The organism is Yoonia sp. R2-816, assembly GCF_046762905.1.
In the GTDB taxonomy this organism is placed as follows: Bacteria; Pseudomonadota; Alphaproteobacteria; order Rhodobacterales; family Rhodobacteraceae; genus Yoonia.
In genome coordinates this window covers 57672-115342 of record NZ_JBKQXN010000329.1, presented here as the reverse complement: position 1 = coordinate 115342, position 57671 = coordinate 57672, and the positions used below count along the sequence as shown (strand labels likewise).

General features: G+C 57.3%; 46 protein-coding genes and 1 pseudogene (2 of these 47 cut by a window edge). 14 read left to right on the top strand and 33 right to left on the bottom strand.

The features are described from left to right. The 3 genes and pseudogenes from ACFWW2_RS24355 to ACFWW2_RS24345 form a co-directional block, all read right to left on the bottom strand. Window positions 1-842, bottom strand: partial view of a methyl-accepting chemotaxis protein gene (locus ACFWW2_RS24355; RefSeq protein WP_393932814.1) — the 5' portion only. The gene continues 1453 nt to the left of window position 1, outside the view; only the first 842 of its 2295 coding nucleotides appear in the window; its start codon is at window positions 840-842; its stop codon lies off the left edge, out of view. 235 nt (window positions 843-1077) lie between these two features. Continuing rightward, window positions 1078-1455: pseudogene (locus ACFWW2_RS24350) on the bottom strand (MerR family transcriptional regulator); the annotation flags it as partial. Further along, window positions 1452-1583 carry a hypothetical protein gene (locus ACFWW2_RS24345; RefSeq protein ID WP_393932812.1) on the bottom strand — a complete coding sequence of 44 codons (132 nt, stop codon included), beginning with the start codon at window positions 1581-1583 and terminating at the stop codon, window positions 1452-1454. The gene ACFWW2_RS24345 and the pseudogene ACFWW2_RS24350, both read right to left, overlap by 4 nt. Window positions 1584-1967: 384 nt before the next feature. On the opposite strand from ACFWW2_RS24345, the gene ACFWW2_RS24340 reads away from it, so the two are divergent. Together ACFWW2_RS24340 and ACFWW2_RS24335 are read left to right on the top strand one after the other, a co-directional pair. Continuing rightward, complete coding sequence (locus tag ACFWW2_RS24340) at window positions 1968-3374, top strand: serine/threonine-protein kinase (RefSeq protein WP_393932810.1); 1407 nt, start codon at window positions 1968-1970, stop codon at window positions 3372-3374. Between the two features lie 286 nt (window positions 3375-3660). Next, window positions 3661-5127, top strand: coding sequence for a hypothetical protein (locus tag ACFWW2_RS24335; protein WP_393932808.1), 1467 nt, complete (start codon window positions 3661-3663; stop codon window positions 5125-5127). 104 nt (window positions 5128-5231) lie between these two features. Here the strand turns inward: ACFWW2_RS24335 and ACFWW2_RS24330 are convergent, their stop codons facing one another. Next, a complete protein-coding gene (locus ACFWW2_RS24330) occupies window positions 5232-5825 on the bottom strand; it encodes a L,D-transpeptidase (RefSeq protein ID WP_393932806.1) in 594 nt (197 codons plus the stop codon). A 166-nt stretch (window positions 5826-5991) separates the two neighbouring features. Between ACFWW2_RS24330 and ACFWW2_RS24325 the strand changes: the two genes are divergently transcribed. Next, window positions 5992-6543, top strand: coding sequence for a CAP domain-containing protein (locus ACFWW2_RS24325; RefSeq protein ID WP_393932804.1), 552 nt, complete (start codon window positions 5992-5994; stop codon window positions 6541-6543). Here the strand turns inward: ACFWW2_RS24325 and ACFWW2_RS24320 are convergent. The 8 genes from ACFWW2_RS24320 to ACFWW2_RS24285 all read right to left on the bottom strand — a co-directional run bounded on the left by ACFWW2_RS24320 (window position 6540) and on the right by ACFWW2_RS24285 (window position 15315). Further along, a complete protein-coding gene (locus ACFWW2_RS24320; protein ID WP_393932803.1) occupies window positions 6540-7028 on the bottom strand; it encodes a murein L,D-transpeptidase family protein in 489 nt (162 codons plus the stop codon). The genes ACFWW2_RS24325 and ACFWW2_RS24320 overlap by 4 nt on opposite strands. Before the next feature lie 88 nt (window positions 7029-7116). Then, window positions 7117-8319, bottom strand: coding sequence for a class I SAM-dependent RNA methyltransferase (locus ACFWW2_RS24315; protein WP_393932801.1), 1203 nt, complete (start codon window positions 8317-8319; stop codon window positions 7117-7119). After that, window positions 8320-10152 (bottom strand): ABC transporter ATP-binding protein, encoded by a 1833-nt coding sequence (locus tag ACFWW2_RS24310; RefSeq protein WP_393932799.1) that lies wholly within the window; start codon window positions 10150-10152, stop codon window positions 8320-8322. Beyond that, on the bottom strand, window positions 10149-11993 hold the full coding sequence (locus tag ACFWW2_RS24305; protein ID WP_393932796.1) for an ABC transporter ATP-binding protein: 1845 nt from the start codon (window positions 11991-11993) through the stop codon (window positions 10149-10151). The genes ACFWW2_RS24310 and ACFWW2_RS24305 overlap by 4 nt, the downstream gene beginning before the upstream one ends. A gap of 45 nt (window positions 11994-12038) precedes the next feature. Further along, window positions 12039-12620 (bottom strand): LysE family translocator, encoded by a 582-nt coding sequence (locus ACFWW2_RS24300; RefSeq protein ID WP_393932794.1) that lies wholly within the window; start codon window positions 12618-12620, stop codon window positions 12039-12041. After that, window positions 12613-13749 carry a CCA tRNA nucleotidyltransferase gene (locus tag ACFWW2_RS24295; protein ID WP_393932792.1) on the bottom strand — a complete coding sequence of 379 codons (1137 nt, stop codon included), beginning with the start codon at window positions 13747-13749 and terminating at the stop codon, window positions 12613-12615. The genes ACFWW2_RS24300 and ACFWW2_RS24295 overlap by 8 nt, the downstream gene beginning before the upstream one ends. Further along, complete coding sequence (locus ACFWW2_RS24290; RefSeq protein ID WP_393932790.1) at window positions 13746-14330, bottom strand: CoA pyrophosphatase; 585 nt, start codon at window positions 14328-14330, stop codon at window positions 13746-13748. Before ACFWW2_RS24290 ends, ACFWW2_RS24295 begins: the two co-directional genes overlap by 4 nt. Next, entirely contained in the window at window positions 14323-15315 is a 993-nt protein-coding gene (locus ACFWW2_RS24285; RefSeq protein ID WP_393932788.1) for an Hsp33 family molecular chaperone HslO, read from the bottom strand. The genes ACFWW2_RS24290 and ACFWW2_RS24285 overlap by 8 nt, the downstream gene beginning before the upstream one ends. Window positions 15316-15391: 76 nt before the next feature. Here ACFWW2_RS24285 and ACFWW2_RS24280 point away from each other — a divergent pair, with 76 nt between their 5' ends. Beyond that, complete coding sequence (locus tag ACFWW2_RS24280) at window positions 15392-15859, top strand: NUDIX domain-containing protein (protein ID WP_393932786.1); 468 nt, start codon at window positions 15392-15394, stop codon at window positions 15857-15859. A gap of 189 nt (window positions 15860-16048) precedes the next feature. Here the strand turns inward: ACFWW2_RS24280 and ACFWW2_RS24275 are convergent, their stop codons facing one another. Continuing rightward, the gene (locus ACFWW2_RS24275; RefSeq protein ID WP_393932784.1) at window positions 16049-17176 is read right to left on the bottom strand and encodes an Acg family FMN-binding oxidoreductase; all 1128 of its coding nucleotides are present in this window, start codon (window positions 17174-17176) and stop codon (window positions 16049-16051) included. Between the two features lie 32 nt (window positions 17177-17208). Continuing rightward, entirely contained in the window at window positions 17209-17874 is a 666-nt protein-coding gene (locus tag ACFWW2_RS24270; protein WP_393932782.1) for a TetR/AcrR family transcriptional regulator, read from the bottom strand. A 48-nt stretch (window positions 17875-17922) separates the two neighbouring features. On the opposite strand from ACFWW2_RS24270, the gene ACFWW2_RS24265 reads away from it, so the two are divergent. The 3 genes from ACFWW2_RS24265 to ACFWW2_RS24255 all read left to right on the top strand — a co-directional run bounded on the left by ACFWW2_RS24265 (window position 17923) and on the right by ACFWW2_RS24255 (window position 20557). Then, window positions 17923-18798 (top strand): SDR family NAD(P)-dependent oxidoreductase, encoded by an 876-nt coding sequence (locus tag ACFWW2_RS24265; RefSeq protein ID WP_393932780.1) that lies wholly within the window; start codon window positions 17923-17925, stop codon window positions 18796-18798. Window positions 18799-18872: 74 nt separating this feature from the next. After that, window positions 18873-20093 carry an argininosuccinate synthase gene (locus ACFWW2_RS24260; RefSeq protein WP_393932778.1) on the top strand — a complete coding sequence of 407 codons (1221 nt, stop codon included), beginning with the start codon at window positions 18873-18875 and terminating at the stop codon, window positions 20091-20093. Between the two features lie 5 nt (window positions 20094-20098). Continuing rightward, window positions 20099-20557: a GNAT family N-acetyltransferase gene (locus ACFWW2_RS24255; RefSeq protein ID WP_393932776.1), complete on the top strand. Its 459-nt coding sequence runs from the start codon at window positions 20099-20101 to the stop codon at window positions 20555-20557. 3 nt (window positions 20558-20560) lie between these two features. Here the strand turns inward: ACFWW2_RS24255 and ACFWW2_RS24250 are convergent, their stop codons facing one another. Further along, on the bottom strand, window positions 20561-21508 hold the full coding sequence (locus ACFWW2_RS24250; protein WP_393932774.1) for a hypothetical protein: 948 nt from the start codon (window positions 21506-21508) through the stop codon (window positions 20561-20563). A 166-nt stretch (window positions 21509-21674) separates the two neighbouring features. On the opposite strand from ACFWW2_RS24250, the gene ACFWW2_RS24245 reads away from it, so the two are divergent. Then, entirely contained in the window at window positions 21675-21935 is a 261-nt protein-coding gene (locus ACFWW2_RS24245) for an SCP2 sterol-binding domain-containing protein (protein WP_393933152.1), read from the top strand. 2 nt (window positions 21936-21937) lie between these two features. On the opposite strand, the gene ACFWW2_RS24240 is transcribed toward ACFWW2_RS24245, so the two are convergent. Together ACFWW2_RS24240 and ACFWW2_RS24235 are read right to left on the bottom strand one after the other, a co-directional pair. Next, a complete protein-coding gene (locus tag ACFWW2_RS24240) occupies window positions 21938-22639 on the bottom strand; it encodes an HAD family hydrolase (protein ID WP_393932772.1) in 702 nt (233 codons plus the stop codon). After that, window positions 22636-23535 carry a D-amino acid aminotransferase gene (locus ACFWW2_RS24235; RefSeq protein WP_393932770.1) on the bottom strand — a complete coding sequence of 300 codons (900 nt, stop codon included), beginning with the start codon at window positions 23533-23535 and terminating at the stop codon, window positions 22636-22638. Before ACFWW2_RS24235 ends, ACFWW2_RS24240 begins: the two co-directional genes overlap by 4 nt. Window positions 23536-23730: 195 nt before the next feature. Between ACFWW2_RS24235 and msrA the strand changes: the two genes are divergently transcribed. Continuing rightward, window positions 23731-24363, top strand: a complete 633-nt coding sequence (gene msrA / locus ACFWW2_RS24230) for a peptide-methionine (S)-S-oxide reductase MsrA (protein WP_393932768.1) — start codon at window positions 23731-23733, stop codon at window positions 24361-24363. Here the strand turns inward: msrA and ACFWW2_RS24225 are convergent. From ACFWW2_RS24225 to ACFWW2_RS24215, 3 genes are all read right to left on the bottom strand, one after another. Continuing rightward, complete coding sequence (locus tag ACFWW2_RS24225; protein ID WP_393932766.1) at window positions 24354-25220, bottom strand: ribokinase; 867 nt, start codon at window positions 25218-25220, stop codon at window positions 24354-24356. The two genes, msrA and ACFWW2_RS24225, sit on opposite strands and share 10 nt — an antisense overlap. Before the next feature lie 80 nt (window positions 25221-25300). Next, on the bottom strand, window positions 25301-25597 hold the full coding sequence (locus tag ACFWW2_RS24220) for a hypothetical protein (protein ID WP_393932764.1): 297 nt from the start codon (window positions 25595-25597) through the stop codon (window positions 25301-25303). A gap of 116 nt (window positions 25598-25713) precedes the next feature. Further along, complete coding sequence (locus ACFWW2_RS24215; RefSeq protein ID WP_393932762.1) at window positions 25714-27969, bottom strand: NADP-dependent malic enzyme; 2256 nt, start codon at window positions 27967-27969, stop codon at window positions 25714-25716. A 120-nt stretch (window positions 27970-28089) separates the two neighbouring features. Between ACFWW2_RS24215 and mutS the strand changes: the two genes are divergently transcribed. Further along, entirely contained in the window at window positions 28090-30717 is a 2628-nt protein-coding gene (gene mutS / locus ACFWW2_RS24210; protein ID WP_393932760.1) for a DNA mismatch repair protein MutS, read from the top strand. A 437-nt stretch (window positions 30718-31154) separates the two neighbouring features. Here mutS and ACFWW2_RS24205 read toward each other — a convergent pair whose 3' ends face one another. From ACFWW2_RS24205 to ACFWW2_RS24190, 4 genes are all read right to left on the bottom strand, one after another. After that, on the bottom strand, window positions 31155-32279 hold the full coding sequence (locus ACFWW2_RS24205; RefSeq protein ID WP_393932758.1) for a TRAP transporter substrate-binding protein: 1125 nt from the start codon (window positions 32277-32279) through the stop codon (window positions 31155-31157). Window positions 32280-32305: 26 nt separating this feature from the next. Further along, entirely contained in the window at window positions 32306-33337 is a 1032-nt protein-coding gene (locus tag ACFWW2_RS24200; protein ID WP_393932756.1) for a hypothetical protein, read from the bottom strand. Between the two features lie 99 nt (window positions 33338-33436). Beyond that, the gene (locus ACFWW2_RS24195) at window positions 33437-34945 is read right to left on the bottom strand and encodes a phosphate ABC transporter substrate-binding/OmpA family protein (protein ID WP_393932754.1); all 1509 of its coding nucleotides are present in this window, start codon (window positions 34943-34945) and stop codon (window positions 33437-33439) included. Window positions 34946-35368: 423 nt separating this feature from the next. Continuing rightward, window positions 35369-39520: a PA14 domain-containing protein gene (locus ACFWW2_RS24190; protein WP_393932752.1), complete on the bottom strand. Its 4152-nt coding sequence runs from the start codon at window positions 39518-39520 to the stop codon at window positions 35369-35371. A gap of 925 nt (window positions 39521-40445) precedes the next feature. Between ACFWW2_RS24190 and ACFWW2_RS24185 the strand changes: the two genes are divergently transcribed. Further along, the gene (locus ACFWW2_RS24185; RefSeq protein ID WP_393932750.1) at window positions 40446-41384 is read left to right on the top strand and encodes a hypothetical protein; all 939 of its coding nucleotides are present in this window, start codon (window positions 40446-40448) and stop codon (window positions 41382-41384) included. Here the strand turns inward: ACFWW2_RS24185 and ACFWW2_RS24180 are convergent, their stop codons facing one another. Then, complete coding sequence (locus ACFWW2_RS24180; protein WP_393932748.1) at window positions 41385-42224, bottom strand: 2OG-Fe(II) oxygenase; 840 nt, start codon at window positions 42222-42224, stop codon at window positions 41385-41387. Window positions 42225-42299: 75 nt separating this feature from the next. After that, window positions 42300-43895, bottom strand: a complete 1596-nt coding sequence (gene xrtD, locus ACFWW2_RS24175; RefSeq protein WP_393932746.1) for a VPLPA-CTERM-specific exosortase XrtD — start codon at window positions 43893-43895, stop codon at window positions 42300-42302. Between the two features lie 289 nt (window positions 43896-44184). Here xrtD and ACFWW2_RS24170 point away from each other — a divergent pair, with 289 nt between their 5' ends. After that, the gene (locus tag ACFWW2_RS24170; RefSeq protein WP_393932744.1) at window positions 44185-44703 is read left to right on the top strand and encodes an isopropylmalate isomerase; all 519 of its coding nucleotides are present in this window, start codon (window positions 44185-44187) and stop codon (window positions 44701-44703) included. On the opposite strand, the gene ACFWW2_RS24165 is transcribed toward ACFWW2_RS24170, so the two are convergent. The 3 genes from ACFWW2_RS24165 to ACFWW2_RS24155 are packed head-to-tail and all read right to left on the bottom strand — an operon-like array spanning window position 44697 to window position 47919. Continuing rightward, window positions 44697-45527 (bottom strand): CpsD/CapB family tyrosine-protein kinase, encoded by an 831-nt coding sequence (locus ACFWW2_RS24165; RefSeq protein WP_393932742.1) that lies wholly within the window; start codon window positions 45525-45527, stop codon window positions 44697-44699. The two genes, ACFWW2_RS24170 and ACFWW2_RS24165, sit on opposite strands and share 7 nt — an antisense overlap. Window positions 45528-45529: 2 nt before the next feature. Then, entirely contained in the window at window positions 45530-47002 is a 1473-nt protein-coding gene (locus ACFWW2_RS24160) for a GumC family protein (protein ID WP_393932740.1), read from the bottom strand. 53 nt (window positions 47003-47055) lie between these two features. Beyond that, the gene (locus ACFWW2_RS24155) at window positions 47056-47919 is read right to left on the bottom strand and encodes an ExeA family protein (RefSeq protein ID WP_393932738.1); all 864 of its coding nucleotides are present in this window, start codon (window positions 47917-47919) and stop codon (window positions 47056-47058) included. A gap of 528 nt (window positions 47920-48447) precedes the next feature. On the opposite strand from ACFWW2_RS24155, the gene ACFWW2_RS24150 reads away from it, so the two are divergent. Further along, window positions 48448-49140, top strand: a complete 693-nt coding sequence (locus tag ACFWW2_RS24150; RefSeq protein WP_393932736.1) for a sugar transferase — start codon at window positions 48448-48450, stop codon at window positions 49138-49140. Window positions 49141-49272: 132 nt separating this feature from the next. Further along, window positions 49273-51678 carry a tetratricopeptide repeat protein gene (locus ACFWW2_RS24145; RefSeq protein WP_393932734.1) on the top strand — a complete coding sequence of 802 codons (2406 nt, stop codon included), beginning with the start codon at window positions 49273-49275 and terminating at the stop codon, window positions 51676-51678. A 28-nt stretch (window positions 51679-51706) separates the two neighbouring features. Here the strand turns inward: ACFWW2_RS24145 and ACFWW2_RS24140 are convergent, their stop codons facing one another. From ACFWW2_RS24140 to ACFWW2_RS24125, 4 genes are all read right to left on the bottom strand, one after another. Next, window positions 51707-51991 (bottom strand): hypothetical protein, encoded by a 285-nt coding sequence (locus tag ACFWW2_RS24140; protein ID WP_393932732.1) that lies wholly within the window; start codon window positions 51989-51991, stop codon window positions 51707-51709. 227 nt (window positions 51992-52218) lie between these two features. Continuing rightward, window positions 52219-52881 carry a 4'-phosphopantetheinyl transferase gene (locus ACFWW2_RS24135; protein ID WP_393932730.1) on the bottom strand — a complete coding sequence of 221 codons (663 nt, stop codon included), beginning with the start codon at window positions 52879-52881 and terminating at the stop codon, window positions 52219-52221. Window positions 52882-52907: 26 nt separating this feature from the next. Beyond that, window positions 52908-57521 carry a MupA/Atu3671 family FMN-dependent luciferase-like monooxygenase gene (locus tag ACFWW2_RS24130; RefSeq protein WP_393932728.1) on the bottom strand — a complete coding sequence of 1538 codons (4614 nt, stop codon included), beginning with the start codon at window positions 57519-57521 and terminating at the stop codon, window positions 52908-52910. A gap of 48 nt (window positions 57522-57569) precedes the next feature. Then, window positions 57570-57671: the 3' portion of a glycosyltransferase family 2 protein gene (locus ACFWW2_RS24125; protein WP_393932726.1), read on the bottom strand. It continues 912 nt past the right edge of the window; the window shows 102 of its 1014 coding nt (coding positions 913-1014); the start codon falls outside the window, past its right edge; its stop codon occupies window positions 57570-57572.

The window sequence follows — 57671 nt, the reverse complement described above, 5'->3', positions numbered from 1 at the left end:
GAGCCTGACCGGGCGGTTCCATCAGACCCAATCGCATAGACCCGACCCGTTTCACCCAGAAGGGGTGATTGCGACAGGATCACGCCAATTTCATCTATCGGCAATTGGAGCGCCACAACGCCGATCCGTTCGCCAGCATTATCAAAAACCGGCATCGCCACGAATTTGGCGGCAGCACCATTGCTGGGGGCGTAAGCGGCAAAGTCGGTCACATGGATTTCGCCGCGACCCAGTGTTGCGGCAGTGCGATAGGCAACGCCAAGATCGCTGTTGGCATATGTGCCAGCCCGGAAATTTGTCGCAAAATCAAGCTCTTTGAAAACCGAATAGATCAGGTTTCCCTCCAGATCGAACAGGAAGATGTCGTAGTAGGACCGAACCGATTGAAGGCTCAGGAAGCTGTCGTGAAACGTGGCGTGCGCCTCCGACCAGGCGGAACCATCATCAGCGTCAATCAGTTGGTCCTTTTGCCCAACCGGATTGGGATTATCGGTGATGTAAAGACGCTGGAGACGCTGTTTTGGCTGATCGCCGAGCTGCGCCCATCCTTCGCGGAACGCCATAATCGCTTGCTGCGTGGTCGTGTCATCGGCCAGAATCCGAATATCCTGCTCGACCGCCGAAAGCCATTTTTGCAGGCCGATTGTCTTGTCTTCCAGTAACTGTTCGAAGGCGACATTCCGCTGCGTAGTCAAGGCCGACTGAGCGGTCACGATCGACAGGGCCGACACGGCAATCATCAAGACCAGTGTTGGCACGCCGATCAGGATCGGCATTTTGTATTTCAACTTCAGACGCCGCCATCTATTGCGCCGGTTCTTGCCGTTCCAAGGCTTTGTCATATCGCCGTCTCCAATGCCAATAACGCACGCGGGCAGGAATTTCCTGCCCGAGAGGAGTGCTAAACCCCATGCGTTGAAATTCGATTAAGCCCGACGCGGCTGATCCAGCCCGAAAGCTATACCTGACCTACAGACGAGCAAACTTACGAACCGCTGATCTGTCCGAAGGCTGAATGTCGATAACATGTGCGGCAGGACTTGGACGCTCTTGGGATCTGACAACGTGCAGCTTTGTCCGCAACTGCGCCAGCATCGCCGCACCGCGATCCATATGGTCACGCAGTTCCGTGATTGTTGCTTCCAGTTCGGCATGCCGCTGCACCATATCTTCGAGACGGAGTGCTGCAATCTTCTTGGCCTCGCGCAATTGGGCCCGTTCGCCATCCTCACCATCATAGAGGTTCAGAAGCTGGCGCATTTCTTCCAGGGTAAAGCCAAAACGCTTGCCGCGCAGGATCAGCTTGAGCCGGGCACGATCACGGGGTGTAAACAACCGCTTCTGCCCCTCGCGGATCGGGAACAACAACTCTTTCGCTTCGTAAAACCGCAGTGTGCGAGCGGTGACATCGAATGCATCGCACATGGCACGGATGGTCATCAGATCGGATGTCATTGGGCCACCTCCCGCTTTACGTTGTCCAGGCGAGGACGCACAAACAGCATTGCCGCCAGTTCCTCGACTGCTTCGAAAACGGCAGCGCCCTTTGGGGCAGTGGTCATAGTGTGTTGTGTATTATGCATTGCATCCCTCCTAATGACTTCAAAAAGAGCGATGAGACCCGGCAAACAGTTCTTTCAAGACGCGGCCCCACGCTCGCTGAAAGGATCATACATCCAAAGCGCTTTGGATTTCAGGCTACCGGGGGTGACTCTTAGGTTACAAAATGGGGTAAACCATTGATTCTAATATGATGTCATGACTTTTTTGTACGAAAGGCAAACTTGATGCCGCGGACAGAATCAATGTCAAATAAGATTTGCGCGGCAGCAACACATCGGCAATGATCAGCCAAATACCCATAACTTTTCCCATGTTGGCCGCAAAGCAAACATATTTGCGCTGCAGGAAGGACTCGTTTGGTTGAAACGGGACGTGCTTTTTTCAGGCACAGGACATGGTGGCAGATGACTTCGGCACAGAGCACAGAGCTCGAAGGACCTCCGGAAGAACGGAGTGAGGCGCTTCCCGAGGGAACGCGGCTTCTGGGCGACCAGTTCACAATCAAAAAGCAGATCGGCAAGGGTGGTTTCGGCATCACCTATCTGGCCGAGGATAGTTTTCTTGATCGCACCGTCGTCATCAAGGAATGCTTTCCCGAAGTTTTCTGTCACCGTGCTGGCAAATCGGTTCTGGTGCGGTCCACCGCGAACCACGACAAATATCGGTCCATCGTCGATATGTTCATGCGCGAGGCGCGCAGCATCGCCAAGCTGCGTCACCCGAATATCATCGGGGTTCACCGCGTTTTCGAAGATAATGACACCGCCTATATGGCACTTGATCTGATCGAAGGCCGGGACCTCCTCGACATTATCAAGAATGACAGCCAGACGCTGACGCCTGACCAGATCAGGAATATGCTGCATAAGCTGCTGGATGCGGTTGATGTGGTGCACCAGCAGGACCTGCTGCATCGTGACATTTCACCCGATAACATCCTGATCGACAAATGGGGCAACCCAGTTCTGATCGATTTTGGTGCCGCCCGCGAAGAGGCGAGCCGCGAAACCCGCGCGCTATCTGCTGTGCTGATCGTCAAGGATGGGTATTCACCGCAGGAGTTCTATTTCTCGGGCGGAAAGCAGACCCCAAGCAGTGATCTTTATGCACTCGCAGCCACATTTTATCACCTGATCTCGGGCACCGTCCCACCCAACAGCCAGACCCGTATGGCCGAGGTTGCCGGTGGCGGCGAAGACCCGTGTGAACCGCTGGACGGCCGGTTTGACGATTACGCCCCGGAATTCCTGCAAGCCATTGACCGGGCCATGCGCGTTCTGCCAAAGGAGCGCCTGCAATCCGCCCGAGACTGGATGGATATGCTGGATCCTAACAAGAAGCGGCCCTCGCCGCTGGTCCTGTCGCAGAAGAATGATCTGAGCAAGACGCTGACCCGCCTTGTTTCGGAAACCAATGAATACGTGCTGAAATCCGAACCGCGGAAAGCAGAGCCGCAAAAACCCCCAAAGGCAGAACCTGTGGTATCAATCCCGGACTGGGTGCGCGAGTTCAATGAAGAAACTTCACAAACGCTGCCACCCACTGAACAAAAAGCGCCGGCCGCCAGAGATCGGGCGCCTGCGCCAAGTAGTTCGGACGAAATCAGCCATGATCTGGATGAGGATGAATATCTGGAAACCGATGACGCACCATCAGGTCGCCGCTTGTCCATGCCATCGGGCCTACGGTCCAAATTCTGGCGGCGCATGAACAAGATCCGCGCCAGCTGGATGGTCATCCTACTGGCTATCGTCATCGTCCAGCACGATCCAAGTGGTGTTGCCAACCTCGCAGTGGCGCTGCTGCAGTAGCACCGCGGATGGCCTTGTAAGTTTGGATGGTCGCGCCAGCGCATTTTCACGGGACTGTTACTGTCAAAGGCTGAATACAGCTTAAGGTAGTTATTGACAGCACCATCTCGCGCACGATTGCATTCAATTCAGCCTCATTTCGCTAAGAAAATAGGCGCATGTACCGCACCCTAGCCGGCGTTCTGACCGCTGGCCTATAGTCGAGCCGTCTAAGAAGTCGAATTTGTTCCAGTCGATCATCAAAAGATCAACGCAACAATCATGACCAACGGATAGGACGGTTCACATGCCACTGGATACCGACAAGAATGCCTTTTGGGCAAACCTAGAAACACGCTCAGAAGCGGATCAATGGGACGGACCTGAGCAAGGCTTCCCCACGGATGAATTCCAATTTCATGACGCGGCACAAGGTGCGACGGAACATGCAACACCTGTCAGCGAGGCGCTGCACGCTGCATTGGACAGCCGGGATATCGCGATCACGGACAGCAAAGAGGCTGGCGTTTTCAAATCGGCAGCGCCATTGCTGCAAGCGGTTTTCGAATCCGACATTGAGACACGCGCGGACGTCGACAGCCTGTTCAGTGATGAAGTGAACGTGACCTTCGTCGACGACTTTGCCACCACCGACGGCACCGCTTTAAACGGCGCCGCCATTCTGGGCAGCAACGAAGTTATCATTGATAGCGCGCTGACGGGCGATGAACTGCGCGATACTCTGATCGAAGAAATCGCCGAAACCGCTTATCAAAAGGCTTTCGACAGCACGTCCCCCGGTGATTTCGGGGCCGAGGTGCTTGCCCGGTTGAAAGGTGAATACAGCGAAGAGGCCCTTGCCGAATACTCAAAGGATACCGAAGCAGATACGGTTGAGACAGAATTTGGCGTCGCCGAGGCCATGAATGACGATGATCTGGCGCAGTTCGTCAAAAACATTGAAGACGCAAATGCCTGCATCGATATCTATGGTGCACAATTTTACGATCGTGCGACATACGACAAGTACTACGAAGCAAGTGGTGCCGGAAGCGACGATACGTTGGAGAAAACATTCTGGGGTGATGAATTCCTCGATGCGCTCACACTAGGGGGTGGCGGCTTTGACTTCAACGATGACGGCACGCCCAGTTATTCATATTATGGCTTCCTCAACGCGGCAGATGACCCGAAAGGCGAGGTCGTATCCAGAGCAAGCGAGTACGAATATACACCGATCCAAGGATTGTCCGACGAGTTCAGGTACGATGGTGTGACACCGGGGCAATTGCGAATTGGATGGAGTTACGAAGAAAATCAGACGTTCACTATTGCGGAAGAGATCAACTACTCCGAAAGCGTTGAGGTGGACGGTCAGATTGGCTTTAAAGTCGCCAACTTGGAGTTTTCTGGTGGTGTTTCCAATACAAAGGTGAGCGGAGGCAGCATCACCGAATCCAACACATGGTCTGCTACAACGAGTGCCAATGAGACATATGTCGCGGACGTAGAAAACTATCCGCCAGACGTGCCGATCTACTATGGTGAGCATACCGTTGTTGCAGACGTCAATATGCAGACACGCTATGATCTCTGGTTAATGGCTGTTGATGAAAACGGCTACTTGGATGGGATTATCCAGCTGGACGTCTCAGATACGCGGGTTGTTGAAGATTACCTGGTCAGCATTGCGAAGGCGTACACGACGGGCGACGGCTTGGTACTGGACGAAAACATTGCCAACTCACTTGGTATCGACTTTGGTTTTGTCTAGCCTTGGTCGCGATTTGAACAATAGCTGTGCTTTTAAAAATTGGGCTATAAAAAAGGGCGCATCAATCGGATGCGCCCTTTTTGACTGTTTGGATGATTTACACTTCAGATCAACAGAACCTGCGTGCCGACCTTGGCGTAGCCGTAAAGCTCTGCAATCTGTTCATTGTAAAGGCCAATGCATCCATTCGACGACCGGCGGCCGATCTTGCGTGTGTCATGTGTACCGTGGATCCGGTAGTACTGCCACGACAGGTGAAGCGCGTGTGTTCCCAACGGGTTATCCGGGCCTGGGCCGATGAAATCTGGCCATTCGGGGTTGCGCAGCTTCATCGCCGGTGTGGGTGCCCAGCTCGGGCCTTCGACCTTGCGGGTAATTTCCGTCCGGCCTTTGCGGGTCAGATCCTCGGTCAGGGGGACGCTGGTCGGGTACAGCTTGTAGATCGACTGGTCTTCGGACCAGTAATGCAGCGCCCGCGACTGGATATCGACCAGAATGGCCCCGTTGTTCAGGTTGCTGAAATAGGGCTGCCAGTCCAGCGACCGAAAGCTGGAGATGTTCCTTTTGACGCCAGCACTTATGTCGCTTTCGATTTCGGTGGTGTTGGCGGTCTGCGCCATTGCACCCGTCCCGATTGTGGCAGCGGTGGCTGCGAGAAAACCACGGCGTGACAGGCCATTCATCGTGTCTTTTGACATCAGTTACTCCGTTCGGGGCAAAAACTCTTTCAAAGCTGCAATCTAAAGTGTCCCGCCCCCATTCGCAATTCACACAAACGTCAGGCAAAGAAGGTTCCGTGCAACCGGGTTTGAACTGTCACACCATTCCCGCTAAGGAACGATGACTTATCAAGGTGAAGCAACGATGTATCGACGTGACATGATTCTGGGACTGGCTGCAACCGGATTGGCGGCCTGTAGTGGTCCACCTGCGGGACGTATCGGGCCAGATGGGCTGCCATTGCCGACGCTGTACCGGATCAGTCCGGGGCAAGAGGCCGAAATCCAGTTTCGCATGCTGGACAGCGTGAACGCCTTGCGGACCGCCCGCGGGTTGGCGCCGGTCGAACTGAACGCGCAGCTCAATGCGGCTGCCGCAACGCATTCACGCGATATGTCGATCCAGAACCGCCCATGGCTCTTTGGTTCTGACGGATCGAGCCCGCTGGACCGGGCGCGGCGCGTGGGCTTCCCTGGCCGCTTGTTGGGCGAAAACATTTCTGAATCCTATGAGGGCGAGTTGCCGACACTGGCGGCGTGGATGGAACAACCCGACACACGAGCGGTCATTCTGGACCCCAACGCGCGGCAAATGGGATTCGCTTGGTTCCAGGAGCCAGCGGGCAAACTATGGTGGACATTGAACATGGGTAGCGACCCTGCGGTCAGCCGCCCCATCCCGAGTGCAGCGTTCTAGGCGTAGATAAAGATCTTTGTGCCATTTTTGACCATGGCATAGATTTCATCCATTTCGTTATTCTGAACGGCGATGCAGCCCCATGTCCAATCGGGGATGCCAACGGCGCGGCTTGGTGTGCCATGGATGAAGATGTCGCCGCCCGGATCAAGCCCATTCGCACGGGCATAGGCGATATCATTCGCGTTTGGATATGAAATACCAAGCGACAGATGGAAACGGCTGTAGGGATTGCGCCGGTCGATCAGATAGGCGCCTTCGGGTGTGCGCCCGTCCCCTTCGCGAACCTTGTGACCGGTAGGCGCAAATCCAAGCTGGAAGTTATAGGCTTTCAGCAGGTTGTTGTTATGCAGCAGCTGCATGTGCCGCTTGCCCTTGAAGACCTGAATGCGTGTAACTTCGGGGCCTTTATACTGCGGCACCTTCGCGCTGCAGCCCGCAACGCCAAGTGCGGCCCCCACCATCATGGATCGTCTTGAAATCATAATACTGTGCCTCGTTCACCGGTCTGCGCCGTTTATGATGTGCTACACCAAATTTACGGTTAACGGTAGAAAAACATGGGGCAAGCGCTCATTTCCGTGTGAATGGTGCCACAATTTCCACATGCGGTGACCAACGGAACTGATCGACCACCTGCACCCAGGGCAGAGTGAACCCGGCATGAACCAGCGTCTTGGCGTCCCGGGCGAATGTCACCGGGTTACAGGACACCATCGCGACCGTTTTGATGTCCGATGCCGCGAGCGTTTCTATCTGCGCTTCGGCACCTGCACGGGGCGGGTCGATGACGGCAGCATCGTAATGCCGCAACTCATCCGGTTCGAGCGGACGCCGGAACAGATCACGTGCCTCGGTAGTGACACGGCGCAGGTTGCGGCCCGCGCGCCAGCCGCGATCCAGTGCCGCCAGCATTTCGGCATCGCCTTCGACCGCGTGAACCTCGGCACGGTTTGCAAGCGGCAGCGCGAAGGTGCCGCATCCGGCGAACAAATCGACGATGCGTGCAGCACCCTGGGTGATGTCGTTCACCGCGGCCAGCAGGGCCAGCTCCCCATCTTTGGTCGCCTGCAGGAATGCGCCGGGCGGCGGTGTAACCTGCGTGCCCGCAAAATCCTGGACCGGGGCGCTCAGGGTGACAACGGGTTCATCATTCCAGACAAGTCGGGCCACATCGTGGTTCTGCGCATAGGCCGCCAATTCCAGCCGCAGCTGCGGTGTCAGATCTTTGTCAGTTTCAACCAGAATATCGGGGCCGCTAATTGTGTCAGTAACCGTCAGATCAATCTCGCCCTTGCGTGAACACGCTATAACGGTCAGCGCCTCAAGCGCTGGCAGGCAGGCTGCCAATTCCGGTGTGATCAGCATACAATCCGGTACGGCAACCAGCGTGTCAGAGCCTTTGGCGTGAAACCCGACAAGCGCGCCCTTTTTTGTGCGGCGCCCCGAGAATTTGGCGCGGCGGCGCGAACGCCACGGGGATGTAACGATATCCCGGAGGCGCGGCTCCAACCCTCGAGCCTCCAACGCTTTGGCGACGATGGATAGCTTCCATTCGGCCACGAACATGTCATGGGCATGCTGCATCGCGCAGCCGCCGCAGGATTTGAAATGCCGGCAAGGCGGGGCGACGCGGTCGGACGAGGGGGTCACGATCCGGACGGTCCCGTCCTGTGCGACGTCGACCTCTTCCCCCGGCAGCACACGCGGCAGCAGTGACTGACCGTCAGAGGCCCGGCCAAGGCCGAGATGGGTCAGGCTTTCGATGGTCAGCATTTATTCCGCCGCTTCCCGCGCATTGATGAACCCGCCCGACTGCCGGTTCCAGTAGCGCGCGTAAAGCCCGCCCTTGGCCAGCAGATCGGCGTGAGTCCCTTCCTCGACCACGCGGCCAGCGTCAAGCACGATGATCCGGTCCATCTGGGCGAGGGTCGACAGGCGGTGCGCGATGGCGATGACGGTCTTGCCATGCATGATGGTTTCAAGGGCGTGCTGGATCGACGCCTCAACCTCCGAATCCAGCGCGCTGGTGGCTTCATCCAGCACGAGGATCGGCGCGTCTTTCAGGATGGCGCGCGCTATCGCAATGCGCTGGCGCTGGCCACCGGATAGTTTGACACCGCGCTCGCCCAGATGCGCGTCATAGCCGGTGCGCCCCTTGTGATCCTGAAGGTCGAGGATGAAATCATGCGCTTCGGCCTGACGCGCCGCCGCCTCAATTTCATCCTGCGTGGCGTCGGGTTTGCCATAGCGGATGTTGTCGCGGGCGGACCGGTTGAACATCGCCGTTTCCTGCGTGACCATGGCGATCTGGCGGCGCAGGCTTTCCTGCGTGACCTCGCGCACATCCTGCCCGTCGATCAGCACGCTGCCCTCTTCGGTATCATAAAGCCGCAACAGCAACGCGACGAGCGTGGATTTCCCTGCACCAGATGCCCCAACCAGCCCCAGTTTTTCGCCAGGTGCCACCGTCAGGCTGACATCATTCAAACCGCCTGGTCCACCGCCGTAGCTGAAGCTCACATGGCTTAGATCAATCGCGCCTTTATGGGCCGTTAGCTGGTCCGCGTCATCGGCATCGGTCAGCTTGTGCGGCGGGCTGAGTGTGAGCATTGCATCCTCGATCTCACCCACATTGGCATACATGCCCATGAGCGTGAAACTGACCCAACCCGTCATCTGCGACAGACGCAAGGCAATCGCCCCGGCAGCGGCGATATCACCTGCAGTCGCGGCACCGGCGGTCCAGAAATATAGTGTGGCGCCGACCAGCAGGATGGGCAGAAGGCCGCCCAGCGCCATCAGCCAGAACCGGAAAGACGCAGACAACCATCCATAGTTGACTGCAGTACCCCAGTAGTTCGCCATGGCATCAATTGCCGCCCGGTCTTCGTGATCGTCATGGGCGAAGAGTTTGACGGTCTTGATATTGGTGATCGTGTCGACAACCTGCCCGGTCACCATGGCGCGCGTTGCCGCCCGCGCCTTGGACCGTTTGCGGATCCGAGGCATGAAGAAGCGGATCATCCAGATATAGGCGACCACCCACAGCGCCAGCAGGGCCGCAGTGCGAATGTCGATGGTCAGAAGCAGGATCACTGAGCCGACAAGCGAAGCCAGCGCAAAGGCGACGGTGTGGATCATGTCCACGATCAGATCTGTTGTCGCCCGCGCGGCCTGCATCTGCTTCTGCGCGATACGACCTGCGAAATCATCATCAAAGAAAGTGACGGATTGACCCAGCGAATGCCGGTGCAGCCGTGACAGGATCAGGTTGCTGAGCGACGGGCCGACGACAACGGCCTGCATGACGCCCGAGACTCCAAGGATGATCGGGCGCAGGACCACAAAGAATACCGTGACCCCAAGCAGCAGGATCATGTTGTCAGAGAAGTAACTGCCACTTTCGGATGTCAGTGCCGCATCGATCACCCAGCCCAGCATCAGCGCTGTCAGCACCTCAAGCGTACCGGCCAGCGCCGAGACCAGTCCGGCCAGAATGGTGACTTTCGTGCTGCCACGCAGGCACCAGCCCAGAAACGCCATCAGCGTCTGGGGCGGTGGCCCTTCGGCCCGCTCAAAAGGATCGATCCAGCGTTCCGGTTTCATTCTGCTACCTGTGTATCCTGCCCCAGAAAGCCGCCGGATTGCCGCGCCCAGAACCGTGCATATTGTCCGTTTTCCGCCAACAGCGCGTCATGTGTGCCATCTTCGATGATCCGGCCCTGATCCATGACGATGATCCGGTCCATGCGCGCGATGGTAGATAGGCGGTGGGCGATGGCGATCACCGTCTTGCCTTCCATCATACCGTAAAGCGTGCGCTGAATGGCGGCCTCAACCTCACTATCTAGGGCGCTGGTCGCCTCATCCAAGAGCAGGATGGGCGCATCTTTCAGGATGACCCGGGCAAGGGCAATCCGCTGGCGCTGGCCACCGGAGAGTTTGACGCCGCGTTCGCCGACCTTGGCGTCATAGCCTTTGTTGCCTTCGCTGTCTTCCAACCCAAGGATAAAGTCATGCGCCTCGGCCTTTTTGGCCGCCGCGATCATGTCATCGTCGGTTGCGTCCGGGTTGCCGTAGACGATGTTGTCCCGCACCGACCGGTGCAACAGCGCGCTGTCCTGCTGGACCATGCCGATGTTGCGGCGCAGGCTGTCCTGCGTCACATCCATGATGCTCTGGCCGTCGATAGAGATTGTTCCCTTCTCCGCGTCATAGAAACGCAAAAGCAGCTTCACCAGTGTCGATTTACCTGCACCGGATTGCCCGACCAGACCGATCTTTTCACCCGGCACTATGGTGAGGTTGATCCGGTCCAGCCCGCCCGCCTCTTTGCCGTAGTGATGCGACAGGTTGGTGATCTCGACCTTGCCGTCAGTGACCTCCAGCGGCTTGACCGTCTGGTCCAGCAGCTTGATCGGCTGGGCAATGGTTTGCATGCCCTCTGACACGACCCCCAGTTCCCGGAAGAAGTTGCTGGTCGCCCACATGATCCAGCCGGACATGGCGTTCAGGCGCAAGGCCAGCGTCGTTGCCACGGCAACCACGCCGACAGTCGCTGTGCCCAGACCCCAGAGCCACATGGCCCAGCCGACAACACCGACGATCAACAGACCGTTCAGGATCATCAGCCCCACATCCATGATTGTATAGAGCCGCATTTCCGCCTGGAAGGTCTGGCGGCTTTGTTCCATCGCGTCCTTGGCATAGGCGATTTCGCGGTCGTGATGGGCGAACATCTTGACCGAATGAATGTTGGTGTAACTGTCCACGATCCGGCCGGTGACCTTGCTGCGCGCATTTGATGCGGCCTCTGATGCAGGCCCGATGCGTTTGACGACCCAGCGGAGCAGCACGAGATAGGGGATCAGCCACATAAGCAGCGGAATAACCAGCCGAATGTCAGCCTGACCCAACAGGATAGCGGCAGCGATGACATAAGCCGCCGCATAGGTCAGCGCATCGAAGAGCTGAAACACCACCTCGCCCGCTGACGATGGGGTCTGCATGATCCGGTTGGCGATCCGGCCCGCGAAATCATCCTCAAACCAGCCGACTGACTGGCGCAACACATGGCGGTGCGCCCGCCAGCGCACGAGTGTCGTGAAGTTTGGCAGGATTGTCTGGTGCAGCAACATGACCTGCGCGATATGTAGGATCGGGCGCACGGTCAGGATGAAAAGAGCGACAAGAATGAATTCAAGCCCATGCCGCGTCCAAACCTCTGCCGGTGCACCGCTCGAAAGCGTATCCACCAACCGCCCGACATAGCCCAAAAGCCAGATTTCCACGCCCGCGATAACCACAGACCCGATGGCGGTGACCAGCAATACCCATTTGAACGGTTCCGCGTAGATACGCAGAAACGGATAGAGCCGCTTGGGCGGCGTGTCGGTCTCCTGATACTTGGTATAGGGATCGACAAGACCTTCGAACCAACGAAACATGGGTCTGCCTTCCGGGTTAATGCCGGTGACATAACAAGATTTCGGTCAGAGGAAAACCAGAAGAGAAAACACGCCAAGGGCGAGCGCCATGACGCGCATGAAGATGCGCCAGGCCGATGGGTTTTTCAGCAAGTAGGACAGCAGTGCGCCCGCCGTGGTCCAGAACAGGCAGACACCCAGATTGATGCCTGAAAATGTGGTGGCCAGGGTGATGGCCTGTTTCGCTGGGGGTAATGTGGCGACATAGGCGGTAGCGCTAAACGCAACTGCCCAGACCTTGGGGTTGATCCATTGGAACAGGACCGCCTCCACAAAGGTGAAAGGACGGTCGCGGTCACGGGTCTTGGCCGGGTCGGCGTGCCACAGGTTCCACGCCATCCAGAGTATCCAGAGGCTGGCCCCGATTTTCAGCACGAGCGTCAGCACGGGTTGCGCCGCGAGCAGCGCACCGATGCCCAATCCGGTGATCCCGGACGTGATCCCGACCCCAAAGGCGACGCCAAGGATATGCGGTACGGTTCGCTGGAAGCCAAAGCGCGCCCCGGACGCGGTGAGCAGGATGACATTGGGTCCGGGCGAGAACAGGCCGAAGAAGACGAAACCGAACAGGGGCAGTAGCTCAGCCAAGCAAGTCTGCCTTTGTGAGGGTAAAGCCGGACGCGATCCAGCGTTGTTCGGCCTGTTTCAGTGCAGCACCCAGCGCAGCGCCTTGCAGATCGGGCATCAGGTCGGCAGCTTTGAGGGGAAAGGTCTGTTTGGCCGCGTGTTCAACCGTTTCGATCTGTGCAGGATCAATCGGGGCGCCCAGCGATGCCGCTTCGATCAATAGCCGATCCATCCCGATCCTGGCCCCGAACCGATAGGCGGCTTCGGCATGGGTCACGTCTGACCTGATCTGTTCGATGTGCCTGATCTGATCCTTGGACAGCCGCAGGGAGGTTATGGGATCACCGCCAAGCGCGACGAGGCGCCGGATCGGGTCCGGGGCGTGTCCCGCCTGCTGCTCAAGATGCACAAGCACGGCAAGCGCGGCGGTTGCGGCACCCGGCAGGACTTGCGCCAGCCCGCCGGTGGACGCCATGGAGGCGACGGCTGGGGCGGGATCCGGGGCGGCGAGCAATTTCAGCAATTCACTGGTCACACGTTCGACCGACAGACCCTGCAAGCCTTCGATATTGGTGGCGCAGGCGGCGAGCGCGTCAGTGTCTGGTCCTTCGCCAGCATCGCCGTACCAAGCGTGAAAACGGAAGAACCGGAGGATGCGCAGGTAGTCCTCTTTGATCCGCTGATCCGCATCTTCGATGAAACGGATGCGCCGCAAGTGCAGATCCGGCAGCCCGCCAAGCGGGTCGGCAATGGTGCCATCGGGGGCGGCATAAAGCGCGTTTATCGTGAAATCGCGCCGCTGGGCGTCGTCGGTCATGTTGTCAGCAAACGCGACCGTGGCGCGCCGCCCGTCGGTGGCGACGTCATGGCGGAAGGTTGTGATCTCAAACGGGATATCGTCGACGATCACGGTCACGGTACCATGGTCGATCCCTGTCGGCACGACCCTGAGATTCGCGGCCTCGGCCAGTTCCGTCACCTTGTCAGGATGCGCATCGGTTGTCAGATCAAGATCGGCGACAGGTTCGCCCAGCAGGGAATTGCGCACGCATCCCCCGACAAACCACGCCTGATACCCTGCATCGGTCAGCACCCGGCAAACGGTTTGCGACGGCTGATCAGTCAGCCAAGGATTGGTCAGCCTGGTCATGACATCCGGTCCGCCAAGGCGCGCAGGATACGCGCGGTTGCGCCCCAAACATAATAGGGACCGTAGGGCACGGTGTAGTAGAGGCGCTTGCGACCCTGCCAAATCCGCCCTTCGACACGGAACATCGATGGGTTCGCCAAATGGGATAGCGGGACTTCAAAGACTTCGCTGACTTCACCCGCTTCGGGGACCGGATCATAATGACCTGACACCAGCGCCAGCACCGGCGTCACCTGATATCCGGTGACGGTCTGATGGGGCGGCAAGGTGCCAAGGGTTTCGACCAGTTGAGCGGGCAGCCCGATTTCCTCTTCCGCCTCGCGCAGGGCGGCGTTGATGATCGTTGCATCGGTGTCGTCTTGTTTGCCGCCGGGAAAGGCGATCTGGCCGGGGTGATGTTTCAGCCGGGCTGACCGTTTGGTCAGGATGATGGACTCCGTTTCGGCCCTGACACCCACCAGAACCGCCGCCGGGGTCAGCTTGCAATCGGGAACCTGCACGTCTTTGTTAAGGTCGAAATCCGATGACGCGCTGCCCGGTCGGGACAGCGCATCAGTCAGGCGTGTTTTCAGGTCAGGCACTGGCGTTCTTTGCCTCAAACCCCAGTGTTTCGGGTTCAAAAACGTAATGGGACCCGCAGAACTGACAGTCGGCCGTCACCGTGCCTTCGTCGGTTACCATCGTGCTTATGTCCTTGGCCGAGTAGATCGACAAGCTTTGGCGCACCTTGTCTTCGGAGCAACTGCACCCAAACTTCACCGGCTGGGCATCATACACACGCGGCTTTTCTTCGTGGAACAAGCGCACCAGCAAATCGGTCGGCGTCACTGACGGACCTATCAGTTCGATGTCATCGACCGTGTCGAGCAGGGCGTTGGCGCGGGTCCAGTTTTCGCCTTCGTCCTCGGTCAGGATGTCAGTCGCATCCAAGAGCCCGTCTTCGCCGGAACCCCCTTCGCCCTTGGCGAATGGTGACGCCTTTGGCATGTGCTGCAGCATCACGCCGCCGGCGCGCCAATGGGTGCCTTCGCCGGGCATTTGCGACTGCCCATAGGTCAGCGAAAACCGGGTCGGCAGCTGTTCGGACTGGGCGAAATAGGTTTCCGCACAAGCCGATAGTGACCCACCTGCAATAGGCGTAATCCCTTGATAAGGCGTCATTCCTTCGCCCTGATCAATCAGGATAGCAAAGTAACCCTGACCGATCTGGGGGAACGGATCACCATCAAGATCAAGCCGGTCTGCATCATAGGACGCATAGGCACGGATGCGGGCCGGTTCACCGTCTTCGGTGGGACCATAATAATCGGTCGCGATCAGACGCACCGCCCCTGACCCGCGCACTTGCAAGGACAGTTTCCAGCGCAGTTTCACCGTCTGCCCGATCAACGCGGTCAGCAAGGCCATCTCGGCCACAAGCCCTTCGATCATGGGCGGGTAGTCGTGCTGTGACAGGACCTGTTCCAGCACACCATCCAGACGCGCCACCCGACCACGGATGTCGGAGGCGTCCAGTTGGAACGGCAGGACGGTATCGTCCCAGGCGATTTGCGCACTGAGGCTCATGGGCTTTCCTAACTTATCAGGAGTTGGCATACCGCGCCTATATAGGCGGAGCAAGCCAGCGTCCAAGGGGTGAGCTATGATCAGGCGGTATGGCGAGGTGCCCAAAAACGGGCAGCGGTATCAGGTAAGGCACGGGGCTTATGGGGTTTTGTTGCGCGAGGGTCAGGTGTTGCTGACCTGGCAGGGCGGTATCCATAACGAGCTGCAACTGCCCGGCGGCGGGGTTGATCCGGGCGAAAGCATGGTCCGCGCGTTGCATCGGGAGGTGTTCGAGGAAACCGGCTGGACCATCGCGCGGCCGCGGAGATTGGGGGCGTTCCGGCGGTTTGCCTATATGCCCGAATATGACAAATGGGCCGAGAAAATCTGCCATATCTATCAGGCGTTTCCCGTACGTCGGCTGAGCGACCCGACCGAGCCTGAGCATACGGCGATCTGGATGGATCTGGCGGCGGCAGCCCCGCTTTTGTTCAACCGGGGCGACGCGGTATTTCTGGAAAGGTTGAGCGGGGCCGCGCAACGTTCGGTGGGTCGGGCGGGGTAACGCAACACCCGGATCAGCGCGAATTGACGAATCATCAGTTAACACAGGGGTTTTGGCTAAACTTGCCGGTCGGCATCGCGTCGGCCAAACGTCGGACTTGCGTCGGACCCTTTTGCGGCATTTTGGCGGGTTAAGGCAGCGCGCGGTCGGAATCCTAATGTGGTGTTAAGGAATTAACGGCCTGCAGGCTCAGACAATTACAGCCTCGACCCGGCGTCGCAGCGACATTGGCAAAGCCGGCGCACGACCAAATCTGACGACAAGATCCGGTCGCACATCAGGCGTCCCCAGCCACCCCGCGAGTTCCCTACGCAAAGCCGGTACTTCGATAGGTTGGTTGATATGGGCGCTACGGATGCCCAGCGCCGTAGCCTGCAGGGCAAAGCGTTCGAAGCTGCGACCAACCTTGATCCAGTGTTCCGGGTCAACGCGGTCGCCAATAATGACCGCGATCCCTGCAGAAGACCGAATATGATCGCGATACTTGTCATTTTCGGCATCCTTGGTGAAGACCGCGTTGAATAAAAAGCCGCCCATCCATTCCGGCGTCACCGGGTTGCCGGAACACGCGCTGAAAAGTCCGTCGCCGGTTGCTACCGCGCGCCCGGAGCTGAACCTGATCCAGTCACGCAGCTCTGCCACGAAGGCCGGATCGTCGATCTGCGCGCTATTGCCTTCGATTACCATTTCAAGGATTGCATCGCGGTCCGACGCCTCTGTGAAGAACTGGATAGAAACGCCCTCTTCCTGCGCTGCTGCTTTCAACAAGCCGATATCGCTAGATGATATCGGCTGCCCGTCATAAGCCGAACGTGTTGATTGGCGCTGGGGGATGGCCTGATAAAGAGGTCCCTCGTTTACTGGGCCGCTTTCAAAGGCGACGTCGATGGACGTTTCAGCACCGCCTGCAATACCGACATCTGCCGACCGACCTGTAGCAGCCGCCGCGATGACCAGATTTTCAGCGGCACAGCCAAGGCTGACATAAAGGTGGTGGTCATCAGGATCGACGACTGCCGTCCGGCGCGTAAGGTCGGGGTGGATGCTTAGGCCGTTCTCGCGCAGTTGAAACACCCATGGTTGCGTGTTGTGGCCATTCGCGGCGAGGGTCGATAGCCGCACAAGTTCGGTCAGATCGGGGTCAGCCGACAACAGCCGTCGCTGCTGTTCCAACAATTCCTGATACCCGTCGAGCCGCGGCCAGAGTCCGTAACCGATGCCACCTATAGCTGCTGCCGACACTGTGGTCATGATCAACCCCCGTCGTGAAATCATCGCCGCCCCCTGGATCTGCACCTGATTGACGTGGGCTGGCATACACCGGCATGGCGGGGCCGAGTTGAGCGATATCAATAGTTGGTCGGAGGGTCGGACAGTCCCGAATGCGCCAATGCTTTGGACCGTGCCAGGAACCATGGCTGTCCCAGCCAATCGGGTGCGTTTTTGACCGCGTAGGACAGCAGCCCTTCGAGTGCCGCCATTGTCGCAAGCGCATGAGATCGCTGCGCATCGGTTGGAGGTGCGTCAGGCGAGATCAATGGCAGGATGAATTCTGCAAAATGGCCCACGACCTCTGCCGCGAAGTCGGGTTGATCCGGGTCGCCCGGCAGCTCTGCCAATGCCCGGCTGAGGGGGAGGTTCTGCCGCTTCATTTCGATGACGGCGGTCAGCGCTTGATCCATCACCTGTTCCAGATTCTCATCGGTGCCCTGCCCGATGATTTTCTGCACCGCCGCTGACATCAGGCCGAAATAGCGTGCGCGCACCGCTTCGATCAGGGCGGATTTGTTGGGGTAATATTGGTACAGCGTTCCGACAGATACGCCCGCACGCTCTGCCACCCGCGTTGTCGTCAGCCGGGCCGCCCCATCGCGTAGCAGAACCTGAATAGTTGCTTCGACAATGGCGTCGCAGGTGATCTGCGACCGCTTCTGAACCGGTTGTTTTCGTTGAGTTTTCGTGGCCTGCATGGGCGCTTCCTGAAATGCGAATTCCAAACCTGAAGGATCATTCATATCCTTTGTTTGACAGATATCGAACGCAAAATCAAACGGAGCCATGCCATGAAGACAATCCTGATTACTGGCGCGACAAGGGGTCTGGGCCTTGCCTTTGCCAGAGAGCTGAGCAAGCTGCAGGATGCCAAAATTGTTCTGGCCGTGCGCGATCTGAGGGCGGGTCAGTCGGTTGCGGCGTCATTGGGTCCGCATGTGCAGGCGATGCAGCTTGATCTGGCGTCGCGCGCGTCGATCCAGGCCTTTGTCGAGGGATGGTCAGAGCCCTTGTTTGCGCTGATCAATAATGCGGGGTTGCAGTTTACCGGCCCGATCCAGTTTTCACCGGACAATGTCGAGATGACGCTGGCGGTCAACCATCTTGGCCCTTTGCAACTGACCATGGGATTGCTGCCATGGCTCAAGGATGGCGTCGTGCTGGGTGTCGGGAGCGGGACACATAACCCGGATGATCGCATCGCCAAAATATTTGGCTTTCGCGGCGGCCGGTTTTCGTCGATCGCGGCGCTGGCCCGGGGGGATATGGATGCGGCCAATGACCAGAAGGCTGGGATGGACCGATATGCCACCAGCAAGCTTCTGTTCATGGCGACCGCTGCTGAAATGGCCCGACGCCATCCTGAAACCCGTTTTCTGACGCTTGATCCGGGGCTGATGCCGGGCACGGGGCTGGTGCGAACGGCCCCTGCACCTGTCCAGTGGGTCTGGCGGCGCGTGCTTCCTATCTTTACACGTGTCATTCCCGGCGCAAGTACTCCGGCCAATTCCGCTGCTGCGGGGTGCCGTGTTTTGATGGATGAGGCATCACAATCCGGGCAGGTTTATGACTATAGCGCCAAAGGCTCGAGTGACGTTTGGGACAAGGTTTTTGATCCGGCTTTCGGAAAGGATGTCTTGGACCAATCGCTGAAGGCCCTCGCCTGAGGGGTCGTCTTGCCCCTTGTCCGGAAAACCGATATCGCGCGGGCTCAGATACATCTGACGCAAGGGTTCTGCGCATGACTGCTCCGAAGAAAGTCGTTCTCGCCTATTCCGGCGGACTTGATACCTCGATCATTCTGAAATGGCTGCAGACGGAGTATGGCTGCGAGGTCGTCACCTTTACCGCCGATCTAGGTCAGGGCGAGGAGCTGGAGCCCGCCCGCAAGAAGGCCGAGATGATGGGCGCGAGCGCCATCTATATCGAGGATCTGCGTGAAGAGTTTGTCCGCGATTTTGTGTTTCCGATGTTTCGGGCCAACGCGCTTTATGAGGGTCTGTATCTGCTGGGGACGTCCATTGCGCGGCCCTTGATTTCAAAGCGGCTGGTTGAGATTGCGGCGGCTGAAGGCGCCGATGCTGTGTCCCATGGCGCGACAGGCAAGGGCAACGATCAGGTCCGGTTTGAGCTGGCAGCCTATGCCCTGAACCCCGAGATCAAGGTTGTGGCCCCGTGGCGCACTTGGGATCTAGGTAGCCGGACCAAGCTGATCGATTTTGCCGAGAAGCATCAGATCCCGATTGCCAAGGACAAACGTGGCGAGGCCCCGTTCAGTGTGGATGCGAACCTGCTGCATACTTCGTCCGAGGGGAAGGTGCTTGAGGACCCGGCCGTAGAAGCGCCGGATTACGTTTATCAGCGCACGGTCGCCCCGGAAGATGCCCCGGATCAGCCCGAGATGGTCGAGATCACGTTTGAAAAGGGTGATGCTGTGGCGATCAATGGCGAGGCGATGTCGCCTGCCACGATCCTGACCAAGCTGAATGAGCTGGGCGGCAAGCATGGTGTGGGCCGTCTTGATCTGGTGGAAAACCGCTTTGTCGGGATGAAATCGCGGGGGATTTACGAGACCCCCGGCGGCACCGTGTTGCTGGAGGCCCATCGTGGCATCGAGCAGATCACGCTGGATAGCGGGGCGGGCCATCTGAAGGACAGCATCATGCCACGTTATGCGGAGCTGATCTATAACGGGTTCTGGTTCTCGCCAGAGCGCGAGATGCTGCAGGCGTTGATTGATAAATCCCAGGAGCATGTGTCCGGGACCGTGCGGGTGAAACTGTATAAAGGGTCCTGCACTACGGTGGCGCGCTGGTCCGACAGCACCCTTTATTCCGAGGCGCATGTAACGTTTGAGGAAGATATGGGCGCTTATGATCAATCGGACGCGCAAGGGTTCATTCAGTTGAATGCGTTGCGGTTGAAGTTGCTGGCGGCGCGGAACAGACGCACGAAAGGATAGCCATTGTGCTTGAGGCGCGCCCGATCACTGGCAAGGATGTTTCTCCGTTAGAAAAGATCACCGTCCATGCTGATCAGGACCGCTTTATCGCGCCTAACATTGTGACCATCGCACAGGCGCGATTCGAAACAGGGGCTTATGATTTTTGCCTTTGGGATGGGGACACACGGGTCGGGCTTATCGCACTGATCGACATGGCCGAACATGAGGATCGCGAAGACATCGACGCGCCTGACGCGGTCTATGTCTGGCGATTGTTGATTGGCAAGAATTTCCAGCGGCAAGGCTATGGCAAGGCGGCGATGGCCTTTGCCGAAGACTGGGCGCGAGAGCGCCGGCGGCGCTGCGTGCAGATCCAAGCGGTCGAGGACAATGCTGCGGCGATCGGGATGTATCAGTCGCTTGGGTATGCGCTGACGGGCAAGCGGTCGGGCAAGGAAATACAGTTGGAAAAGGCGCTTTGACGCCTAGGCCTGCTGACCGGTCACGACCTTGTCTGCCTGGGCTTCGGCGTCGAGCAGGGCCGAGACAATCCGAAGTGGCACGTTCAGGTCATCAAACGCGTCCCTGATGCCGCTGGTGATCTTGTCCTGGCTGGCAAATAGCCCGCCAAAGTGAAACAGATCCCGTTTGTGGGCGAGCGCGATGTGCATTTCTTCCCCGGTACTGGTGGCCGAGAACAATCTTGCGTCGCTGCCGATCCGGGTTTCCAGGTTTGTCAGCACATCCAGAACGGCCTGTAGCGCGGGGTGCTGCTGCTGTGATGCTCCAGTGCGAGACAACCAGATGCCGTAGTTTTCGCCCGACCGGCCGGTGATCGTATCGACGCGGACCAGATCATTGACCTTGATCCAGCCGGAAAACATCAGCCATCCCTTTGTCTGCCGCTCAACGGCCAGAAAGAACGCAGGCATGGGCACGGCGTTCTGGAAATGCAGAACGAGGCCCCGAAACAATGTGCGTGAGTTCTTGCCGCCAGTTTCGATCTTGACCTCTGCCATGTCCATCGGTCTGCCGCCCACGGTACCGCTGATCCAATCCCCGGCCTTTCTGCTGCGGGCGCGCGGCAGCAGCCGTTCTGGCAACGCATCGAGAAATGTCTTGGCGTTGGAGGTGTATGTCAGATCGACCGTTTTCGCCAAATGCGGCAGGATCAATGCCTGCTGGCTGCGGGCAACCCTCCGGTTAATCTCGATCACGCTGAAGACGCCGATCATGGGCAGGACAATAATCCAAGGCAGATCGCCCTTGAACACACCCAAGAGCAGAAGCGCGGTTAAACCGAACGTGGTGACGGCGACGACAACGGCAACAGCCCAACCCAAACGGCGCTTGGCCTTCAGATCCGGGATCAGGGCCTGAAGGGTCTTTTCGAGAGGTGTATCGGTTGCAGATGGACCAGTCTGATCAGGCATTGCATGCTCCTGCGTCTTGATGACGGTGTGCCAGTATTCTTGGCGTGCCTTTGGCCATCCCGCAATTCTCACCCAGCGTCACAGTTGCGGGTTTTGCAGGCTCCGCCTACCGATTGGCGGGACCACGAGGGAGGATGCGTTGGATATTGCAGAAATCGCAGGCAGGATGCAGCAGGGCCTGTCGCGCCGTGACTTTGATGGCAGTCTGAAGTTTGATTGCGGGTCGGATGGCGTGATTGTTCTGGCCGATAACGCCGTCAGCCTTGATGACCGCGATACCGCCTGCACAATCCGCATCACCGCCGACAATCTGGCGAAGCTGATCACAGGGAAACTGAACCCGATGACCGGTGTCATGATGGGCAAGCTGAAAGTGTCGGGCGATGTTACGACCGCGATGAAGCTGGGTGAGTTGTTGAAGGCCTGAAGTCAGCGCAATCGGCGTTCTACCATCGCTTCGTAATGAGGCATGGCTTGTGCAAGCATGTCGCTGTTTTGCGGATCGACATCAGGCAACGGCCCCTCTGCCCCCGCGAAGCCGGTGCTTTGGTGGACAGCGCCGTACCAGTGCGGTGCCCAGGCCCCGTCTGCAGCGCGGGGTCCGGCGGGCCATGACAGCATCGCGGTGTCGAATGGCAGGCCGATGGCGTCGCAGAGTTTTTTGAGCATCCGTTCGGGGTTTTCCCGGATGTCGGCGCTGTCGATGACAAGCCCGCCGATCCGGTCATAGAGCCGGGTTTGCGCGGCGAACCCGATGTCGTCCATCGTCATGCTGTCCCGTTTGGCCCCGTAGCTGGCGATCACGCGGGCGGGGTGCCGGATCAGGTGGATGTTCACGCAATCCTGCGTCCAGTCGATGGGGAAGCCGTCGATCATGTGATGCGGCATGTGTTTCATGTAGAAATGCGGTTTGCCGTCGGGGATGGCTCCGGCGCAGCGGTTTGCGACCAGTTGCGGGTCGGTTTCGTGGGCGGCCAGCACCTCGGCCCGCATGGGGTGGTCGGCGCCGGTGGCGGCGATGTAGGGTGCATAAAACGGTTCGTCCCAGACGGCGAAATCGGAGCGGTTGACGAAGGCGTACATCATCGCCGTCGACAGGTTACGCGGGCCGGACCACATGGCGATTTTCATGCGTTTGCCACCAGTTTTTTGTAGAGACCACGCAGCCGTTCCGTCATCGGACCCAATTCGCCGGTGCCGATTGTCCGTCCGTCGATGCGACCTACTGGGGTCTGGGCGCCGAATGTGCCGGTCAGGAAAGCCTCGTCCGCGGAATAGGTATCGACCAGGCTGAAGTTGCGTTCAAAGACGGGGATGTCATTGGCGCGGCACAGGTCGATGACCTTTTGCCGGGTGATCCCGTTCATGCAGTAGTCGCCGGTGCTGGTCCAGACCTGCCCCTTTTTGACGATAAAGAAGTTGCAGGCGTTGGTGGTGTTCACGAACCCATGCACATCGAGCATCAGCGCCTCGTCCGCGCCGGCCTTTTCGGCGGCGATGCAGGCGAGGATGCAGTTGAGTTTGGAATGGCTGTTGAGTTTTGGGTCCTGCGTCATCGGCAGCCCGCGCATATGCGGCACGGTGGCCAGCGTGATCGGGCGCGGGATCTTGGGTTTGGAATGTTCCATGATGATCACGAAGGTCGGCCCGGACCGTGACAGGCCGGGATGCTGGAACGGGCGGTGTTTGACCCCGCGTGTCACCATCAGCCGAGCGTGGGCGTCTGTCGTCATGTTGTTGGCTTTTTGCGTGTCCAGAAGCGCCGTCATGACCTGATCGCGCGTCTTGCCGATATCGAGATCAATGGCTTTGGCGGCCTCGAACAACCGGTCGAGATGTTCATCGGCGAACGCCCAGTTCCCATCGTAGAGCCGCAGCCCTTCCCAGACCCCGTCGCCCAGCATGAAGCCGCTGTCATAGACGCTGACCATGGCCTGCGCCTTGGGCACGATCCGCCCGTCAACATAGATCAGGATTTGATCGTTGCGCGCGTCTTCTTCGGCCTGGTGGGTTGTGACTTTGGTCATGCGGTTTTCCGAAGTTCTGTTTCCGGTCATGATCAGTCAGTCGGTCGCCGCTGTCCAAGACTATTCGAATAGTCTTGGCAAAAATCTTCGAAGATTTTTGCGGGCATACCGCCTCTCAATTGCCCGTGAAGTTGGCTGCATTCGCTTGCGCTGTGCATATGAAAGGCTGGAGGGTGGACGGTAAAGGAGACGCCGATGCTGAAGTTGATGAAAATGATTGCCCTGGCCCTGCTGCCGGGTGCCGCGATGGCCGAGGATATCCGCACCGCTGTTGTCGCGGGCGGGTGTTTCTGGTGTGTCGAGAGTGATTTCGAAAGCGTGCAGGGCGTCCGCGAGGTGATATCGGGATATACCGGGGGGACCACTGAAAACCCGACTTACCGCACGCTGAAAGGGTCCGGTCATTACGAGGCGGTGCAGATTGTCTATGACGCTGACGTGGTGAGTTACGATCAGCTGCTGCATGCGTTTTTCCGGTCGGTTGATCCGACCGATGCGGGTGGTCAGTTTTGTGATCGGGGCCCGAGTTATCGCACCGCCGTCTTTGTGGCGAATGCCGAGGAGCGGGCGGCTGCGGAATGGGCAAAGTTGTCTGCTGCCCGTGCGCTGGGTCTGAATATCGTGACCCCGATCCTTGATGGGGCCCGATTCTATGAGGCCGAGGCGTATCATCAGGACTACTATCGCGGGACCGATACGATCCTGACCCGTCGCGGACCGAAGGTGCAGAGCGAGGCGTATAAGTTCTACCGCGAAGGCTGCGGTCGCGATGAGCGGGTGCGTCAGCTATGGGGTGATGCGGCACCGTTTGCGGGTGGTCATAGCTGAAACGCCTGCACTTCTGACAGATCGGGGATCACATCCGCCGTGCCGTGGCGGGTGACCATCAGTGCGCCGGCCTTTGTCGCTTGCTGGATGGCTTGCCCCATGGGCATCCCCCGGTCCAGCCCCGCCAGAACATAGCCGGTGAAAGTGTCGCCTGCGCCGGTGGTGTCCACAGGATCAACCTTGATCGCGTCGAAATGCTGTTTGCCATGACCCCCGTACCAGTCAGCCCCATCGCTGCCGAGCGTCACGATCACATCCCTGACGGGCAGTTCGGCGGGGGATTTTCCGGTGGCATTTGCCAGTTGATCAGCCTCGACCGCGTTCAGGATCAGAAAATCGAGATGGGGTAGAACGGCCTGCACCCGGTCGGCGTCAAAGGGGGCGGCGGCATAGGCGACCTTCAACCCCATTTTCTTACCCAAAGTGGCGGCGGTCCGTTGCAGGTTGGTTTCGTTCTGGATGACCAGCCAATCGCCTGTCTGCGCCTCGGCCATGGCCGTCTGCAGCGTGGCCTGCGGGATTTCGGCATTCGCCCCGGGGTGCAGGATGATGGCGTTTTCACCAGCGGGGGTCACCATGATAATGGCCTGCGCGGTCTCGGTTTCGATTTCCGTGATGTTGCGTGTGTCGACGCCGTATTCAAGCAGGCGCTCTACGGCCCAGCGCCCATCCTGACCCACGGCGCCGATATGGTTCACATGGGCTGCGGCGCGCGCGGCGGCGACGGACATATTCGCCCCCTTTCCCCCCAGAAAGGTTTGCCTGTTGGTCGATGACAGCGTTTCGCCGGGTGTGGGAATGTGGGGCACGGCATAGACGAAATCGGCATTGATCGAGCCGAGGTTCCAGATGGCCATTGTGCTGTATCCCCCGCCCTGTCTGTCCGTCTGGTTACAGTCTTACAGAACACGCAGAGGATCAATGCCCAAGCGCAGGCCTACAGTGGTGGGACAGCAAGGGCGAGTTTGAAGCGTTCGTTAATCGCCCTGCCGACCTTCAGGCCACGCTCTGACAGGATATGCTCTGCCTCTTCGACGATCAGGTTTTCCTGCCCCGGCCGTTTGGTGACAAGCCCCAACCGTCGATAAAGCTGCAGTTTGCGGATGCCCGCCCTGATCGTCGGCGGTCGGTGCGCGGGGTAGATGCATTGGCAGTTATAGGCATGCGCGAAAACATGTTTATCGCGAGGGCCGGTCAACTGCGCGAGGATATCGCTTATCTCGGAATCGGTCATTTCTAAATCCAGTACTCATTAACACCTTCACTATGGTCGCCGAATGGGGCGAAAATTAAGGGGAAACTTGACCGAATTGGATCACAACCGTTTTATCGCCCGGCGGCAGGTATCGCCTAGTCGACCTTGCAGGCAGCGATGACGGCCATGTTAAGGATGTCGTTGACCGTTGAAACGGTTGAACAAATCTGGATCGGTTTGCCAATGCCTGACAGGATTGGCCCGATGACAGTCGCCCCCGCCATTTCCTGCATCAGCTTGACCGAAATCGACGCAGAATGCCGGGCCGGTACAACCAGAACATTCGCGGGGCCGGTCAGCCGCTGGAACGGATAGTTTTCCTGCGCCTGCGGGTTGAGAGCCACATCAACAGTCATTTCGCCCTCGTATTCGAAATCGACCCGGCGTGCATCAAGAACCCGTGGTGCCTGATGCATCTTTTCCGCCCGTTCAGAGACGGGGTAACCGAAGGTCGAAAAGGACAGGAACGCCACGCGGGGTTCAAGACCCAATTCACGGGCGACGGATGCCCCCCGTTCCGCGATATCAGCAAGGTCGTTTTCGTCGGGCCATTCGTGGACCAGCGTGTCGGTGATCAGCACGATCCGACCCTTGAGCAGGACTGCCGTAACCCCGACAGCCCCATCATGGGGTTGCGCGTCAAAGACGTGGTTGATCAGTTCAAGGACATGCGCCGATTTGCGGGTCGCCCCGGTGACCATCCCGTCAGCGTGCCCGTGGGCCAGCATCAGCGTTGCAAAGACGTGCCGATCGCGGGCTGCCAGCCGGTGCACATCGGCCATGTCGAACCCTTTGCGCTGCAAGCGCTGGTAGAGGAACGATTTGTAGGTTTCGAGGTGATCTGTGTTGGCGGCGTTGACGACTTGCAGTTCATCAACCGCTTCGCCCAGCCCTTCGGCGGTGAGTTTTTCGTTCACGTCATCCTCGCGCCCAACGACCAACGCCTTACCCATGCCGGACCGTTGGTAAAGGACGGCGGCGCGCAGAACGCGCGGATCGTCGCCCTCGGCAAAGACCACGGTGGATTGGTTTGCGCGGGCGCGGGCATTGAGGCTGCGCAGGATGGATTGGGTTGGGTCCATCCGCGATTTGAGCGAGAGTTCGTAGGCGTCCATATCGACGATGGGCCGCCGGGCGACGCCGGTTTTCATGCCAGCCTGTGCCACCGCGGTGGGGATACGGTGGATCAGGCGGGGGTCGAAGGGCGTTGGGATGATGTAGTCCCGCCCGAAGGTGAGTTTCTTGCCATAGGCCATCGCGACCTCATCCGGGACATCCTCGCGCGCAAGGGCGGCGAGCGCTTCAGCGCAGGCGATTTTCATCTCCTCGTTGATGGCGCGTGCGTGGATATCAAGCGCGCCACGGAACAGATAGGGGAAGCCAAGCACGTTGTTCACCTGATTGGGGTAGTCGCTGCGCCCGGTGGCGACGATGGCGTCAGGGCGGACGGCGTGCGCGTCTTCTGGTGTGATTTCCGGGTCCGGGTTGGCCATGGCAAAGATGACCGGGTTTTCGGCCATGGATTCCACCATGGCCTGGGTCACCGCACCTTTGACTGACACGCCGAGGAAGACGTCGCAATCCTTCATCGCCTCTTCGAGGTTGCGCAGGTCGGTCTTGACCGCATGGGCGGATTTCCATTGGTTCATGCCTTCGGTGCGGCCCTGATAGATCACACCCTTGGTGTCGCAGACGATGCAGTTGTCGTGCCGCGCGCCCATGAATTTCAGCAGTTCAATACAGGCGATGCCCGCCGCGCCGGCCCCATTGAGGACGATTTTGACATCCTCGATCTTTTTGCCGGACAAGTGCAGTGCGTTCAGCAGCCCCGCCGCGCAGATCACCGCTGTCCCATGCTGGTCGTCGTGGAACACGGGGATGTCCATCTGTTCCTTGAGCGTCTGTTCGATGATGAAACATTCGGGCGCCTTGATGTCTTCAAGGTTGATGCCGCCGAATGTCGGGCCCATGAGCCGCACGGCCTCGATGAATTTGTCGGGGTCTTCAGTGTCGAGTTCGATGTCGATGGAGTTCACATCGGCGAAGCGTTTGAAGAGGACGGATTTGCCTTCCATCACCGGTTTCGAACCCAGCGCACCGAGGTTCCCGAGGCCTAGGACGGCGGTACCGTTGGAGATGACGGCGACCAGATTGCCCTTGTTGGTGTAGTCATAGGCGGTGGATGGGTCCGCCGCGATTTCCTCGCACGGAATGGCGACGCCGGGGGAATAGGCCAGCGACAGGTCCCGCTGGGTGGTCATGGGAACGGTCGCCTGGATTTCCCATTTGCCGGGGGTCGGCTGCATATGGAATTGCAGCGCGTCTTCGCGCGTGAGTTTGTTCTTTGGCATGCTGTCCCCCGTTTTTGTCCCCAAGACATAGCGGGTTCCGGTTTGCCCCCGCAACGTGATTTCGGGGTTTCGCCGGATTCTGGGGCTGGTAGTGTTGGCGCTGATGATCCCGGGGGATGCATGACCACTACCAAAGCCACTGCTACGCCCATGATGGCGCAATATCTTGAGATCAAGGCGCAGTATCCCGATGCGCTGTTGTTCTATCGCATGGGCGATTTTTACGAGATGTTTTTTGATGATGCGGTGGCGGCGGCTGAGGCGCTGGACATCGCCCTGACCAAACGCGGCAAGCACGAGGATGAGGATATCCCGATGTGCGGGGTGCCGCATCACGCGGCCGAGGGGTATTTTCTGACGCTGATCCGCAAGGGGTTTCGCGTCGCCGTGTGCGAGCAGATGGAAAGCCCGGCGGAGGCCAAGAAGCGCGGCTATAAGGCGGTGGTCAAGCGCGAGGTTGTCCGGCTGGTGACACCCGGAACGCTGACCGAGGATTCACTGCTGGATGCGCGCCGCCACAACTTTCTGGCGGCCTATCATGTGGTCCGGGATGAGGGCGCATTGGCGTGGGTCGATATCTCGACGGGTGCGTTTCATGTGATGCCTTGTGCAGGAGCCGCGCTGGGGCCGGAGCTCGCCCGATTGGCGCCGCGCGAGGTGATTGTTGTGGATGGGTCAGAGGCGGATTGGTCCGGCGTTGTGTCCGATGCTGGCGCTGTTCTGACGACATTGGGTGCTGCGGCTTTTGACAGTACGGCAGGGGCGAAGCGTTTGTGTTCGCTTTATAAGGTCGGGTCTCTGGATGCCTTTGGCAGCTTTGGCCGGGCCGAGATTGCAGCCATGTCTGCGGTGGCCGAGTATCTGGAGATTACGCAGAAGGGCAACCTGCCCTTGTTGCGCCCGCCGGTGTTGGAAGGGCAGTCGGCCGCGATGCAGATCGATGCGGCGACACGCCGGTCGCTGGAACTGACCCATGCGATGGCGGGCGGGCGGCAAGGGTCACTGCTGCATTGCATTGACCGGACGGTGACGGCAGGTGGCGCGCGGTTGCTGGAGCGGCGGTTGGCGTCGCCGTCTTGTTCGCTGTCGGTGATTTCCGCGCGGCAGGATGCCGTCGGCTATCTGGCAGAGGCATCGCGGCTGCGGGCGGATCTTCGTGATGTTTTGCGCGGTGTGCACGATGTGGATCGTGCCTTGTCGCGTTTGGCGCTGGATCGGGGCGGGCCGCGCGACATGGCGGCCATTCGCAATACGCTGGGACAGGCGGCGGCACTGGCCGGGGCTTTGCCGGGTGATTTGCCGGATTTGCTGGCAGGCGCAGCGCGGGATTTGACCGGGCATGATGAACTGCTAGCGCTTTTGGATGATGCGCTGGTGGCGGAGCCCCCTTTGTTGGCGCGTGATGGTGGTTTTATCGCGCCGGGCCATGATGGGGAACTGGATGAGGTGCGCAAACTGCGCGACGAAGGCCGGTCGGTCATTGCAGGGATGCAGGCGGAATATGTGACCGCCAGCGGCGTGCAGTCGCTAAAGATCAAGCATAACAATGTGTTGGGTTATTTCATTGAAACGACGGCGACCCATGCCGAAAAGATGATGGCGCATGATCTGTTCATTCATCGCCAGACGACGGCCAATCAAGTGCGGTTTACGACCGTCGCGCTGAGCGAGATCGAGACGCGGATTTTGAATGCCGGTGGTCGCGCGCTGGAGATTGAAAAGCGGCTTTATGACGGTTTGCGGCAGGCGATTATTGATCAGGCCGGGCCGTTGGGGGCGCTTGCCCGTGCGCTGAGTGAGTTTGATCTGGCGGGAGGGCTGGCGGAGCTGGCGGCAAGTGAAAACTGGGTGCGTCCACGCGTCGATGACAGCCGCGCGTTTGAGATTTCGGGCGGGCGGCATCCGGTGGTGGAGGCTGCGCTGCAGAAGGATGGCGCGCCGTTTGTGGCCAATGATTGCACGCTGACGGACGCCCATATCTGGCTGCTGACCGGGCCGAACATGGCCGGTAAATCGACGTTTCTGCGCCAGAACGCGCTGCTGGCAATCCTCGCTCAGATGGGGAGTTTCGTGCCTGCGGCGGAGGCGCATATTGGGGTCGTTAGCCAGATCTTCAGCCGTGTCGGGGCGTCTGATGATCTGGCGCGAGGCCGGTCCACGTTCATGGTCGAGATGGTGGAGACGGCGGCAATCCTGAACCAGGCGGATGACAAAGCCCTTGTTATTCTTGATGAAATTGGCCGAGGAACGGCGACCTATGACGGCTTGTCGATTGCCTGGGCGACGCTGGAACATCTGCATGATGTGAACCGGTGCCGGGCATTGTTCGCCACGCATTATCACGAGATGGCCGCGCTGGCGGGCAAGCTGGACGGTGTTGAGAATGCCACTGTTACCGTCAAGGAATGGGACGGGGATGTTATTTTCCTGCATGAGGTGAAGCGCGGGACGGCCGACCGCAGCTATGGCGTGCAGGTGGCCCGGCTGGCCGGGCTGCCGCCGGTTGTGGTGGAACGGGCGAAGGTTGTGCTGGAGGCGCTGGAGAAGGGCGAACGCGAAGGTGGCGGGGCGCAGAAGGCGATTATTGATGATTTGCCGCTGTTTTCAGCGGTCGCTACGCCTGTGTTGGCTGCTGCGAAGGAGTCAGCAGTTGAGGATCGGTTGAAAGATGTGTTTCCGGATGAGCTGACGCCGCGGGAGGCGTTGGAGTTGATTTATGAATTGCGAGGGTTGGTCGGGGGCGGATAAAAAAAACTTTGGCCTAGTTTTCCAGTTCTGCGTCACTCTTTGAGACAATCTAGTATCAGCGGCATCTCACACTTTTAGGAGGCGCCAAATGGACCTGTCCCGGTTTGATACCGCTCCCTCGATAGCATTTGCTGTAACAAGGAGACAGACAATGGGACATCTCATGCTGTGTTGAGGTGATGCCAAGTTTCTGACGTTAGCGCCAATGGGACAGTTTGGGGCGATTTTATAAGATAGTTTCTGGCTCATCGTAACCATCAGGGATTTAAGATGAGACAGAAACCCGGAATCAAACGGAACCACGGCGAGAAATTCTTCAATGACATCGGTTGGGCGACATACATTCAGTGTTTGGCAGAAGAGAGGATCAGGATCGTTTTGGACGGCCTGAAGGGCGAGGGCGCAACCCTCACCCCCAAAAGGCTCTCCCACCGACTTCAGACGTCGGCGAACAGATCAGTCGCGCCACGCTTGGCCAGGTATTCCGCCTGACTCATCGGTCCGGCATTGCCGACCAATGCGCGGTAGGCATCATAGCTTTCAACGATCTTACGGCCCATCTCGTCGTCATCCGCAACACTGGCTGTCACCTCAAAGGATACACGAGCCAATTCATTCCATACGTCGTCGGGAAGACGTGTTGGCTTCACACCAGCTTCAGCAAGCAACTGGACCAGCGCAATCCCATTGTTCCCATAGTAGTCGGCGGTGTGATAGGTCAGTTCGGCATCCGCCACCGCCTCGATCAAGGCGCGATCAACATCGGACAGATTGTTCCAGAAATCGATGTTGAATCCGACAGCTGCCGTTGTTCCGGGTTCATGAAAACCTGGATAGATATAGGTAGACAGCAGCTTCTGAAAACCGAACTGCAGATCGTTATAGGGCCCAACCCATTCGGTCGCGTCGATCGTACCTTCAAACAAGGCTTCGACAATGCCGCCGCCAGGGAGGACGACTGCGTTGGCACCAAGGCGTGTGATAACCTGGCCACCCAGACCAGGCATACGCATTGTCAGGCCTTCGAAATCAGCCATGCTGGTGATTTCCTTGTTGAACCAGCCGCCCATCTGAACGCCCGTTCCACCGACGGCCAAGGATTTGACGCCGAAGCCAGCATTCAGCTCATCCCAGAGTTCCTGACCACCACCGTTCTTCAACCACGCAGCATGCTCAACCGATGTCAGCCCCAAAGGAACCGTTGTGAAGAAGTTCATGCCGCGATGCTTACCCTGAAAGTAATACTCGGCTGAGTGGTACATCTCGATCTCGCCAGCGCTCGCCGCGTCATGTACGCCGAGCGGCGGAACAAGCTGTCCTGCCGGGTAGAGCTCCACACTCAAACGTCCTTCGCTGCCAACGGTGATGCCCTCGGCAACACGTGCGGCGCTATCGGCCAGACCACCAAGACCGGAAGGCCAGGATGTTGCCATACGAATGATCTGCGGCGCACCCTGAGAAATTGCCGGGGTGGCAAGTGCAGCGGCACCAGTCACTGCAGCACCAGCCCCCAAAAGAGCACGGCGGCGTGACAATTTGGAGGTATCAGCTTCGGCCGCCATCGTTGTCTTTTTGTCAAATTGGTAAGTCATAGGGTCAATGCCTGCTTGCGGCCCAGGAAATAGGCGGTTTCGCCAATCTCGCTCCATCCGGCAACGTCACCGATGAAAAAGAGGTAGGCATCTGCTGAATCTGCTGCGATATCGCCGGCATCAAACATCTGCGCCAGAACGGTGTTGGCGCTCGCAATCTGTGCATCCCAGACATCTTGGGGCATCTCGTGTGACGTCACAGCCGATCCGGCCTCTGACAGGGCAACGACATTGTTATGGAGCGCAAGGCTACGCTGCACGCCATGTTCCGCCATAATGCAGCGTTCGATCAAAAGCTGATCCGCCTCGGAAAGCGAAGACCATCTGGACAGGTTCACCCCTGCGCCCAAAGTGGCGGATGGCCGCCCGGCATTTGGTGTTATCATGTGTGGGAAGGCACCAAGAAGACCCGACCGGGTCATTTGGGCAACGCTGAGTCCTTCGATTGCCGCGACTGATGAAAGATCGCCGCCTGACAGGATATCGACAACATTCTGAACACCCATGTCAGACAGGACCCGCAGGCCAAGTCCGGAGGAGGCCACGCCGCCGGACTGAAGGTCGGAAAGACCTGCGATTGGACGGCGCGCCCACATCGGCATGGCCCCATCATCGCCGGCCATGAAGGCCTTGATACCAAACTCTTCTCCCAGCAAATCAAGCATGAAGCGTCCATCACCCACGGTGACCCAGCTTTCCAGCTCACTTGGTGACATGCCGCCGGGCATTGCGGCAAACAAACCAAAAGCTGGGTTTCGCGACACAAATGCATCATGTGACGTCAGATACATATCCGCTCCGCCACCTGATACCTGGTCAAGGAAACCGGCTGTGTCTGATGCGGTTGCTGTCGACACGTCGACACTGATGCGGCCACCAGAAACAGCGCCGATCCGATCAGACAGTGATGACGCCGCATCACCGCGGTCGGTCAGTAGCGACAAGCTCACCCTGTCTTGGGAAATTACGGGCGTTGCCACAACCGTGGCAGCTGCAACGCCTCCGCCCAAAAGTGTTCTGCGTTTCATTTCAACTTTTTCCTAACTCTTGGCGGGGTCTCTCCGCCGACTTTCGCGAACGCATTGTTCTGTTCATCAATTGGCTGCATCTCTGTCGATTTCGACCTGTTAACGCAGCCAAATCTCAACACGGCGGTTACTTTCGCGACCGTCTGCCGTGTCGTTGCAGCCGACAGGTGCCAGCGGGCCATACGTCGATACAGACATGCGACCTGCAAGGGCATCACCACCCAGCGCGCCGACCAGAGCGTCGCGAACACTGGTCGCCCGCAGCAAGGCCAGACGCTCGTTCAAGTCAAAGCGACCAACATCATCGGTGAACCCGATAACAAGGATATCCCGGTTTCTCGCTTCGTCGCTGTTAAGGAACTGTACCATACGCTCCACATCGCCCTGCGACTTGTTGTCAAGGCGCGCGGACCCGGATGTGAAACGGAAAGTTGTCGACAAACGATCCGCCGTCGCCAAATCCTGTGCAAAGCTTTGTACCAGGCCAAGCGTGCCGCCCGTCCCCGCAGACAAGATCGCGGAAGTCATGCGGGTACCTTGCAAACTGATTGGCTGCGGTTCGATGGACAGGTCAACATAACCAGCCTCATTAACCAATGATTTAGCGTCGTCAGATGCCGCAAAATCAAGGAAGCTGGCTTGCGAGGATGGCAGGTTTGCATCGGTGTAAGCGTAGACACGCTGACCCAATGGGTACTCCTCAGCCTTGATGGCGAAGTCACTTGCATAGGCCAAAGGACCACATGACAGCCGGATTGGCAGGATTTCCGCGTCGCCATTGCCGGAAAGGCTGGTGATGGTGATAGCATTGACATCCGAAGCCACTGCGGCTGCTGCCTGACTTTCACTTTCGGCCCGTTCGGCACTGCGGCGCAGTCGAACGCGGTTGGGGTCAAGTACCAGCTCTGAGAATGCCGCATCCAACGAAGAGTCGACCGCCGGCAGAAGCATCCGGATTGGGGCGTTCTCACCGCCAATCTCCGACCAGTTCGTGATACGGCCTGCCGCGATCTGGGCAAGTTCCTCAAGCGACACAGATCGCACCGGGTTGCTTGGATGAACAACGGGAACAAGCGCATCAAGGGCCAGAACCCGCTCGCGGCTGGGATCACGCGGATCAACCTGTCCGGACGCGATGGCCTGCTCCGCAACATTCGCGGGCACGGCATTGGTTGTGATGTCCATATCGACATTGCCGGCGATCAATTGCTGAAATGCAGAAACGCCCGGCTGAATCGAAACGTTGACGGTCCCTTCGATTGTCGACCGCGCATTGTCTCGAATTTCTACGCGCGCGATGTTGCCTTGCGCATCCGGGAAGGCCAGACCAACAAGATTCTGCTCTTGCGCAAAACCGTCAACCAAGCGACGCAGCAGCATCGCAGTGTCGGGTTCGTTGACCAGAACCTGCATATCCAGGTTGACCGAAGACTGCGGGCAGGCCGCACCTTCACAGATGGTGGCCTGTCGTGCCAGGCGAAGCTCACCCAATTCTGTATTCAGGACCAGGACGTTGTCATCGAACGAAAGCAATTCGCCCGAGATGGTGATTGATCCATCCGGGCTGGACACCGTTACCTGATCGGCCAAAAGAGTAGATGGTAGCACCGCAAGGCATAGTGAAAGCGCAATTTTATTCTGTAATAGTGACATATGTGGCTATCCAAGTGTTTCTCTCTAGCTCGATCAACAAGACTCATCGAACTCCGCGGCAATCTGAAATCGTATATTGGCGAGAATATGTTCTTATTTGGTTGAATCAGAGGTTTGGTCAGGCCGATTGACCCCTTTCACGAGCATGAGCGAGAGGGGTTTCTGTATTAAAGACAAAGACTTACAAAAACTCGAAAAGCGTCGCCCATCTGATCATTGTGCCGCGGAACTCTCTGTTGCACCCCGACCATGACGAGATACCGAAAACGCCACCAAGAACTCTCAATACTATGATCGTCAAGAACACTTGGCCTTATGGCCAAAGTGGACCTGCGTTTGCATGATACCCAAGACACTGGGTATCATGCAGTCTTTCATTTACCACACGTCGATGGTGACAGTTGCAGGTGTAAAGTTGCCATCGTCATCGGTTGCCCAGTAACGGAAACTGTCCGTCCCGGTGAAACCAACGTCTGACCGGTACAACAGACGGCCGTCCTCCTGCATGTAGACCTCGCCGTATTCCGCATCGAGGAAACCATCGACACGCAATGCGTCACCGTCTTGATCAAAGTCATTGGCGATTGCGTCTATATACACACTTTCACCGCTGCGTCCGGACGCTGTGTCATCCACAGCAGTCGGTGCGACCCCATCCAGCGAAATCGTACCGGCAAACTTGGCACCGGTATAGTAGTTGTTCAGCATCCAGTTGTTCTGCAACTGCGCTTCTGTCATTTCGATTGTGACGATGTGAGCGAATTTCGTGATCTCACCTGTGGCGCGATCCGCAATGAAATCCTCGACAACTACTACGTTCCGGCCATCTTCTGTTCGATAGTACCCTTCGGTCGTGATGATCTGTGCAATCTGCGCATAGAACTCCAACGCCAGCGGATCACCATCATACTCCCGATTGCGGGTGCCGATCGAGTCAGTCTTGATACCGCCCAGATCAAAGGCTTCGCCATCGGACAGGCTGGTATCACCGTTATGAGTAAAGCCAATCCGACCCGGCTCCAAATCAGCAGACGTCAGGATGTGATGCCTGTTGGCGTTGAACCCAACAAACTCCTGATTGATGTTGTCCATCTCAAGATCGATGAAGATGTGATCAACGTCAGCATCCGCCACCGGACGGAAGAATTCCTGATCGAGATAGGCGCCATAGTCGAAGCCTTCCATCTTGATCCCGTTAAAGACCATGTCAAAGGCCATCGCACCGAAGTTCACACCGATGCTCCCGACGCCCGGCTGGTCGACACGCGGCGCCAGCAGGTCAAAGTCGAGCATCGTGTAGTGTGCTGTGTAGCTGATGTTCACACCTTCGGCAGTTTCCCATGCCAGGAAACCATCAAACACTGAGCGTAGTTCATGCTGCTGCTGTGCAGCGTTGTCCTTGATCACCATCAAGCCAGTGTGGGCACCAAATACTTCGTTGTCGCGGAAACCCTGGATTGGCGTCAGATTGGTGGGCATGGTATCGAAGCCATAGCCGATTTCTGGCTGATCCAGACCCGCCGTTGGCGCATCCAGTGCATTGCGGTGCATCCAGACAAACCCGTTCGTTGTGTTGACGGCCACGTTCTCGGCTGCTTCGACAAGCCGGCCAGCAAAGAAGAAGCCATCGCCGGTCCGGCCTGTATCAAGCCGATCCACATCTGTCTGGTTTTTCGCCGTCCAATCACCAAAACCGATACCTTCGGATTTGATCGCCATATTGCGAACCCAAACACCGGTTTCGTCACCGCTCTCTGCCGCAAAACCCGCACCAAAGACGTCAAACGCAACGTTGTCGGTGAAGTTGGCATTGCTGGAGTGGTGTACAAAACCCCAGCCTGGGCCGCCGCTGACGGCGTTACCAACAGCCATCGCCGGATCGTCCTGATCGTCGGTCCCGGTCTTGTGGAAGTGGAAGGAATACCGACCTTTCACATTGCTGTCCGCATCAAGCGATCCCGCAGAGCTGCCATCAAACGCGGCGATGGATTTGTCGGTCCGACCCAGATCGTCGAACGCGGCATAACGGACATCGACGTCATCGCTGTGCATGAACATGACATGACCGCGATGATGTACGGCCGATGCATCGCCATCTTCACTCGACACTGTGATATTACGGCTCATGTTTGACACATAGGCCGACAAGTCATCGCGCGGGGTGTCGTGGTTGTACTGAAGCGCACGATCAAAGCTGATTTCGGTGCCGTTGATCGCCGTAATAGTTACCTCTTCATCCTGGCTTTCGATATGACCGGCAGCCGTATTGGTCCAACCGGTCTTATGCGTACCGGTGATCACAATCGTATCGCCCACCTGCCAGCCGTCAGGAATCTCGGCAAGGCTCAGCGATGTGTCGCCCGCCATTGGTGCATCATCGACTTTGAGGAATGAGTCCTTCTGCGCACCGTGGATTTCGACTTCGCCATGCGAAATGACACCACGCGACAACAATGATGGATCCCAGCTGACGTCGATGTCACCGTTATTGGCAATCACAATCTCCGCATTGACGTTTGCATCAATCGGATTGTCAGCTGTGCCGATTTCAAGCCGGCCAGATGTTGAGACAACAAAGGTGTCCACAACCATCTTGGTGTCGGTATCGGTCGCAAAGGCAAGCTCACCGTCGACGCGGACAGTAAAGAGCGATTCCTCACTCTCGCCGTCATAAGTGACCGAAACCCCCTTCGGGATCAGAACCTGGGCACCGGCATCGGGTATGTTGCCTTGATACCATGTGCTTGCATCAAACCAGTCGCCATTCGAAATAGCGATATGTGTGGCCTCCGAACGCGGGACGAGGTCGAGAAGCTGAGAGTGCTCCATCGCCATGCCAGCATCATCACCATGGGCGTGACCATCTGGCTCGGCCCGAACAGCCGCAACAAAAGCTTCAATCTCTGCAGGTGTCGTAGGCAGATCAACATCGCCTCCGTGACCACCGCCATGGTCGCCACCGTGATCCATGCCACCGCCGGTATCGCCACCAGTGTCACCTCCGGTATCACCGCCGGTATCGCCGCCAGTATCTCCACCTTGGTCCATGCCACCGCCGGTATCCCCACCTGTGTCACCTCCGGTATCACCACCAGTGTCGCCACCGGTATCACCGCCAGTGTCGCCGCCGGTATCTCCACCATGGTCGCCGCCGTGGTCCACGCCACCGCCAGTATCGCCACCGGTGTCACCGCCTGTATCACCACCAGTGTCACCGCCTGTATCACCACCAGTGTCGCCACCGGTATCACCGCCAGTGTCGCCGCCGGTATCTCCGCCATGGTCGCCGCCGTGGTCCATGCCACCGCCTGTATCACCACCGGTGTCGCCGCCAGTATCCCCACCGGTATCACCGCCAGTGTCTCCGCCATGGTCGCCGCCGTGGTCCATGCCACCGCCAGTATCCCCACCAGTGTCGCCACCGGTATCACCGCCAGTGTCGCCGCCGGTATCTCCGCCAGTGTCTCCACCGGTGTCCATACCGCCGCCGTCAACAACTTCGCCGTGGCTCAGGTTGTCGCCATCAATAACAGACCGAATGCCATTGCTGTCCGGCCCGCGCCATTCAAGCACCAAGTTTTGCGAGCCGCGCTTTTCGACGTAGCGCAGCTCAATGTCATGCACACCCGCATCCAGATTGACGGTAATCGCCTCAGAGGTCTTCGTGTGCAGCCACTCCATACCGATGATCGGCTGGCCATCGATGTACAACGTGGCGTTATCATCCGCTGTCAGATAAAACGTGTAACTTCCCGCATTGTCGACATGCAGATTTCCGGTCATTCGGGCGGCGAACGATTTTGCCCAACCATCATCCCACAGCAGGCCACTACCGTCGCCAAACTGAACAGCATCAATCGTCTCGGTTTTGGTCGGCGTGCCGTCAAAATCTACCCGCGACAGATCCTTTGCGCGTTTGTTGACAACAAAGAAATCCACCAGCAGCCCGGGGTTATCCAAAGGCATGACGTCAGGCTGATCGGTATCGCCCGAAGGTGTATCAGGGCTATCGCCAGCATCGTCCGCAACTTCGTTGCGATAGGTCAGCACATTGGAATCGACTGGAACGGGGTCCCAAGGATTGTTGGGCGTCTGCCAATAGAGCTGCAGCGTCTGAGCGCCAAACGCCTCGAAATAGCGCACCTCGATATCATGAACACCTGTTGTCAGATCGACAGTAACCTGCTGCAGCTCGGCCGCATGCAATCCATCGTTATCAATGACCGGTTCACCGTCGATATAGAGCGCCGAACCATCATCGGAGTTCAGGTAAAACGTGTGCGATCCGCCGGTTTCAACATTCAGCTCGCTTGTGTAACGCGCGGCGAACAGATCTTCGGGCCCACCATCCCAAAAGCTGCTTTCCAACGCGTAGTTGTCCAGGGAGCTGACAGTGCCCACCATGACGGGGGGGGCGTCGAAATCGATCGCGCTCAGGTTTGTGACGGTGTTCGGCAAAGCGTAATACTCTGCGTAGAAGCCGGTTCCGAAAATCGGAACATCAAACCTGGGGTCGTAAACTCTGCTCATTCTTTCTTCCTTTGGGTGGGGTCACTAGGAAAAGAGGCAACTCGGTGTGGTGTGAGTGTTTAGGTACCACGCAATACTCAGCATGCGCGGCGGCTTGCGAAAGGCCCTGTTGTGGTAAAACTGTGTCCAAACAATCGGGCAGATTGTTTCCGACGGCATATCCTACTGTTTCTGAAAAAATGACTAACGGTTCTTGGAAAAATCGCTGCCATTGACGACCCGGCGGCACTCAGACCCATACTCCACCGGCGCCAACTACCTTGCGCCGATTTATGCACAAAGCATTGAAAATTATATGTTTTCCGGGTCATTTTGGTCTTCTTCAGGGTCGTTATATTCAGGCCGAATCCGTGTCGGCCTAGGGGTGATATGGGTCGACCCATTTTCGTTCAACAACGGTGTATGGTGGGCAGTCTTTCGGGCGACATTTTGCCGACCGGTCAAACCGGAGTAAGCGACAATCACCCGTGACCTCGGGGCAAGGGACAATTTTTGTTTCCATTTTTAGTACAATGGAACTAAAGCGCGCGCGGTCATTTGTGGCGAAAATATGGCAAAGCGCCCTGTGCCGATTACTTTACCCTAAGGTCAATGACACAAAGCATATTTCTGCATTTGCTATGCAATGATGGCGATTCGGGGCATCCAAATTGCAGCGGTTTGTTGTCTGAGATGAGGTCAAATCTCTTGCCTGAGGGGAGTCAATGGAGACAGATGGTCGATATTGTTTCTGCTGTAAATCGTCTGAATCCAGCGTCGGGCAGACAGTGTCGCCGCAACCGCAACAAATGTCCTATGACACCCAAGCTAAGGCGCCCCTTTTGACGTATCTCTCGGCGAAACAATGACGATGCCTTTCAGCAACCGCACACTATATGATGTTGGCAAGCGAGTTTATCTGCATTTCAAGGGAAGGAGCGACGCATTGCGCTTACAACGTGGAAGAGTTTTCGTCATTTTTCTTTTGGCCGCCGCAGCTCTGGCGGCAGCATTCCGTTTCGGTTTCTCACGCCCCATGGATCAGGCCAGCTTTGATGCGCTCTATGCATCGCCGCAGCCTGTTCCCGATGGCCCACAACGTGTATTTCATTTGGGGCATAGCCTGGTGGGGCGGGATATGCCTGCCATGCTGGCGCAGCTGGCTGGCGACGGGCATCAATACGAAAGCCAGCTTGGCTGGGGCACACCGCTTAAGGCGCATTGGGAACCGGACGAACAGATCAACGGCTTTGATGCTGAAAATGATCATCCCAGATATCGCGACGCAAAACAGGCTGTCACGTCAGGCGACTATGATGCGATCATCTTGACCGAAATGGTCGAGATAAGAGACGCGATCAAATACCACGACGCGCCGACATACCTGCATCTTTGGGCAAAGGCCGGTTGGGACGCCGACTCATCGGTCCGCGTCTATCTGTACGAAAGCTGGCACCCGCTTGACGATCCGGATGGCTGGCTTGAACGGCTTGATCGGGATCTGACCCGTTATTGGGAGGATGGCGTGCTGCGCCCGGCGGTGTCACGCATGGATGATCCGCGACCGATCACGGTGATCCCCGCCGGGCAGGTCATGGCAAAATTCGTGCGCGAGGTCGAGGCCCGGGGCGGCGTAGACGGAATTGGCGGACGATCTGACCTGTTCAGCGACCAGATTCACTTCAACGATCTTGGGGCCTATCTTGTGGCGCTCACCCACTACGCAGTGTTGTATCAAACGTCACCTGTCGGGCTCCCCTATGCCCTCAAGCGCGCGGACGGCAGCGATGCGACCGCTCCATCAGCAGAGGCCGCCGAGCTAATGCAAACCGTCGTTTGGGAGGTCGTGCAAAACTATCCCAAGGCCGGACTACCCCAGACCTGATCAGATACCAAGTCGGCGCAACCGCGGCGCCAAGCGGCGGTAGAGGAAAGGCGGCAGCAGGTTACGCATCGTCGCATGCCGCGCTTCCAGCTTGTCGCGCTGGTCGGCTGTCCCCGGACGAGGCTTGAACAAAGTGCTGTGTGACTTGCGAGTCTCGTCCCAGGACGCCGTATAGTAATAAAGCGCAATCGACATACGCGGCTCGCCTTCGGGATGGTTCACCGTCTCGGGGTTTCCATGCCAAGAATCTGAAGAAGTGTTGAAACACACCATGCGGTTGAACAACGGAACAAAGCTTTTGACTTTGCCGTTCATATTCTTGTCCCACACCTCAAATGAACCACCCCATTCTTCCTTCCAATCCTTGTTGAGGTAGATGAGGACGTTCAAACGGCGTTCCAGGTTCATCTTGCCGTGGTGGTTAAAGTCGGCGTGGATATCCAGATGGCCACCGTTTGCGACCACATGAATGCCCGCACCGATGAAATAGGGATCAGGGATCAGGCCATCGATGCCTGTCAGTTCCTCAAGAAACGCGATGAACGGTCTGGAGTTCAGCGCATAGAACAGACTGCGGGTATAGGGCGGCAGACGCTCGGGGATATAGCTGGTTTTCAGCTTTTCCTGCGCACGGTTGAAGCTGCTTTCGGCTTCGGGAAGCTCTTTCAACTCTTCCTTGACCCGCTCAAGAACTTCGGGAGGCAGAAAGTTGTCGAACGACCCATGCGCATAAGGTTCTTGTGATTGGTAGGCCTCGGCAGCCGGCGCAGCCGCTTCACGCGCTGCTGCGGATGAAATCAGCAGGGTTTCAGGATCAATGGCATAAACAGGTTTGGTCATAGTAACTTCCACTCAAAAGGTTTTTGGCTCGGATTCGGAGCCGTCAGGCCCGCCTCTGGCTTTCAATATCTAATTTTACACGTCAGGTATGAACCTTGGCAATTGGCTAAGTAGATTTTGGCTTGCTTCGTTTAGCCGTGCCTCGGCCGCTGGCATACCGCTTGGGCCGTCAATGGGCGTGATCAGTCGCACAATCGCACTGTCGTTGCGACCATTGGTGATTTTGCCCTGCAAAAGTTGCATCTTGGCGGTCAAGGTCGAGGCCGTCCGCTGGCCTTGCTGTTCGAACCAGTAGTAGACCAGCATCCGGCTCGCATCCTTTTGGATGATCGCCCGGTTCAAGGTGAAAGGCGTATCGCTGGCGAAGGGTGCATCGACCTGACTAAGTGCCGCAATCTCCCACCCCGCGCCGGGCAGGCAAACCTCTGGCGAATGAACGCCACCTTTGTTCTGGTTCGCATACCAAGCGATGAAAAGCTCGACCTGATCTGCCCGATCAGGATGGGTCAATGTGGCCGAGTAGTAATCATCGGCCGCGAGGATCTGCTCGATGGTTGGGGCCAACGCACGCTGTGATCCGGCTTGCCACGGCCCGATCTCGGTTGGAAATAGTGCAAATGGCGTTCGTGACACAGTTACGATGTCCCGCTTGGGCAAGGCCTGCCAGGTGATAGCCATCAACACGACGAGAATTGCACTGCCGACAAATGCCCGCGATGGCTGCAGATACTGCAGACGCATGAACTGCTCACCCAAGCCGCGTGTATCCAGATCAAGTGCATCGGTCAGCCGCATCTTGTCCCGACGCAAGAACAACATACCCCACGCCAAAAGAAACAGAAGCAGAATGCAGGCCACGAAGATCACCCAGCCTTCGAAGAAGTGCGAAAACCCCTCCAGATGCGCGACGCCGTAGCTGTTGACGATGACGCCGGCAATCGCGATGCGTACCGCATTCATGAAGATCGTGATCGGCGCCGCCGATATCAGCAGAACCACCTTATGCCATGTGGGACCCCGGTAAAGGACCGCGAAGATATAGGAAAAGCTCAGGATCGGAAAAAGGTAGCGTAACCCAGAGCAGGCTTCGGCGACGTGAAGTTTGTAAACCCCAAGGTCGATGATGTTGCCTTCAAGGAAGACAGGCACTTGCAGCAGCTTAAGGAAATACACGCCAAGCTCTGATGAAACGCCCTGCAGATACGTCGAAACGCCGTAGTAGAGCGCGCCAGGCAAAGGCAGCATGTAAACCAGATGCAGGACGGGTGGCCAGAAATGCTTGCCCTGTTTCCAACCAAAACTGATCAGCAAAAGCGCGCCAACCCAAAGGATAAGACCGTATGTGACAAAATCCCCAATCCCGATCAGCTTGCCCGCAAGCGCCAAGAGCAGCGCGAATACCAAAAGAACAATGCCCGGTCGACGATCCAGTTGCATAGACGTATCGACAGGTACGGACTTTAGCTGGCGCAGGAACAAAAGCGCCGACAAGATCGGGATCAGCGGGCCATGACTATATTCCGGCAACTGCCACGCGGTCAGCAGCTCTTGAATACCCTCATCAAAAAAAATGCCGGCGCCGATCGTCATGACGAAAAGCCAGAACATACCCCAAGTAAACAGGGGGGCGACCCGTCCAAATGGTTGCGAGATTGTAGGTGTCTGCGACATGAAACTTGGTAAGGACTACTGAAATTGCATAAATGAGATAACCGCGTCCATCATACCGCAGTGGCACAAAAAACGCTACCATTTGCAACAAAGAATGTCGTGATGTGCTGATCTGGCCCCGGTCTCTCGAGCCAATGACAGGCTATCCTCATCGCCAACCACAGTTTGCGCAACGGTCTCAGCTCGGTAAGCTGCGAGGGTCCATTCATCAGAGGGAATGAAGGTGCTGACGACAATCTGGAACTGCGCGCATCGCACATGGCAGGTCGGCATTGGTGACCCCGGTATCATGGGTTGGGTCATTGTCGCAGTTTACGTACTGACAGGACTGGCGGCATTTCGAACGGCGAGCAGTGGCCGCTTCCCCTATCCGTCGGCGGGTCGCGAGCGGTTCTTTTGGCGCGCGCTTGGCTTGATCATGATTTTGTTGGCAATCAACAAGCAGCTGGACCTTCAGTCATTACTGACCGCGAGCGCCCGTTGTATGGCCCAGTTGCAAGGTTGGTACGGCTCGCGACGGGTTGTTCAGGTGGGCTTCATCATCGTTTTGTTGGCTTTGATGTCGCTGCTGGCAATCATAACCTTGACGATCCTTCGCGGTACCATGCGTCGGACCGGACTAGCGCTGATTGGATTAACAGTTGTGTTGGCATTCGTGGCCGTAAGAGCGGTGGGCTTTCACCACATGGATCAGCTAATCAACATGCGGTTTCAGAACATACGGGTGAACTGGATCATGGAAATGGCCGGGCCATTGATGATCCTCACAGCCTGCATACTGAACTTGCGAACCGACCGGAGTCAGTAGGTGCCATAGCTTTCCGCTGTATCAACATAGCGGCACTTGTTTAACACGACACCCAGCAGATTGGTCCGCGCTTCCAGATCCTGTTTGCATCGGTGGATTTCATCCATCGTCGTCGTCTCGGCTGCGCCGACAAGCAGCATACAGTCAATCTGATCCGTAAAGGCAATCGTATCGTCGGCAACCAGCATCGGCGGCATATCAAAGATCATGATATCAGGCTGATAGCGTTGTTCGATCGCATCAATCACATGGGCCGCATGAACGCTCTGCAGCAACTCCGCCGGGCTTTGGTTCGAGCTTTGCGGTACGGCAAAAGCCAGATTGTCACCGACCCGTTGAATGCTGTCATCAACCTTGGTTTGCACTGCAAGAACCGACGCAAAATTGGTGTTGTGACGCATGCCCAATATCCTGGCGATAGCCGGGCGACGCATATCCAATTCGATCACCATCACACGAATGTCACGCTGACGGGCGAGGCTAAAAGCGAGATTCAGACTGATCGTTGTCTTTCCGCATTTGCTGCCAGGCGATGTGATGGCGACCCGCCGCCATTTGTTGCTGCGCATCTCATGCAGCAGGTTGGTGCGCATCACGTCAAAAGGTGTCGCCGCCGCATTAGCCGCATATGTCATGACACGATTGCGGGTCAGCCGCTTGGGATTGATGTCGTGGTCCGGCAACTTCTGCCACAACTGCTCCAGCGCGAACTTCGCCTCATCAGGTGACAACTGTAGCGGGGCGGTGAACGGATTGTCGCGTTTCTGCTTGTTAAGTTCGCGCTCCTTACGGGCCTGTTCGATCGCGGTACGAATATGATCCATCACTAAATTCCCACTACGCCGCGCACTTTATCGACAATGATATCGATCGGCATGACATTCGTATGCACAAAGAACAGGCCAGCGGGCACACCCAGACCGACAACCAGCAAGATCAGCACGATGATCAGTGTGCGTGTTGCTTTCTGTCCGCCGGTCATCATGTAGGGCAACGTCGCAAACGGCTTGATACCCAGCGAATTTGTCAATTCAACGGGGCGGCGGATTGCGCGGTTCAGAAGCTCCAGCAAAAAGATCAGACCAACGCCTGCAGCCATACCACCGGCGGCACCACCAGCCAGAATCAGTTTTCTATTGGGCTTAAACGGTCCGCTTGGGACTGTAGCCTGTTCAATCACCACAATGCGTTGCCCTTTTGACATCGCCTCAATCCGGTCACCGGTGCGTGCTTCGCTCAACGCCTCTGTGGCCTGATTGAACTGCATCTGGATGTTTTCATAGTTGCGCTCCAAAGTACCCAATGTGATGGCGTTCTCTGGCGTTGCGTTGATGGTGGCAATCAACACTTCCATCTCGGCCTCAACCAACGTCTTTTGTTCGGCCAGAAAGCTGATCTGCCCATCAATGTCGGAAATCTGCAGATCATAGGCTGTCAACAGCTCAGTCTGGCGACCTGTCGTCCCGGCAATTTGCTCTTTCACGATCTCTTCGAGCGCGGCGACACGGGCCTGCAACGACCGCACACGCGGATTGGTCGGCGAATAAATGACCAGCGCAGATGCCAGCTCATCCTGCAACGCCCGCAACTGGCGCTGTTCAGGCGGCAGGCTGGCTTCATTGAGGTCAAGCCGTCCTGTCTGCTCGAATAGTTCTGCCAGTCGGGTGCGTCTGTCCGAGAGGGCCGCGAACTCGCGATCAATCTGCAAGACCCGTTCCTGCAAGGCCGATAGACGGGTGCGACGATAGTCCAGGCTTTCCGGTAACGCATCGCGGTGCTCCAGCTTGAACTGAAGGATGCGCGCATCCTGCTGCGCGAGCTCAGCATCCAGACGGCTGACTTCCTGTTGGAAGAAATCCAGCGTCTGACCCGACACAGTGGTCCGCAATTCGACATTTTGCTGCAGAATCTGGGTCAGCAGATCATTTGTAACCTCTGACGATGTTTCTGCCGATGGTGCCTCGAATGACACGAAAACCAATCCCGTGGTTTGTCCGTCACGCGGCAGGCTGAAACCGATACGGGACCGCATATCGTTGACAATTTCATCAGCGCTCATGGTGGATGCATCAGGATAAACATCAAAGCGACGCGCGATATCCAGAAGGTTGGCGCGGGTCAGCAGGCGCTGCTCGATGACACGCAGTAGCTCAGCGGCACCGGCGCGCACAGTCGACGGTGCCAGGTCGTCGGGGATTTGCGGGGATTCGACCAACAGCCGTGCCTGAGCACGATAAACAGGCGGCAAAGTATAGGCCAGCACCGCACCGGTTGTCGCGAAGATGATGAAAACTAACAAAAAATAATGAAAGCGCCTTAGGAAAAGCGAAATGTAAAACTTGATATCCGCAATCATAATTCTGCGTCACCCCTTTCATCGCCTGACCCCGGCGCAAAGAACGCACCATCAGCCAGAACGGCCTTTACATGTTCAGGGCCAACGATCTCGCGCTGTGCGATACATGCATATAACATCGACAGATCGCAAAGCTGATTTACCAGGCGCGGAATTCCATTGGTCGCCTCGTGGACAAGCTTGGCCGCATCCTTGTTGAACATGTGCTGTTTGCCACCCACACGTTCAATACGATGGACAATATAAGAATAAACGGTCTTTTGATCCATATGCTTCAGATGAAAACTGGCCGCGACCCGCTGCGCGAACTGCTTCATGTCCGGGCGGCGGATGATATCGCGTAGTTCCGGCTGGCCGATCAGGATCAATTGCAGTAACTCGTCCTTGTTTGCGTTGATGTTCGTGAACATGCGCAACTCTTCAAGCGACTCGCGGCTCATGTTTTGCGCTTCGTCAAAGATCAACATTACCCGTCGACCGGCTGCATATTCAGCGATCAGATACTTCTGGAATTGCGTAAACAGATCGACGTAGTTGGCTTCCGGATCAGCCGGTTGCGCCAGCGCCATCAGCACCCAACGCAAAAGCTCACCACGATCACCATGAGCATTGGACACCAGACCGATCGTCAGATCATCGTCGAGATTATTCAGCAGGTGTTGCATCAGCGTCGTCTTGCCCGCGCCAACCTCACCTGTGATCAGGGTGATCGGGGCATGGGTCATGACACCATATTCAAGCATGGTGTAGGCCCGCTTGTGATCGTCCGTCCAATATATGAAGTCTGGATCCGGCAAGAGCGAGAATGGTCGCTCAGACAGGCCAAAGAACTCCGTATATGGTGCAAAGGCGTTGTTCATGATGTCTGTTGCAGTCTAAAGGCTCAGGTTTCTTTGATCCGATGTGCTGTTAACGGATGTCGCAATGCATGGCAAAGTAATTGGTATCTGGCCACTTACATCGACTACGGCAGATTGGCAGGTCTTTCGCCGTCCCACATGTCGAAAAGGACAGGATATGAATGAAGCAGAGGATTGTGGCGCTGATTTGGCATCGCGAAGCACCTGCAATGCAAGGCGAATCGGGCCAACAAGTTCGAATTGTGGCTAAAATATAGCCAATGTATGGAAACCAACAGCATTTGCCGCCCCACTGAACCAATGATGGGCAGATGACTCACGCCTCAGTTGAAATTCTGTCGATTGTGACAAATTTCCTTGCTGAGGCCATTCCAACTCTGTTAATTTTTCATTAATGAAGCATTGAGCCGATTACAGGCTCCCAGGCTGAGTAGGGAAAGCCTGAGTTGAAGTGTTGAGTAACTGATGTAACCTGTGAGTAATGGCCATTTTGCCATGACGTTCTGTTTTTTTATGAGAGATTTTTAGATGTTTAATGAATCAACTGCCCGTCGAAGCGGGAGCGACAACCTAGCATTTGTTGCGAAATATGGCATTTTTCGGACAAAGCCGTCGCCAATCTACAAAGACGTCGTGAAGCGTGCGTTGGACACGGTGTTTATCGTGCTATCGCTTCCATTCCTGCTGCCGATCCTGTTGGTCATCGCTCTGATCGTGGCCCGCGATGGTCATTCGCCTCTTTATAGTCAGGAACGCATTGGCCGCGGTGGTCGTGCATTCAAGATGTGGAAGTTCCGCACCATGGTGCCGAACGCCGAGCGGAAGTTGAAAGATCTGCTCGCCACCGATCCTCAAGCGGCAAAAGAATGGCACGCCCATCAAAAGCTGAAGAACGATCCGCGGATTACAGCGATCGGTCAGTTGCTGCGCAAGACATCAATTGACGAATTGCCGCAGCTTTGGAACGTGCTGGCCGGCGACATGAGCCTGGTAGGCCCGCGCCCGATGATGACGGATCAGAAGGATCTGTATCCAGGCAAGGCTTACTTCGCCATGCGTCCGGGAATGACCGGCCTGTGGCAGATTTCAGACCGGAACAGCTGCACCTTTGCTGCACGGGCGTCCTTCGACACCGCCTATTACCAGAAAATGTCGTTGGCGACGGATTGCAAAATCATCGCTGCCACCGCTGGCGTTGTCGTTCGCGGCACAGGTTATTGATCGGCTTCTGAATTGACACGTCGGCGCCATCAACGGACATTGTCCAATGATGGCGTCTTGTGCATTGGTTTTCTGACCATCCTTGATTTTGGGCCCTTGACGCGTGAGTGAACAAAGGATGGGCCCTGATCCATGACCCGCATCTTGCCTAAGCTGATTGTGTTGCTGTTTTTCGCGCTCGCCGCCTGCGAAAGTGCCGAGGAAAGGGCGGAGCGCTATTACCAGTCAGGTCTGGCGCTGCTCGAAGCGGGTGATGTTGATCGCGCGCTCGTCGAGTTTCGGAACGTGTTTGCTGCAAATCCGCGACACGCCAAAGCGCGGCTGGCCTATGCCGACGCGCAGCGCGAACGTGGCCTGATCGCTGACGCTTATGGCCAATATGTCCGTCTTATCGAAACAGACCCGGACAATGTTGAGGCGCTTGTTGCGCTCTCAGAAATCGCAATCCTTAGCAGCGGATGGGAAGACGCCGAAACCTACGGGCGCGCCGTCGGCCCCCTCGCCCCCGAGGATGATCGCGTCATCACCGTAAACGCTATGCTTGACTATCGTGACGCTGTCATGACCGAAGAACCCGCCGCAGTCCCTGCCAAGGTGGCAGGCGACGTATTGGCGCGGGATCCGAACAGCACCATTGCACGCAAGATCGTCATCGACCATGCGATCATGCAGGGAGAGATCGACAGCGCATTGGAAACTGTTGAGGCCGGATTGGACATCGATCCCAACCAGCCGGAATTGCATGTCATCCGTGTCGGTTTGCTGAGCGAAGCAGGCGACCCCGCCAAAACGCAAGCCGCGCTGGAGCAGATGGCGGCACAATTCCCGGAAAACGAACAAGTCCAGCAGGAACTGATCGCGTGGTACATTTCCCGGAACGATCTATCCGCAGCAGAAACCTATCTGCGCGCACTTGCCGCTGCCGACGATGCAAGCGAAACCGAAAAGTTGACAGTGGTCGATTTTCTGCGGCAGACGCAAGGCATGGAAGCCGCACGCGCGGAACTGGATCGGTTGATTGCAACCGAAGATGACAACAGTTCGTACCGCGCCCTACATGCCACGCTGGCGTTTGCCCAAGGTGATCAGGACGCCGCCGTCGCTGAAATGGAAGGCATTATTGCAGAGAATGAGGCATCAGACAGTGTTCGCGATTTCAAAATTCTCCTCGCTCAGATGCTGGAAAGTCAGGGGAATACGGCGCAGGCGCAAACCTATGTAACCGAAGTGCTGGCAGAGGATGCCGGGCATATTGATGCGTTAAAGATGCAGGCTGGCTGGGCCATTGCGGATGATGATCCCAATGCGGCAATCATTGTCCTAAGGCAGGCGCTCGCAGAAGCACCGCGTGACATCAGCCTGATTACCTTGCTTGGTACCGCGCACGAACGGGCAGGCGATCATGACCTCGCAGGCGAACGCTATGCGCTGGCGGTCGAAATCTCGAATCAGGGCGTCGAACCATCCCTGAGACATGCCAACTTTTTACTTAGCCAAGATAGGTTGGAAGCGGCCGAAGCCGTCATATCGAGCGCCCTCTCTGTCGCGCCGCAAAACATCGAACTCCTGGCAAAGATGGGAGAGTTGCAGCTGCGGCAGGGCGAATGGAACAAGGTGACGCGCATTATCTGGCAATTGCGCGCCATGGATAACAGCCTTGCCAAAGACGTGGCAGATCGGACAGAACTGGCCCTTCTCAACAGGCAGCGGCGGTTCGATGAAACCCGTGTTTTCCTCGAAGAGATGATTGCCGACGGCGGCACCAGCATGGCCGCAAAAGCACAACTTATCGAAGCGCAAATCAGGGCGGGTCGTGTGGATGATGCTCGCGCATTCTTGAGTGAAGAGCTGGAAAAAGCACCTGAAGATCCGACATTGCGCTTCTTGCAAGCGGATGTTCATGTTCTCTTGGACGATCCGGCCGCTGGCGAAGCGGGATACCGCGAATTATTGGCGAGTTTTCCTGAAAATGAACTGGTGTTGGGGCGGCTCTTTGGTCTGCTGGTCGCACAGGACCGCCAGGAAGATGCAGACGCGGTTCTGGATGACGTATTGGCGGATGCACCCGACGCTATGATGGCCAATCTGGTCAAAGCATCGCGGCTGGAAGCAATAGGTGACTTTGACGGTGCCATCGCGATTCTTGAAAATCTGTATGCCAATGACAGCAGTAATCTGGTCGTTGCAAACAACCTTGCCAGCATGATCACGACACGACGTGACGATGACGAAAGCGTCCAACGGGCCTATGCCATTGCCGCCCGGATGCGGGGAACGGATGTGCCACAGTTTCAGGATACGCTTGGTTGGATTGCCTACCGGCAGGGCAATTTCGACGAAGCGCTGACATATCTCGAACCCGCCGCGCGTGGCCTGCCCGACGATGCACTTACACACTATCACCTCGGGTTGACCTATCTTGCGCTAGAGCGGCCAGGCGACGCGCGGAACGCATTGGAAAAGGCGATCACACTTGGTGAAGGTCAAGACCTGCCGCAAATGAAACGGGCAGGTGAATTGCTCGCAGAACTACCCTGAAGCAAGTGGCATGAGGATTGAAGTAGAGTCAGTGTCTTGCGGTGCTAACCGCCCTGGGCATCGCCTTCGGTGACACCTTTCGCTCAATCGGTTTGGGCCTGCCGGCAAACAGCACCAACACAAGACCCATCCCGAGTGCGCCAAAGATACTGTGGCAAAGCAGTGCAATCCAAATTGAATAACCCAGATACAACGCAATCACATTTGCAACCGTTCCGGCAACCACGCCAGCAAACACGGACTGCAGCAAAATCGACCCGCCCGTCGAGGGTGCGTCAATCTGCTGTTCTTGCGTGTCGTCCAATCGTGTCATGCGACAGTGTTCTCTCTTCGTAGGTGTCAAGCGCCAGTCCAAAGTGCCAGCTGTTCCGCAATCCTCTCATCGGCGCTGTTTGGATCGATGATAGTATTGGTTTGTAATAATCAACCATGAATAGAGTGTTAATTTCCATCATCTTGCGCCCAATGACCTGCTTGATGGCAAATTGTTGCCGAAACGGAATTAATTAGATGTAGACGAGACAACCGAATTATTGTTGATCACACCGGTTCGAGGATAACGCCGGCAAGCATAAAACCAGCGGCAGCACCAAATTGGCCATGCACCATTTGATCCGCGCGGAACGGACCGACATTGCGTGAGAAAACAGCCTGAAACTCGCCCATCGACGCGGAAAGTCTGATATTTAATGTATGAAAATCAAACATTTCCTTGCTGATCGGGTATTGCGCCTTGTAGACAGCCTCCTTGGCGCAAAATAGCTTGCGCGCCAATAAACCTCTTTCAGCAATTGGGCGGGCTTGCAGTCGTTCCCGTTCATCCACAGTCGTTATCACCTCGATCAGATCAGCCTCCAACGGCAGATCAGGCTCGATATCAACACCGACAGTTTCGTCACTCAAAGTCACAACCGCAACACAGGCGGAATCGCAATGTGCAATGCTACCGCGCAGTCCTACTGGCCAAATGGGGGCCCGATCTGCGCCCATAAGAATCGGTCGCACAGACTGACCTATTGCCTTCATCGCCAGCCGTGCCGCATACCGCCCAGCGCTGAACTCGCGCAATCGCTTTGGCACCATACCTTCTGTTGCAGCCATCTCGGCGGCCATCAAATCCGGTTGTTCAGCGGTAGGATCTGTCACGCCCACACCCATCGACGCGGGGAACAGACCCCGCATCACCACCTGCAGATCGGCCAACATGGGGTCAGACCCTAACCCGGCATTCATCTGGTTCGGTTGGCCCGCATGTTGCGGCGGCGGGCCATGGCATCAGCGCGTGACTGCGCGCGGTCCGCAACCACCGATGCTTGCACCGCGGGCTTGGTTTCCGACGTCACGCCCAGATGCTTGCCCAGACCCGACAGGGTCGGAAACCGGAAGATGTCCGTGATGGACAGGCTCGTCAGGCCCAACTGGTCACGCATTTCGCGATGTGCCTGTACCGCGAGCAGGGAATGGCCCCCCAGCGCAAAGAAGTTGTCGTCAGGCCCAATCTGCGACACTCCAAGGATCCGTGACCAGATTTCCGAGATCCCGCCGGTCACATCAGACGAAACTACGGTCTTGGTCGCGACCGGCGATGGCCTTGGCGCGGCCGCAGGTTTTGCCGGCGCCGGCAACGCTTTTCGATCCACCTTCTTATTTGGTGTCAGAGGAAACCTGGGCAGCGTAACAAAATGAGCAGGGATCATGTAATTCGGCAAATCCACCGCCAGCCTTTCACGCAGATCTGTATTGGCAACACTGCCTGATGTGGTCATATACGCCACCAATCTGACGTCTCCGGGGGTGTCTTCGCGGGTCATCACGACCGCTTGGGTCACGTTTGGTGCCGCCTCCAGCTTTGCTTCAATCTCACCCAGTTCGATCCGATAACCACGAAGTTTGACCTGATGATCGGTCCGACCAATGTAATCCAGCCGACCATCGGGCCTCCAACGCACCAGATCGCCGGTGCGGTACATCCGGGGGTTTACCTGACCACTCTTTACAAACGGGTCGGGCAAAAACCGCTCGGCGGTTAACTCGGGCCGCTGCCAGTACCCACGGGTCACACCAGCGCCGCCAACATATAGTTCACCCGGCACGCCAACCGGCACCGGCTGACCTCCGTCATCAAGGACATAGACCTGAGTATTCGCAATGGGACGGCCGATATTCACGATCCCTTCATCAGGACCGGCGGTTTGTGTTGTCGACCAAATGGTCGTTTCGGTTGGCCCATACATGTTCTCAATGCTGGCATCCGTGAACGTCGCCAAATCCGCGACCAAAGAACCTGACAGGGCCTCACCACCGATCATCAGATGCTTGACGGTACCCAACGCCTGACTGGCATCTTCATTCATGCAGATCATTCGGGCCATGCTGGGTGTGCACTGCAGATGGGTCACGCCATGGCGTCTGATCTGCGCCGCGATTGAAAAGTCCTGCGGATCAACCTCTGCAACTGGGCCATTCACACGGCGCAGCACCTCGGCCAGCGGCCGCAGACCGTCAAGAACGGTTTGCTTTTCGATCCCATACTCGATCAGACAAGCCACCTCGTCGACGCCGATTTTCTTGAGGGCTTCAACACGCTCCACGCCATCCTCAACGGTGCCAAACAGGCCGGAATCCTCAAAATACCGCAAGAAGGCAAAATCGAGGATCGCTTCCAATTCATCCGGTTCCAACGACCCCAGGTCGATCTCCATGGGGTTGGCTGCACCTTCCGGTTTCTTGAAAGCGGGGAAAGCCCAGGCATATTGCTTAATCAAACCCGCCGCCGCGCGCAGATAGTCTTTCATCGGTTCGCGCGCGATTTCGCGGGCCTTTTCACGGTCATCAGCCAGGAAAGTATGCAGCATCAGCGTGACCTTGTGGTCTTTCGGATCATGGCCTGCCTTGCGCAGCGCATCATGATAAACCGTGATCTTCTCAGCGACCTCGTCAATGCTTTGACCCAAAAGATGCGTCAGTACATTGGCGCCCACTTCACCGGCCTGTGCCCATGTGGCAGGGTTACCTGCCGTCGTCACCCACATCGGGATTTTCTTGGACAGCGGGCGCGGCTGCGTCACCACGCTGTGCATTTTCCCGTCCTTGCGCGGGAACGCGACCTCTTCACCGGCCCAGAGCCTGCGCACCTTGTCGATAGAATCCGCCAATGCCGGCTTGTTGTCCGGCGGCGTATTTTCAGGGCGCAGGACAAAGTCATCAGGCTGCCAGCCTGACGCCATTGCCAGACCAACCCGACCACCCGTCAGATTATCAATAACCGCCCATTCTTCGGCAATTCGCGCCGGATGGTGCAGCGGTGCGACGATGCTACCTGCCCGGACCGCTAGATTCTTTGTGACAGAGGCCACCGCCGCACCAGTCACCGCTGGATTGGGGTAAGAGCCACCAAAGGCGTGAAAGTGACGCTCGGGCGTCCAGACGGCGCAAAACCCGTTGGCATCGGCGAATTTTGCACCTTCCAACAACAGCTCATACCGGTCGGCGCTGACCGCATCATTGTTGCCCCAGTAATACAGGCTGAAATCCATATTCTGCGCGCTGACCGCGACTGGTCCGGCGCCGCCAGACACCAACGCGGGGCTTTCATCACCGCTGATGACCAGCTTGAAACCACGCGCCAGAGTATAGAACAGCTCCAACACCGAGATATCGAAGGACAGGCTGGTCACTGCCAGCCAGACACCGCCCGCGTCGTGGTTGATCCGATCATCCATGCCGGTAAAGAAATTGGCCACATTGCGATGCTCCACCATGACGCCCTTCGGCTTACCGGTAGAACCCGAGGTGTAGATCACATAGGCCAGATCAGACGAATCCATCGGTGTATCGGGATTGGCATCGGGACTGTCCGATATGCGCGGATCGGTATCCAGCGCCAAGACCTGTGCGTTGTGCGCGGGAAGCGCAGCAGCCAATTCCGATTGCGTTACGATGACCGATGCACCGCTGTCTTCGATGTAATAGGCGATCCGATCAGCCGGAAAGGCGGGATCCATCGGAACATAAGCACCACCCGCCTTGAGAATTCCAAGGGCACCAATCAACATATCGGCAGAGCGGTTCGTATAAAGTCCGACAAGCGTGCCGGGGCTCACGCCGCTCTCGCGCAGAACATGGGCGACACGGTTCGCAGCCGCATTCAAAGCAGCATAAGTGTAGGTCTCATCTTCAAAGACAAGCGCTACGACATCTGGCGTGCGTGCGACTTGTTGCTCAAACATACTATGTAGGGTCGCGCCCTGATCATAATCCGTTTCCGTGCGGTTCCAGCCATACAAAACCAGATCGCGTTCAGTGTGTGGCATGATCGTCAGCTCAGCGATAACCGCGTCATCGGAACATGCCGACGCGATGCAAGACAGCCTGTCAACAAGACGATCCATCGCCTCATCTGCCAGACGGGCACTGTCATAAACCAATGCAGGTGCCTGATCATCTTGGGCAAAAGCCAGCGTTATGGCAGTGCCATCAACCAAATCGGCTGATCCCAGCGACACGCCGACCTGTGGCTGCGGGAGGTCGGAAAGATCCGGATCACGCGCAATAAGATCGAGCGCGAAAGACGGATGCTTTTTCGCAAACGAGACTTCCGCCACAACCTTCGAAACAATATCAGAGAATGTCGCGCCAGCCGGCACGTCCAGAGCCAGCGGCACCCAGCGGCTGAACAATCCGGTATCCGACACCAGATCTGCCGCATGTAGAGCCAGAAAAACTCTATCCTCTGGATTAAGCCGCGCGAAAAGACCATAGAACGCAGCGATCAGTTGCTCCTGCGACAGCGAGACATCCAACGCGCGCTGTTTCACTTCAACCGCCGCACTATCGGTGACCTCCGCCAGCGGCACAGGCACCGACGATTTCATAACCCTACGCCACCGTAACTCGCCTGGGGCGATCTGTGCCATTACGGCGGTCAGTCGCTCTGCCATATCCGCATCAAGAGGCGACAACCTATCGCCTTTGCCGGGCAGGTCCGCCGATGCAACATCTTGACCGTAAATATCCCTTAGCACCAGGAGGCGAATTGGCTCAGAGCCGGTCGCAACCACCACGCCGTCTTCTGTGACATCCAGAACCGTTCCGGGTGCAGCAGCAGACAAATCGGTAATCTCTGCCCCGCCAACCAGCATAACCCGATCATCAAACAGTATCTTCGGGGCCGTCAGCGGATTCCAATAGTGCCCATGATCCAGCCCGCGGATCAACCGCAACAGGGCGTCCGCATCTTTGGCAAAATCAAGCACCCCAGCCGCCGCAGGACGATCCGCACGCGCGAACAGCTGACGCGCCGCCAGGTCCTGCTCCCGCCCTTCGGGACGACCCGTTTCAAGCTGGGCAATGACTGCACCAAATCCGTCAATTGCAGCAGCAAAGCATTTTGCGTTCAGGGTTAGTGCGGTCTCGTCGGGGGCAAGGTCAAACATACGTTGATCAATAATCGCGCCTTCATCAACGCCGCCGTCAATCATGTGCCAGGTGATACCGTGCTGTGTTTCACCATTCAAAATCGCCCAGACCGGCGTATTCAAGCCAGCGTAGCGAGGCAACGGCCCATCGTGGAAATTGACGGCCCCTTTCCCAGCCAACGCAAGAACATCATCAGGGACCAGCGACAGGTTCGCGATGCTCAATACCCAATCACACGGGGCCAACCGCCCGGCCAACCCAGCGCCGGGATGGGTCGTGTTGATCCCCTTTTCGACAGCCCAGCTTCGCACGTCATCATCCCGCGTCACAACCGTCTCAATCCGGTGACCCTTGTCCAACAACATCTGGCCGCAATGGGTCAAAAGGGATTCATTGCCGATCAGAATACAGGAAAAGCTACTCATGGGTGGCTCCAATGCATGTGGTCCCTTGCCGGGAGATACTCTTAAGACTCATGACTGCCCCGAGTGGACAAGGGGGGTATTTTGGATCGCAGCGTCAGTTGCGTTGAGTTTTGCGCTCCGCACCGCAGCGCGGATATCATGCACCATCAG

Excerpts from the sequence above, each read along its gene's own strand:
- ACFWW2_RS24345 (WP_393932812.1), bottom strand. The coding sequence starts at position 1,583 with ATGCATAATACACAACACACTATGACCACTGCCCCAAAGGGCGCTGCC.
- ACFWW2_RS24340 (WP_393932810.1), top strand. The coding sequence starts at position 1,968 with ATGACTTCGGCACAGAGCACAGAGCTCGAAGGACCTCCGGAAGAACGG.
- ACFWW2_RS24335 (WP_393932808.1), top strand. The coding sequence starts at position 3,661 with ATGCCACTGGATACCGACAAGAATGCCTTTTGGGCAAACCTAGAAACA.
- ACFWW2_RS24330 (WP_393932806.1), bottom strand. The coding sequence starts at position 5,825 with ATGTCAAAAGACACGATGAATGGCCTGTCACGCCGTGGTTTTCTCGCA.
- ACFWW2_RS24325 (WP_393932804.1), top strand. The coding sequence starts at position 5,992 with ATGTATCGACGTGACATGATTCTGGGACTGGCTGCAACCGGATTGGCG.
- ACFWW2_RS24320 (WP_393932803.1), bottom strand. The coding sequence starts at position 7,028 with ATGATTTCAAGACGATCCATGATGGTGGGGGCCGCACTTGGCGTTGCG.
- ACFWW2_RS24315 (WP_393932801.1), bottom strand. The coding sequence starts at position 8,319 with ATGCTGACCATCGAAAGCCTGACCCATCTCGGCCTTGGCCGGGCCTCT.
- ACFWW2_RS24310 (WP_393932799.1), bottom strand. The coding sequence starts at position 10,152 with ATGAAACCGGAACGCTGGATCGATCCTTTTGAGCGGGCCGAAGGGCCA.
- ACFWW2_RS24305 (WP_393932796.1), bottom strand. The coding sequence starts at position 11,993 with ATGTTTCGTTGGTTCGAAGGTCTTGTCGATCCCTATACCAAGTATCAG.
- ACFWW2_RS24295 (WP_393932792.1), bottom strand. The coding sequence starts at position 13,749 with ATGACCAGGCTGACCAATCCTTGGCTGACTGATCAGCCGTCGCAAACC.
- ACFWW2_RS24285 (WP_393932788.1), bottom strand. The coding sequence starts at position 15,315 with ATGAGCCTCAGTGCGCAAATCGCCTGGGACGATACCGTCCTGCCGTTC.
- ACFWW2_RS24280 (WP_393932786.1), top strand. The coding sequence starts at position 15,392 with ATGATCAGGCGGTATGGCGAGGTGCCCAAAAACGGGCAGCGGTATCAG.
- ACFWW2_RS24275 (WP_393932784.1), bottom strand. The coding sequence starts at position 17,176 with ATGCCAGCCCACGTCAATCAGGTGCAGATCCAGGGGGCGGCGATGATT.
- ACFWW2_RS24270 (WP_393932782.1), bottom strand. The coding sequence starts at position 17,874 with ATGAATGATCCTTCAGGTTTGGAATTCGCATTTCAGGAAGCGCCCATG.
- ACFWW2_RS24265 (WP_393932780.1), top strand. The coding sequence starts at position 17,923 with ATGAAGACAATCCTGATTACTGGCGCGACAAGGGGTCTGGGCCTTGCC.
- ACFWW2_RS24260 (WP_393932778.1), top strand. The coding sequence starts at position 18,873 with ATGACTGCTCCGAAGAAAGTCGTTCTCGCCTATTCCGGCGGACTTGAT.
- ACFWW2_RS24250 (WP_393932774.1), bottom strand. The coding sequence starts at position 21,508 with ATGCCTGATCAGACTGGTCCATCTGCAACCGATACACCTCTCGAAAAG.
- ACFWW2_RS24245 (WP_393933152.1), top strand. The coding sequence starts at position 21,675 with ATGCAGCAGGGCCTGTCGCGCCGTGACTTTGATGGCAGTCTGAAGTTT.
- ACFWW2_RS24240 (WP_393932772.1), bottom strand. The coding sequence starts at position 22,639 with ATGAAAATCGCCATGTGGTCCGGCCCGCGTAACCTGTCGACGGCGATG.
- ACFWW2_RS24235 (WP_393932770.1), bottom strand. The coding sequence starts at position 23,535 with ATGACCAAAGTCACAACCCACCAGGCCGAAGAAGACGCGCGCAACGAT.
- msrA (WP_393932768.1), top strand. The coding sequence starts at position 23,731 with ATGCTGAAGTTGATGAAAATGATTGCCCTGGCCCTGCTGCCGGGTGCC.
- ACFWW2_RS24225 (WP_393932766.1), bottom strand. The coding sequence starts at position 25,220 with ATGGCCATCTGGAACCTCGGCTCGATCAATGCCGATTTCGTCTATGCC.
- ACFWW2_RS24220 (WP_393932764.1), bottom strand. The coding sequence starts at position 25,597 with ATGACCGATTCCGAGATAAGCGATATCCTCGCGCAGTTGACCGGCCCT.
- ACFWW2_RS24215 (WP_393932762.1), bottom strand. The coding sequence starts at position 27,969 with ATGCCAAAGAACAAACTCACGCGCGAAGACGCGCTGCAATTCCATATG.
- mutS (WP_393932760.1), top strand. The coding sequence starts at position 28,090 with ATGACCACTACCAAAGCCACTGCTACGCCCATGATGGCGCAATATCTT.
- ACFWW2_RS24205 (WP_393932758.1), bottom strand. The coding sequence starts at position 32,279 with ATGGCGGCCGAAGCTGATACCTCCAAATTGTCACGCCGCCGTGCTCTT.
- ACFWW2_RS24200 (WP_393932756.1), bottom strand. The coding sequence starts at position 33,337 with ATGAAACGCAGAACACTTTTGGGCGGAGGCGTTGCAGCTGCCACGGTT.
- ACFWW2_RS24190 (WP_393932752.1), bottom strand. The coding sequence starts at position 39,520 with ATGAGCAGAGTTTACGACCCCAGGTTTGATGTTCCGATTTTCGGAACC.
- ACFWW2_RS24180 (WP_393932748.1), bottom strand. The coding sequence starts at position 42,224 with ATGACCAAACCTGTTTATGCCATTGATCCTGAAACCCTGCTGATTTCA.
- xrtD (WP_393932746.1), bottom strand. The coding sequence starts at position 43,895 with ATGTCGCAGACACCTACAATCTCGCAACCATTTGGACGGGTCGCCCCC.
- ACFWW2_RS24170 (WP_393932744.1), top strand. The coding sequence starts at position 44,185 with ATGGGTTGGGTCATTGTCGCAGTTTACGTACTGACAGGACTGGCGGCA.
- ACFWW2_RS24165 (WP_393932742.1), bottom strand. The coding sequence starts at position 45,527 with ATGGATCATATTCGTACCGCGATCGAACAGGCCCGTAAGGAGCGCGAA.
- ACFWW2_RS24155 (WP_393932738.1), bottom strand. The coding sequence starts at position 47,919 with ATGAACAACGCCTTTGCACCATATACGGAGTTCTTTGGCCTGTCTGAG.
- ACFWW2_RS24150 (WP_393932736.1), top strand. The coding sequence starts at position 48,448 with ATGTTTAATGAATCAACTGCCCGTCGAAGCGGGAGCGACAACCTAGCA.
- ACFWW2_RS24145 (WP_393932734.1), top strand. The coding sequence starts at position 49,273 with ATGACCCGCATCTTGCCTAAGCTGATTGTGTTGCTGTTTTTCGCGCTC.
- ACFWW2_RS24140 (WP_393932732.1), bottom strand. The coding sequence starts at position 51,991 with ATGACACGATTGGACGACACGCAAGAACAGCAGATTGACGCACCCTCG.
- ACFWW2_RS24130 (WP_393932728.1), bottom strand. The coding sequence starts at position 57,521 with ATGAGTAGCTTTTCCTGTATTCTGATCGGCAATGAATCCCTTTTGACC.